The following is a 57,671-nucleotide window of genomic DNA, read 5'->3' on the forward strand; positions in this document are numbered from 1 at the left end:
CCGCTTCCGCATCCGCACCCGCTCCGACCCCAGCGCAGGAGGCGGGCAACCGCCGGCTCCTGCCGGAGGTTGCCCGCCTCCTGCGCTGGGGTCGGAGCGGGTGCGGATGCGGAAGCGGTTCGCGCAGCCGCGTCCGCGCGCGCCGGTGTCCCAGCCCGCTCCGCCGCGGCGGCGCCGGACTGGGCGGCTCGCTGTCCCGCAGCTTCCGGCGTCTTCACCGTCCCGGTGACCGCCGTCCCCGCCTGTTCCTCGCGGACAGCCGCACGCGCTGCGGCGTCTGCTCCCGCCGCGGCCAGCGCTTGTTCCGAACGCGCCCGCTCCGCTTGCCGTGCCCGCGCTTGGGCCAACCGTTGTTGTTCCGCCCGTTGCCGCTCCAATTCCCGCTGGCGCTCCAATTCCCGCTGCCGCTCAAGCTCCAATTGCCGCGCCGCCCGTTCCCGCTGTTTCTGTTTCTCCCTAAGGTCGCGCTCCAGTTCGCTGGCGTGCCGTTGCGCGGCCCGCTGCTTCACCTCCGCGAAAAACTGCTCCACCTTGCGCACCATCTCGTCGTCCATGATGCTCATATGATTGGCCACCGGCACATCCAAGCGGTTGAGGATGGTGATGATCTCCTTGCTCGACATGTTCAACTGCTTGGCGTACTCATACACGCGGAGTTTTGTCAAACGCTTCACCCCCGTCGATTTCCCCCAACAGCTCCCGCAACTTCGCCGCGAACCCGGGGTCGGTCACGGCGACGGCAACCACCTCGGACCGGCCGATGGCACGGCCGAGATCGCCACGGTTCAGCACTTCGAACAACGGAATATGGTAAAACGCGCACTTGTCGCGAAATTGTTTTTTTGCACGCTCACCGGCGTCCGCGGCTAGGACGACCAACCGTGCCTTTCGGCTGCGCACCGCAGCCAGAACAGCGTCCGATCCCACCGCCAGCCGCCGCGCGCGCAGCGCCAACCCGAGCCACTCGCTGCACCGTCTTTGCACCAAAGCCGCATCAGGATGAGACAACCGGTCCATCGCCCGAACCACCTTGCTCCAATTGGTGCGCAAGCGCATCATAGATCGTCTCCGGGATGGCACGCTTGAGCGCGCGCTCGAGCGACTTGCGCTTGCGGGCCGCTTTCAGGCACTCCGGTTTCCGGCACAGATACGCACCCCGGCCGTTCCGCCGCCCCGTCTCATCCAACAGGATCTCGCCTTCCGGGGTCGACACCACGCGGATGAGATCGCGCTTGGCGAACATCTCCTGGCAACCCACGCATTTGCGCAAGGGGATCTTCTTCTGCCGCTGCACGTGCCGCCCTCCTTCGCACTGTGGCTCAACCGACGACCGCATGCCCTCCCGAAACCCGCGTCAGGGTTCTGTGAGCCAATCGGCCGAGAGGGTGCCAAACCCATCATCCTCCGGCGGGTCATCCATGAGCCGGCCGAACATCCCCAGCTCGGCAGCCTGGCTCTCGCTCTTGATGTCAATCTTCCAACCGGTCAGCTTGGCGGCGAGGCGAGCGTTCTGCCCCTCCTTCCCGATGGCCAGCGACAACTGGTTGTCCGGCACGATGGTCTTGGCGATCCGTTCTTCCTCAAGGATCTGAACTTCCACCACCTTGGCGGGCGACAGTGCGTTGGCCACAAACTCCGCCGGGTCCTCGCTCCACTTGACGATATCCACCTTTTCCCCGTTGAGCTCGTTGACGACCGCCTGCACCCGCATCCCGCGCGCGCCCACGCACGCGCCGATGGGATCGACGTCCGGGTTGCGGGAGTAGACCGCAATCTTTGAGCGGAACCCGGCTTCGCGGGCGACCGCCTTGATCTCGACCACGCCGTCGTAGATCTCCGGCACCTCGAGCTCAAACAGCCGTTTCAGCAAACCCGGGTGCGTACGCGACAAGATGATCTGCGGCCCCTTCGTCGTCCGCTCCACCCGCATGATGAACGCTTTGATGCGGTCCCCCTGCCGGTACCGGTCATTCGGCATCTGCTCCGCGGCGGGCAAAACCGCCTCCGTTTCCCCGAGGTCCACGTAGATGTTGCGCGCATCCTGGCGCTGGACGATCCCCGTGATGATGTCTTCTTCGCGATCGACGTACTTATGGTAGATGATGGCACGTTCCGCTTCGCGGATCCGCTGCGTGACCACCTGCTTGGCTGTCTGGGCAGCGATCCGCCCGAAATCGCGCGGCGTCACTTCAATCTCCACGATATCTCCCAACTGGTAAGAAGGATGGATGTCGCGGGCCGCGTCCAGCGAGATCTCCATCCTGGGGTCGGTCACCGCTTCGACGACCGTCTTGCGGGCATAGACGTGCACCTCGCCGGTGTCCCGGCGGATCTCGACGCGCACGTTGGGCGCAGAATTGAAGTTCCGTTTGTATCCTGAGATGAGCGCCGCCTCGATGGCCTCGAGCAGCGTATCTTTGTCGATGCCCTTCTCGCGCTGCAACTGTTCAAGCGCGTCGATAAAGTCCGCATTCATGAATCCGGGTTCCTCCTTTCTTGAGGCGGGGTGTCACCATGCGATGGCCAGGCGTGCGGACGCGACCTTGGCGAGCGGAATGTCGATGCGCCGGATTGCGACCCCCTGGCCGGATTTCCCCTTGCCGTGCGCCGCGCAGGCCATCGTCAGGCGCTCCCCGTCAAACGCGTCCAGGGTCCCTTCGAACACCTTCTGTCCGTCGATGGGTTCGTACAGCGAGACCCGGACATAGCGTCCGACGGCCCAAGCGAAGTCGGAAGGCTTCTTCAGGGGCCGCTCCGCGCCTGGCGACGACACCTCGAGGACGTATGACATGGGAATTGGATCCACTTCATCCAGGCGTTCCGAGAGGCGTTCGCTGACCTGGCTGCAATCATCGATATCGACCCCGCCCGGCTTATCGATGAACACGCGCAGATACCAGGTGGCTCCTTCCTTTTTGAATTCCACGTCGACAAGTTCCAAGCCGGCTGCGTCCACAATGGGACGGGCGAGTTGCTCGACAATGTCCTGGATGCGCTCTTTGGGCACCTGACGTTCCTCCTCAACCGGCGGGGCGGCAAACGCCAGACCGTCTTTTGCGGGAACGAAGGTCATCCGCCTCCCCGCGCAGCGTAGGCATGAGCTGGGTCGTTGGCGTGGCTGCGCTCTGCATAAAGCGAAGAGTGGGTTTCCCCACTCTTCGCGCCGAAAAGCCTATACGAAGCCTAACGATGGGAGTATACCATGGATATGCAGCACATGCAACGCGCGCGACCGATGCGCACCCGATTGCGCACACGGCGCACCGGATGATCCGTCACGGAAACACCCCGAGATCCGGGAACCAACCCAAGCTCGTGACGGTGATGCCGGCCTGCGCCCAGGCGTTTTGCACCCGCCGCCACGCGAAAGACGCGGCGGGCTCCGGTTGGTCGGCCGGCCACTGGACGTCGAGGAAAAACACGTATTCCCCAAGCCGTTGGCCGGAGGGGCGAGATTCAATCCGCGTGAGGTTGAACCCTTCGTCGTGCAGGGGGCGCAGCGCCGACATCAGCCCCCCTGGCCGGTTCTCAATCCCGGCCAAGAGCAGTGCCAAGGTCCACGCGTCCGCCCCGGCCAGTTCCCGGAGCCTCTCCTGCAGACGGGACGTCGTCGCCGCGCGCGCGTGGTCTGTGCGGGCGAGGAGTCCGAAGCGGGTCATGTTGTCCCGAAACGTCTGGATCCGCTCGGCGCGGCAACAAAGCCCGTAGACGTCCGCCGCCTTGCGCGGCCCGATGGCGGCCAGGCCGGGATCGGCCGTTTCCCGTACGATCCGGGCCGCGTCCGCCGTGCTGGCGACCGCCGTCTGCCGCGCGTGCGGCAGGTTTTGCTCGAGCCACTCGCGGCATTGCGCGAGCGCCTGCGGGTGCGACATCACCTCCCGCACCTGGGAAAGGTCGGGTTCGCCGAATGTGAGGAGGTGCTGTTCGATGCGGAGGGTGAGCGCCGCGACGAGCTGCGGCGCTGGCTGGCCGCACGCCGTTTGCCGCCGGACCTCGCGCGCGAGCGTGTCCCAGCTTTCCCGCACCGAACCCTCGGTGCTGTTTTCGAGCGGCACACAACCGAAGGCCGCATCGCTCGCCGCGCCGACCTGTTGGATGACCTGGCTGGGCGTGGCCATCGGGACGAGGACATCGCCCACCTCGGGCAACATGTTGGCGAACCGGCCCGCCGCATCGTGGGTGAACGTCGCCACGGGCCCGAAATAATACAATGGCATGCGCATCTCTCCGCTCGCGCCCCCGTCTTAGAAGAGGGACAGTTGATTGGTCTCCGGCAGGCCGGCCAGGCAGCCCAAGCCGGCGAGGATTTCGACGACCGCCTTCGTGACGCGCGCCCGGGACTGCAAATCCTCCACCGACAAGAACGGGCCTTCCTGCGCCGCCTGGTACAAGTTGGCAGCCGCCGCTTCCCCGACGCCGGGAATGGCGGCAAACGGCGGCAAGAGCGCTTGTTCCGCCTCCACCACCTGGAAGCGCGTGGCGTGCGACCGGTACAGGTCGACCGGCAGGAAGCGAAAACCGCGCACCACCATCTCCAGCGCCACTTCGAGCACCGTCTGCAACGCCTTTTCCTTGGCGGTCGCCGCGTTGCCTTTGGCTTCAATCTCTTCGATCTTGCGCCAGATGGCGTCACGGCCCTGCACGGCCAATGCCACGTCGAAGTTGTCGGCGTTGATGGTGAAGTACGTGGCGTAGAACGGCAACGGGTGGTACACCTTGAACCACGCCAAGCGCATCGACATGATGACGTATGCCGCGGCGTGCGCCTTCGGAAACATGTATTTGATTTTGCGGCCGGACTCGATGTACCATTCGGGCACGCCGAACTGGCGCATGTACGCAGCGTCTTCTTCCGTGACGCCTTTGCCTTTCCGGATGGACTCCATGATCTTGAATGCGCGGCTCGGCTCCAGACCCTTGTACATCAGATAGACCATGATGTCGTCGCGGGCGCAGATCACCTCAGACAACGTGGCGATCCCGTTGCGGATGAGGTCCTGCGCGTTGTTCAACCACACATCCGTCCCGTGCGACAGGCCGGAGATCCGGACCAGTTCGGAGAAGGTCGTCGGGCGGGTGTCCTCCAGCATCTGGCGCACGAACTTCGTGCCAAACTCCGGGATCGCGTACGTTCCGGTGGTGGAACGGATGTCTTCCGGCTTGACACCGAGCGCTTCCGTGCTGCGAAAGATGCTTAAAACCTTCGGATCGTTGAGCGGGATGTCCTTCGGGTCGACGCCGGTGAGATCCTGGAGCATCCGGATCATCGTCGGCACGTCGTGGCCGAGGATATCCAACTTCAACAAGCAGTTTTCCAACCCGGAGTGGTAGTCCAGATGGGTCGTCAACGTGCCTGCTTCCTTGTCGTCCGCCGGGTACTGCACCGGTGTGAAGTCGTAGATGCTCATATGGGCAGGCACCACCACCTGTCCGCCCGGGTGCTGGCCGGTGGTTCGTTTGATGCCCGTACAGCCGCGGGCCAAGCGCTCAATCTCCGCGTTGCGCAGCACCAAACCACGTTCCTCCGCGTACTTGCGCACGTAGCCGTACGCGGTCTTCTCCGCGACCGTCGCGATGGTCCCGGCGCGAAACACGTGGTCCTTGCCGAACAACTCCTCCGTATACTTATGCGCCCGCGCCTGATACTCACCCGAGAAATTCAGGTCGATGTCCGGGACCTTGTCGCCCTCAAACCCGAGGAACGTCTCGAACGGGATGTCCTGCCCGTCACGGCGGAGGGGGGTGCCGCAGCGCGGGCAGTCCTTGTCCGGCAGGTCGAATCCGGATCCGACCGAACCGTCTTCGATGAATTCGCTGTACTTGCACGAGGGGCATAAGTAATGCGGCGGCAACGGATTGACTTCCGTGATGTCGGTCATCGTGGCCACCAACGAAGACCCGACCGAACCGCGGCTGCCCACCAAGTACCCGTCGGCAAGCGACTTGGTCACCAGCTTGTGCGCGGTGAGGTAGATGACCGCAAACCCGTTCTCGATGATGGCGCGCAACTCTTTTTCCAGGCGTTTGGCGACGATGTCCGGCAGCGGATCGCCATACAGGGCGTGCGCCTTCTCATACGTGAGGCGGCGGATCTCCTCGTCCGCCCCCTCGATGACCGGCGTGTACAACTTGTCCGGCAGGGGACGCACGACCTCAACGGCGTCGGCGATGGCGTTCGGTGCGGTCACCACGACGTCGAAGGCATCGGCATCACCCAAAAACCGGAACTCCTCCAACATCTCGTCGGTGGTTCGAAAATAAAGCGGCGGTTGCCAGGTTCCTTCCGGCCCGTGCTGGGCCTGCAGAAACACCTCCCGGTAGACCTTGTCGTGCGGGTGCAGGTAGTGGACGTCGCCCGTCGCCGCCACCGGCTTGTTCAGGCGCCGCCCCAGGTCCACCACCTGCCGCAGGATGTCGCGGATACGGTGCAGACCGTCGACCATCCCTTCGCGGACCAGGTTTTCATAGTGGGAGAGCGGTTGAATCTCCAAGAAATCATAGAACCTGGCGATCTCCTCCAACTCCTCCATGCTCTTGCCGCGCAGAAACGCTTGCATCAACTCCCCGTGCTGGCACGCCGTGCCGATGAGCAAGCCTTCGCGCAGCCGCACCAGTTCGCTGCGCGGAATGCGCGGCACACGGTGGAGATACTTCGTCAGGCCGAGGGAGACCAGCTCGTACAGATTGCGCAACCCGGTTTGGTTCTGCGCCAACAGCGTCGCGTGAAACGGGCGCAGGCGCGACACGTCGACCGCCGAGGCGATGGCATTGAGATCGGCGAGCGAGCGGATGCCGCGCGCCTGCCAATCCGCCTGCATGCGCGCGAACACCTTGGCCGTGGCTTCGGCGTCCGCCAGTGCGCGGTGGTGATGGACGAGCTCGACGTCGAACTTCTGCGTGAGTGTCTTCAACCGGTAGTTTTTTTCGCCTGGGTAGAGCACGCGCGCCAACGCCAGGGTGTCGATCACCGGGTTGGTAAACCGATCCATGCCCACGCGCTCGGCGCACTGCGAGAGGAACCCGACGTCGAATTCGGCGTTGTGAGCCACCCAGACGGCGTCGCCGGCGAACTCCCGAAAGCGGGCCAAGGCTTCCGCCAGCTTGGGCTGACCCGCCACCATGTCGGAAGTGATGCCGGTCAACTCCGAGATCTTTGCGGAAATCGGCCGCTCGGGGTCAATCAGTGTGGCGAACGTCCCGACGATCTCCCGGCCGCGCATCTTGACGGCCGCGATTTCAATCAGCGTGTCATCCCGGGCGTTGAGCCCGGTCGTCTCCGTGTCGAACACGATGTACTCCGTCTCGTCGTCAAGGGGGCGATCCGCCATGCGGTAGACGATGGGCGTCCCGTCGTCCACCACGTAAGCTTCGACGCCGAGGATCACCTTCACGCCGTGCTTCTTCCCCGCTGCAAACGCCTCCGGAAACGCCTGGACGACGCCGTGATCGGTGACCGCGATGGCCTTATGCCCCCAGGCGGCCGCCTGCTTGATGTATTCGGTCACGTCGGTCATGCCGTCCAGTGCCGACATGGTGGTATGTACGTGCAGTTCTATCCGCTTGTGCTCCGCGGTATCGATGCGCTGCGGCGGCATGGCAGGTTCCATGTCGTACACCTGCAGCACCATCTCTTTCGCGTACGCGTCGAACTGGACTTGCCCCTGCAGCCGCACGTACACCCCTTCCGTCAGCGGTTCCAAAGCCAAAAGCTGCCGTTCGTTCTGCGCGAACACCTTGGCGGTGATGGAATCCGTTTCGTCCGTGATGTAAAACTGAACCAGCGTCCGCCCGCTCGGCAACGACCGTTTGTCCACCCCGAAGACACGGCCTTCGACCACCACCCGCCGCATCTCGTCGACAATGTCGTGGATGGGCGTCGGGGCTTCTTCGATGGGCCGGCCCAGGTGCAAAGGCCGGACTTCCCCGTCGTCCGCCTTGTCGCGTTTCGCACCCCGTTCCGCGTGCGGGGAAGCATCTCCTTCCTGCCGGGCGGCGCGCCGGGCTGCCCCGTCTGCCAGATCCTTGGCGATCCCGGCCACCTCGCGCCGCTCGGCTTCTTCCATCGCCGCGCGCAACGCCTGCAGACGGTCCGCCGCGTCCGCCACGAGGACGACGTCGACCTGCGCGTCGACGGCGAAGAGGCGCGCCAGCTGGTGCGCGATCCACGCCGGCGCCTGTTCGCGCGACAACACCTCGCGTTCCGCTTCATTCTGCACGGCAAACCGAACGACCGAAACGGGATCTCCTTCCTCACCTCGTGCGGAGGTGACGGTGCACTCCGCCCTGCGCAGAAACTGCCCGGGCACCGGCACAAGCTCGCTGTACACCGCGGCCAACGCCAGGGCGGCCGCACGCACGTGCTCCCGGTGCCGGCCGCCGGCGTTCGCCGGGTGCCACACCAATTCCGCGGCGAACCGTGCCAACTCGGACACAGCGTGCTGCTCCAAGGCCAGGGCAGCCCGGACGAACGCACATGCCGCCGCAAACGCCTGCTCCCGCCCATCGGCGGCGTCTTCCTCCGCATCCCGGGCGGACGATGCATGGACGAACGGATCGACAAGATACAGGTGCACCCTGCGGGGGGATGGTTCCACCACCACCTTGCGCAGGATGTAGCGCGGCACACCCTGGCGACGCGGGATGTCGCCGGCAGACACCGCGGGATCCGACGCCTTCAGGCCGGTGACCTCGGTCACCGTCTCCGCTCGGGTGACGTCAGCCATGGGCGTCCCTCCTTGACCCCGGGGTTCACTTTACCGTGTGCAAAATGGTCTGAAACGCCTCTTCCAGCGAGAGCACCTGGACCTCGCCCGTCTTGCGCACCTTGACCTCCACTTTCCCTTCCGCCACACGGTTGCCCACGGTGACCCGCAACGGCAGGCCGATGAGATCCGCGTCCTTGAACTTCACGCCCGGCCGTTCGTCGCGATCGTCGAGAAGCACCTCGACACCGGCGGCCGCGAGGCGTTGGTACAACATGGTCGCCGCTTTGACCTGCTGTTCGTCGCGGACGTTGACCGGGACGATGTGGACGTGGAACGGCGCCACCGCCAGCGGCCAAATGATGCCGTCCTCATCGTGACACTGTTCAATGATGGCCGGGATGATACGCGACGTCCCGAGACCGTAGCAACCCATCAGGATGGTCCGTTCCTGGCCCTTCTCATCCAGGTAAGTCGCTCCGAACGCTCGGGAATACTTCGTTCCCAGCTTGAACACATGGCCGACCTCAATCCCGCGGAAGAAGCGGAGCCGGCCGCCGCAATGCGGACACAGGTCACCTTCCGTCACGTTGCGGATGTCGGCGACGCGCGTCAATACGACATCGCGTCCGGGCACCACATGCACCTCATGGTAACCGGCACCGGCAGCCGCCACGCCGTCCGCCACCGATGCGACGTCGCGGTCGAACACCACCGGGATGGAGATAGTCGGCGGTACGAAGCCGACCGGATAGCCGGTGAGCGCTTCAACCGCCTCCGGGGAGGCCAATTCAAGGTGGCGGGCGCGAAGGGTGTTCTTCAGTTTCACTTCATTGACTTCATGGTCGCCGCGGACACAGGCGGCGACAGGCTGGCCGTCGGCGAGGTACACCACCACTTTGAGCACCTGTGCCTTCGCGACGCCAAGCGTCTGCACCAGGTCGTCGATGGTGCGCACACCGGGCGTCGCCACGCGGGCTTTGGCCGGGACGCCGGATGAGCCGGCTGCGGGCAGGGCTTGTCCGCTCGCCTTCTCGATGTTCGCGGAATAGTTGCACGCCTCGCAGCCGACGACCGTGTCCTCACCGGCCTCGGAGAGCACCATGAACTCGTGCGTCCCCCCTTCGCCGCCGATGGCGCCGGGGTCGGCGTCCACCGCCCGGTAGGCAATCCCGATCCGGTCGAAGATCCGGCAGTACGCATCGAACATCGCGCGGTAGGAACGGTCGAGGCCCTCCTCGTCGATGTCGAACGAGTACGCATCCTTCATCCTAAACTCGCGCAAGCGCAATAACCCGGCGCGCGGCCGCGCTTCGTCGCGAAACTTGGTCTGGATCTGGTAGAGGGTGAAAGGCAGCTGGCGATAGGAACGCACCTCGTGGCGGACGAGCTCCGTAATCACCTCTTCATGGGTCGGCCCGAGCACCATCGCGCGCCCGTGCCGATCCGTCACGCGGAACATCAGCGGGCCATAGTCTTCCGAACGGCCCGACTGGCGCCAGAGCTCCTCCAATTGCAACGCGGGCAACATCACCTCTTGCGCGCCCGCCGCGTCCATCTCTTCGCGCACGATGGTCTCAATCTTGTGGAGCACCCGCATTCCCAACGGCAGAAATGAATACACGCCAGCCGCATGCTGGCGGATGAGTCCGGCGCGCAACATCAGCTGATGGCTGACCACGTCGGCGTCGGCCGGCACCTCGCGCAGCGTGTTCAGGAAAAGCTGACTTTGCTTCATCATGTTCCTCCCTTGGCGAGCCATCAGAACAACCGGGTGACGTCGCGGTAGGTGATGACCGCCGCGAACAACATCAACAGCGCAAAGCCCAGAAAGTGCACAAGGCCTTCCTTGCGCGGATCGAACGACCGGCCCCGCACCAGTTCGGCCACCATGAACAAGAGGCGCCCGCCGTCGAGCGCCGGAAACGGCAACAGGTTGAACAGGCCGAGGTTGAGGCTCAGCCAACCGGTGATCATGACGACCTGCCAAATACCCGATTGCGCCTCTTGGCTGATGACGTCCGCGATACCGACCGGACCGGCCAGGTTGTTGAACTGGTGATGGGCAAATACCTGGAAGTACATGCCAAGCGCGTTGATGGAACCGAAATACACGGTGGAAAAGCCCGTGCTGACCGCTCGTACGACATTATACGACATTGGATAGCTGACGCCCAGCAGCGGACCCTGCTTGGTCAACCGCGGCCGCACCGTCACGTTCAGGACCACGCCGTCCCGTTTTATCCGAAGCAAGAGCGGTTTCCCGGTTCTGTCCGCCCGCACGCGTTCGACCAAGCTCATCCACGTGTCCACCGGGCGCCCGTCCACCGACAGGACCTGGTCACCCTGATGCAGACCGGCGTGTGCCGCCGGGGAACCGGGCGCGACCGCGCCGAGCACCGGTTCGTTCACCGGGATGCCGGTATGCCAATAAAATGCGGAGAACAAGACGCCGGCCAAGGCGAAGTTCATCAGCGGACCGGCGAGGATGATGAGCGCCCGCTGCCACAGCGGCTTGCCAATCACCTGCCGCGACCGTTCAACCAACGGAATGACGGTGCGCCGGTTGGCGTGCAGGCGGGCGCCTGTACGCACCGGATAGGTGCGTACCCCGTCCGGCCCGGCGATGGTCATCACCCATCGCTCCGTGAGGTCCAAGTCCTGCAGTACGCCGACCAGCCATCCCTCGGCTCGGAGATCCTCTCCCAGGTCGGCAGGATCCGCCATGGCATCGATCCAACCATCGGGATCGATGCGCACGGCAATCCGCTCGCCGCGCCGAAACAAGGCGTCGTGGGGAATTTCGCCCGCGAGCTGCACCATGCCGCCGAGCGGAAAGAGCCGGACGGAGAACTCCGTGCCTCCCCTGAACCACCTGACAAGCCTCGGCCCGAACCCGATGGCGAACGTCGGCACGGCGACGCCGCACCGCTTCGCGACCGCATAATGGCCAAACTCGTGCACCACGACGCAGACGACAAACACCAACGCGATCGCGACGGCGGAACGCAACACCGGCACCCATCCGAGGTCTGTCATCTCACCCACCCGCCTTCTTCGAGCAGCGCCGTTGCCTTCTGGCGCGCCCAAGCGTCCATCTCTATGATATCTTCCACGCTCTGCGGCATACCGGCCGGATGGGCGGTGAGCACTGCCTCCACGAGCCGGGGGATGTCGACAAACGAGATGCGGCCGGTGAGAAATGCCTCGACCGCCACCTCGTTGGCCGCGTTCAAGACACACGGCGCATAACCGCCAGCCCGGCCCGCCTCATACGCCAAGCGCAGGCTCGGGAAGCGCACGAGGTCCGGCGGCTCGAACGTGAGCGACCCCATCGCCACCAGGTCCAGCCGTGGCCAAGGTGCAACATATCGCGCAGGATAGGTCAGGGCATACTGAATGGGAATGCGCATGTCGGCTGTCCCGAGCTGAGCCAGCAAAGCTCCGTCCACGAATTCGACCAAGGAATGCACCACGCTCTGCGGGTGGATCACGACCTCAATCTGGTCGTAGCTCGCCGCAAACAGGTGATGCGCCTCAATCACCTCCAGCCCCTTGTTCATCAAGGTGGCGGAGTCGATGGTGATCTTCTTGCCCATCGACCAGGTGGGATGGCGAAGCGCCTCCGCAACGGTCACATCGCGCAGTTCACGCGCGGAGCGCGTCCGAAACGGCCCGCCGGACGCGGTGAGGATATAACGGCGCACCGCTTCCGGGCGGCCGCTGTGCAGGCACTGCAGCAGCGCCGAGTGTTCGCTGTCGACCGGGAGGATGGTGGCGTTTCGCGCCCGGGCGAACGGCATCACCAGGTCCCCGGCTGCGACCAACGTCTCTTTATTGGCCAACGCCACCGTCGCGCCGCGAGCAATGGCGGCCCACGCCGCAGGCAGGCCGCGGGCGCCGACCGTGGCGAGAACGACCACGTCGGACGGCAGCGACGCCGCTTCGACCATACCCGCTCCACCCACCCCGATCTCGGGCACAGGATGGCCTGCAGCGCGCAACCGGTCCACCAGAACCCGCCGGGTGACATCATCTGCGACCGCGACGTAACGCGGGGTAAAACGCATGACCAGTTCCGCCAAGCGCGCCGCATTGTATCCGCCCGACAAGGCGACGACTTCAAACATATCCGGAAACTGGGCGACGACGTCGAGCGTCAGGCCGCCAATCACCCCGGTCGCGCCAATCACCGACACCCGTTTCTTCACCCGCGGTCACCTTCCTCAATGGGGCCACGGCCAACTGCCGTACACCAACATCGCCAACGCGAACGGAGCCGCGAACAACACGCTGTCCACCCGGTCGAGGATCCCGCCGTGGCCTGGCAACCAATTGCCTGAATCCTTGACGCCGGAGGACCGTTTATAGGCTGATTCGACGAGATCCCCCACCTGTCCCGCCGCCGACACGAACAGCGAGAACAGGATGAACTTCCAACCTCCGACGCCTGGCAAAAGCAGGCGCGCCGCGACGTATCCCGCCAACATACCGCCCACCAGACCCGCCACCGCTCCGCTCACCGTCTTGCGGGGACTGATGGCCGGCCAAAGGCGGACGCCGCCCACCCTGCTGCCGACGAAATACGCCGCGGTATCGGTCGCCCACACCACCAACAGGACGACCAACACCCATGCCCACCCTTGCGCGCCGGATCGCAACGCCGTCAACCCGTAACCTCCGTAACCAATGTATAAGGCAGCCAACCAGACCGCGGCGATGGACGACAGAGGAACGCGGTTCCGGCTGAACACAGGCCACATCATGGCCACGGCCACCATCAACCCGACCACCGGCCATTGCAACCACGCGGGCCACCACTCGACCAACGCCACGACAGCGTACCCGAACCACGCAGGAGGAGCATACCAAGGGAAACCGAGCATGGCGACGAATTCGGCCATGCACACCCACGTCCCCAACAGCACCATCACCCGCCAAGGCCATGGGCCCCACCAGAGCACACCGACGGTGATCAACACGGCCAGCGCCGCCGTGACGACTCGTTGTTTCAACATGCCTCCACCTACTTCAAACCGCCGAACCGCCGCTTGCGACGCTGGTAATCGCGGATGGCCTGCAACAGGTCGTCGCGGGTGAAATCGGGCCATAAGACGTCGGTAAACCACAGTTCGGCGTATGCCGCTTGCCAGATGAGAAAGTTGCTGATGCGGATCTCGCCGCTCGTTCGAATGATGAGATCCGGGTCGGGCAAATCCCGCGTCGAGAGGTACTTGCTGAACGTGGCCTCGGAGATGTCTTCCCAACGCGCCAAGCCCGCTTCGACATCTTTCGCATACGAACGGATGGCCCAGATGATGTCCGCGCGCCCTCCGTAGTTGAGGGCAAAGTTCACAATCATCCCTTGGTTGTCCCGCGTGCGCTCGAGGGTCCGTTGCACCGTCTCCTGCGTGTACGGCGGCAGCTGCGAGGTGTCGCCAATGAAACGGGCCCGGACGCCCCGGGCAACCAACTCGTCGATCTCGGTGCGGAAAAACTCCTCAGGCAAGCGCATCAAGTATTCGACTTCTTCTCTGGGCCGGATCCAGTTTTCCGTGGAAAACGCATAGAGTGTCAAACACGGAATCCCGAGGTCGTCACAGGCGCGAATCACCTCCCGCATCGCCAACATGCCGGCGCGGTGGCCGGCGATGCGCGGCAGTCCGCGCCGCTTCGCCCACCGCCCGTTCCCGTCCATGATGATGGCGATATGCGCCGGCATTTCGCCCTCAACCCATACGCCGCCGTCGTTCCGGGGCCTGCGCTTGAAGAACCGTTTCAGCACATCACGCACACTCCCCTCGCCGACCCCCGGACTCCGCACCCTCACGCGTCACCGCCAGCCGCCGCGTTACACCTCGCGCAGTTCCTGTTCCTTCGCCGCGGTCAGTTTGTCGATCTCTTGGATGAACCGGTCGGTCAGCGCCTGGACGCGGTCCATCAACCGTCTGACTTCGTCCTCCGACAACTCGCCCGACTTTTCCGCTTTCTTGGCTTCGTCGTTCGCATCGCGCCGGACATTGCGCACCGCGACACGCGCTTCCTCGGCCATCTTGCGGACCATTTTCACCAACTCGTTCCGCCGCTCTTCCGTCAACTGCGGGATCACCAGGCGGATGACGCTGCCGTCGTTCGATGGATGCAACCCCAAATCAGATTTCTGGATCGCTTTTTCGATCTCGCCGAGCATGCTTTTGTCCCACGGTTGAATCACGAGCAGGCGCGGCTCCGGCGCCGTCACGGTCGCCACCTGATTCACCGGCAGGTGTGTCCCATAGTACTCGACCATCACCTTATCGAGCATCGAAGGGGTTGCGCGCCCGGCACGCACGGTGACCAGCTCTCGCCGATAGACGGAAACCGCTTTTTCCATGCGTTCCTCTGCCGATTTGACGATGTCTTCAATCACGGGGCTTCCTCCTCACCATCGTGCCTATCGGTTCACCCATGACCGCTCGCCGGATGTTGCCTTCCTTGCCGATGGCGAACACCAGGAGCGGAATGTTGTTGTCCATGCACAGGGAAGTCGCTGTGGCGTCCATGACACCCAAGCCCTGGTTGAGCACATCGATGAATTCCAGCTCGTCGTATTTCACCGCATCCGGATTCTTGGCCGGGTCTGCCGAGTAGACGCCGTCGACACCGTTTTTCGCCATCAGGATGATCTCTGCTTCAATTTCCGCCGCACGCAACGCGGCCGCGGTGTCTGTGGTGAAAAACGGGTTGCCCGTGCCACCGGCGAAGATCACGACGCGCCCTTTTTCCAGGTGGCGGATGGCTCGCCGCCTTATGTACGGTTCCGCAATCTGCCGCATCTCGATGGACGTCTGCACGCGCGTGACCACACCCTGATTCTCCAGCGCGTCCTGCAGCGCCAGGGCATTGAGCACCGTCGCCAACATCCCCATGTAATCGGCGGTCGCCTTGTCCATGCCCTTCTCGCTGCCGGATAGTCCACGCCAGATGTTACCGCCCCCCACCACCACCGCGACTTGAACGCCCAACTCGACGATCTCGCGCACCTGGGAGGCGATGTTGTGGACGGTATTCGCGTCGATCCCGAACCCTTGCGGACCAGCCAACGCCTCACCGCTCAGCTTCAATACGACGCGCTTGTACTTCGGTGCCGGCATTCCCATTCCTCCGTTCCCTGGGTACGTGCCACGCGGCCGGTTGCCTCGGCAGGCGGATGAAATTTGAAGAAAGGGAACACGCGCGTGTTCCCTGCCCCATCGTTACGACCGGACCTGGGCCATCACCTCGGCCACGAAGTCCGTTTGCGCCTTTTCCAATCCCTCGCCGACAGCGAAGCGGACAAAACGGCGGATGGAGATGTTCTCGCCGATCTGCGCGATCTTTTCCGTCACCAGCTCCTGAACGGTCTTATCCGGGTCTTTCACGAACGGCTGTTCCAACAGGCAGTTTTCTTTGAAGAACTTATCCAACCGCCCTTCGACGATCCGGTCGACCACGTTCGCCGGCCGTCCTTCATTCAGGGCCTGTGCCCGCAGAATCTCTCGTTCCTTCTCGATGACCTCCTGCGGCACGTCCTCGCGGCGCACGTACGCCGGGTTGGCTGCGGCGATGTGCATCGCGATGTCGTGCACGAAGCTGCGGAACTCCGCGTTCTTCGCCACGAAATCGGTCTCGCAATTGACCTCCACCAACACCCCGATGCGGCCACCTGCGTGGATGTACGCTTCGACCACACCCTCCGCGGCGACCCGGCCTGCCTTCTTCGATGCCGAAGCCAAGCCGCGTTCGCGCAGAAGCTCCATGGCGCGCTCCATATCGCCGTTGGCGTCAGCCAGCGCGCGCTTGCAGTCCATCATCCCCGCACCCGTTTTTTCCCGCAACTCCTTGACCATCGCAGCTGTGATTTCCACGCCATCCATCCTCCTGTCACACGACTTCATCATGCACCCACCAGCAGACATAAGAAAGGTGACGAGGCTCGTGCGCTCCCGCCACCCGTTGGCCTCGGCCCGCCGTCACGCCGTCGTCTGCTCGCCCTGCGTCCCTTCTAGCACCGCGTCGGCGATCTTCGACGTCAACAGTTTCACCGCCCGGATGGCATCGTCATTCCCCGGGATGACGTAATCGATCTCGTCCGGGTCGCAGTTGGTGTCGACGATGGCGACGATGGGGATGCCGAGCTTCCGGCCTTCCGCCACCGCGATCCGCTCCTTGCGCGGATCGATGACGAACATGGCGCCCGGGAGCGTCTTCATCCCTTTGATGCCGCCGAGGAACTTCTCCAACCGTTCCTTCTCCTTGCGCAACAGGATGACTTCCTTTTTCGGCAAGAGGTCGAACGTCCCCTCTTCCTCCATCCGCTCTAACTGCTCAAGGCGAGCAATTCGTTTTTGAATGGTCGCGAAATTGGTCAGCGTTCCGCCCAGCCAACGCTGATTCACATAGAACATGCCGCATCGTTGCGCTTCTTCGCGGACAGCTTCCTGCGCCTGTTTCTTCGTGCCCACAAACAGAATTGTCTTGCCTTCAGCAGCCAGTTCGCGGACGAACTGATAAGCCTCTTCGATTTTGCGCACGGTCTTCTGCAGGTCGATGATGTAAATCCCGTTGCGCTCCGTGAAGATGTAACGCGCCATCTTCGGATTCCAACGCCGCGTCTGATGTCCGAAATGCACGCCGGCTTCCAACAACTGCTTCATGGAGATGATGGCCATCGAAAGACCTCCCGTCGGTTTGTCCTCCGCCCCCCTCACCTGTCCGGAAACCCCGCCGGGGCACCGGCCGGACATCGGGTGGACGTGCGTACTCCGCCCTCAGGGCGGGCGATATACACTGCCATCAACTATACCATACGGTTTGGCGAACCTGCAACGCGGGCCAAGGCCAACAACTCGCGCACCAATTCCACCTCCGTCACGCTCATGCCGAGCGCCATCGCCACCTCCTGCGGACGCTTCCCTTCCGCCAACTGCTCAGCGACCGCCTGGTAGCGGGATGAAAGCGGGAAGTTTGTTTCCGCCGGCGATGTCACATCCGGCGATGCCGAACCGGTCGAGCCGGGCGGATGCGGCGACGCGGGCGATTCAGACTGGCGCGCGGCCGACGCTTGCGCCTCACAAAGCGCCTTCGCCGTCATCTCCCGCATTTCCTGTTGCAGCCGGGCGAGCGCCCGTGCCGTATCCTCGCGCAGGCGCCGGATCTCTTCCATAAATTCTTGATACATCTCATCCAACAACTGCGCGACTTCTTCCGCCTCCGCCGGTACCACCGCCTCGGCTTCCTCCTGCTCCGGCGCGCGGTCCCGTTCGTCCGCACGGTCGCGCGGCCACCCCGCGAACCACCGCTTGGGTTGCGCGCCATCCGGAACGGAAGGTGCCCGTCGCACGTGGCCCCGTCGCGGGAACTGTGCCCACGCTTGCCACCAACCGCGCATCCCTGACCCAGACCGCCCGGACTTCGCCAACCCCATATAGATCACGGCAAGCACCGCGAGCAGCGCAACCTCCACCGCCACGCTCCACCAGGTGTTGCTCACCTTCACTCACCCCCCAGCCACCGGCCTGCCACCGCGACATGCGGTGGTCACGCCCTCCCGCCGCATCATCTGCGCTGCGTCTCGTCGCGCTGACCAGGCATGAAGCGGCGGAAGACCCGCTCGATGAAGCCGACAAACCCCTGCGGCGGTTCCGCGGTGTCGAGACGCAGGTAGTTATGTACCAACTGACGCACGCACCTGGCCGCAGGACTCGTCGGAAAGCTGCGCAAAAAGGCCTCCTGCTTGCGCACCGCCTGCGGCACATGCGGATCTTCCAAAATGAATCCCAACACATCGATGCGCAGACTGAGAAAACGTTCTGCCACCAAACGCACCTTTTCCGCCGCTTGCCGCCCTTCGGTGAATTGCGTCGCCCGGTTGACGACGATGCGCGTATGCGGAACGTGCCCGTGTGCGGATAACGATTTGAGGAGCGCGTACGCGTCCGTGATGGCCGTAGGTTCGGGTGTCGTCACCAGAATGAGCTCGTCTGCCGCGCTCAGCAACCGGCCGAGATTGGCTCCCAAGCCGGAACCCGCATCGAGGAGCAGAACGTCGAATGCGTCCTGCAGTTTGCGCATTTCCTGCAGAAGGCGTGCCACCTGTTCTTCCGACAAGGAATGGATGTCGAATACCCCGTTGCCGCCGCTCAAAAACGGCAGGCCGGATGAGCTCACCTGGACAGCCGACAGGATGTCCATTCCTTCCACCACATCGTACAGGGAGTACTTCGGACGGGCGCCGAGCAGCACCTCCACATTGGCAAACCCCAAATCGGCATCGACCACGATGGGGCGTAACCCTGCCTGCATCAACCCGAGGGCGAAATTGACACAGAAGTTCGACTTGCCGACCCCGCCCTTGCCACTGGCAACGGCAATGACGCGCGGACCGTGATCGCGCGTTTCCGGCCGATCCAATTTCCGCATCCGTTGCCGCAGTGATTCCGCTTGGTCCCTGATGGGTTGAAGGCCGGTCATTACGCAGCCCCCTCCAGGATCAACTTCAAGATCTTTTCGAAGGACGCGACCTCGATATCGTCCGGGACGTTCTGGCCGGTGGTGATGTAGGACACCGGTTTGCGATGGTTGAGGACGAGGTCGAGGATGGCGCCGTACGTTGCCGTCTCGTCCATCTTGGTGAACACAAACTTGTCCACCGGCAGCGCAGCGAACTTGCGCGCGACCGCATCCAGGTCCTGCGGCTTTCCGGTCGCCGCCAGGACGAGGAACGTCTCATCGATGGGCACCGCCCGCAACCACGCCTCCGCCTCCCGGATGTATGCGTCGAGATGGTAATTGCGCCCTGCCGTGTCGATGAAGATGAGATCACGGTCATCCATCTGCGCCAGTGCGGACGGCAAGTCTTCGGGCCGGTACACGACCGCGAGGGGCACGCCGAGGATGTCCGCATACGTCCGCAACTGCTCCACGGCCGCAATCCGGTACGTATCCGTGGTGATGAGCCCCACCTTGCGCTCCCCGGACAAGACATGCAGCGCGGCCAATTTCGCCACCGTCGTGGTCTTGCCGACGCCCGTCGGCCCGACGAACGCGACCAAACGCGATTGCGGCGAGATCGGTTGCGGCTCCGCCAGTCCTGCCAACATGTCGGCTGCGTCGCTCTCCGGCCGGTTTCCTTGCCGGGCCCGCATGACTTCCAACAGGCGGCGTGCGCCTTCCTCGCTCATCCCATGCCACAACAAGCGGCGGTACAGCGGCTCCAGGTGGGCTTCCACCGCCTCGGCGTGGCGGCTTCCCCCGTGCTCGGCCGGGGGGCTCATCCGTTCATCCTGCGGCCTGGCACGAAAGTCGGGTACCGACTGCATCAGCCGCTGCACCTGCTGCGCGGTCGCGCGCAAGGGAACGTCATCTCCGATCGCGGCGACCACCTCAATCCGTTTGCTCCGCCAAAAGCCGAGCCACTTTTTGACCGTCACCCGCTTGGTGCTGAGGATGACTGCGTCGCGTCCCAGGTCTTGGCGGATGCGCGTCACGGCTTCCGGCATGTCCTTCACGACATAACGCCGCACCATCATGACAAGTTCACCACCCCAGCACTTTCGACCTCGACCTGCGGATCGAGTTCGTTGAACGAGAGGACGTGCACGTCAGGCAAGACCCGTTCCAACCAGCGCCGCAGCGGCAACCTCAGCTGCGGCTGAACCAGGATGACGGGCGGTTTGCCGCTTGCGGCCAAGCGCGCCGTCTCTTCGCGCAAGCGCCGGATGATCTGCTGCGACGACGCAGGGTCCAACCCAATGAACGCCCCTTGCTCGTTGCGCACCAACGACTCCAACAACCGCTGCTCGACATGGGCGGACAGCGTCACCACCTGCATGGCCTGGCCCGGGACCCGGAACTGGTGACAGATCTGGCGCGCCAATGCCTGACGCACCACTTCCGTCAAGAGATCGGGGTCTTTCACCTGCCGCCCGGCATCGGCCAGTGTCTCCAGGATGGTCACCAGGTCGCGGATGGACACGCGCTCCCGCAGCAGGTTGGCCAACACCCGCTGGACCTGGCCCACGGTGAGCACCTGCGGTACGACCTCCTCCACCAGCGTCGGATGGCTCTCCTTCAGGTGGTCGAGCAGCGCCTTCGTCTCCTGGCGGCCGAGCAGCTCGTGGGCGTGACGCTTGAGGATTTCCGTCAGGTGCGTGGCGATCACGGCGGACGGTTCGACCACGGTGTACCCCGCCATTTCGGCACGCAGCCTGTTTTTGGCATCCACCCACAACGCGGGCAAGCCGAACGTCGGCTCCTGCGTCGGAATCCCTTCCACCGATGGATCGTCCAACCCCGGACTCATCGCCAGCCAGTACCCAATCATCAACTCGCCGCCCGCCACCTGCACACCGCGGATCTTGATGACATACTCGTTCGGCTTCAGCTGGATGTTGTCCCGCAGGCGGACCACCGGGATGATGAAGCCGAGTTCCATCGCAATCTGCCGCCGAATGAGCACGACGCGTTCGAGCAGGTCGCCGCCCTGCTTGCTGTCGACGAGCGGGATCAATCCATAGCCGAACTCGAATTCGATAGGCTCCACACTCAACAACGAGAGCATATTCTCCGGCTTCTTCGTCTCTTCCTTCTGCGCGCGCAGCGCGCGCTCCGCCTCCGCCGCGCGCGCCGTCCGCGCCACCCGCTCGACCCGCCAGCCAATCCCGGCCGCCAGCAACGCCACGGGTGCGGTGCGCAGCAAGCCGATGGGCGTGAACAAGCCGAGCAACCCGAGCGCCCCCGCCACCAGGTAGAGGGTGCGCGGATAGGAAAACACCTGCTGGATCACGTCCGCGCCCAGGTTGTTCTCGGACGCCGCCCGGGTGACCATCAAACCGGTGGCCGTGGACAAGAGCAGCGCCGGGATCTGGCTCACCAGGCCGTCGCCGATGGACAAGGTCGTGTACCGGCTCAAGGCTTGTTGCAAGCTGAGTTGTTGTTCCACCATGCCGATGATGAACCCGCCCACCAAGTTGATGGCGACAATCAGCATCGAGGCGATGGCGTCACCCCGCACGAACTTGGAAGCACCGTCCATGGCGCCGTAAAAGTCGGCCTCCCGTTCAATCTGTTGGCGGCGCTGCCGTGCCTCCTGTTCGGTGATGAGCCCGGCGTTGAGGTCCGCATCGATGGCCAGCTGCTTGCCCGGCATCGCGTCGAGCGTGAACCTGGCCGCCACTTCCGCCACCCGCTCCGCGCCGCGCGTGATGACGATGAACTGGATGATGATGAGAATGAGAAAGACGATGAAGCCCACGACCGGATTGCCGCTGATGACGAAGTTGCCGAATGTCCGAATCACCTCGCCCGCATCCCCTTGGGTGAGGATGAGCCGGGTCGACGACACGTTGAGCGCCAGGCGGTAGAGGGTGGTGACGAGCAACAACGACGGAAACACCGAGAACTCAAGCGGTTCCCGCACGTTCATCGCCACCAACAGGGCCGTCATCGAGACGAACAGGTTGATGATGAGCAAGACGTCGAGGAGCATTTTGTTCATCGGGATGACCATCATCACGACAATCCCGATGATCATGCCCATCACGGCGACGTCGAACCGCTTCATCGTCCTCCCTCCCGGGACTCGCTCAGCCGTCCGCGCAGTCTGTACACGTACGCCAACACCTGGGCCACCGCTTGGTAGAGATCGGGCGGCACCAGTTGTCCGATGTCCACGCGCTGGTACAAGGCGCGCGCCAACGGCCTGTCTTCGACCACCGGCACCCCGTGTGCGGACGCCACCTCCCGCATCCGGCGCGCGATCTCATCCGCCCCTTTGGCGATCACGGTCGGCGCAGCCATGGTCTTCGCATCGTACCGCAACGCCACCGCCAGGTGGACAGGGTTGGTGATGACGACGTCCGCTTTCGGAACCTCTTGCATCATCCGCCGCATCGCGATGGCCCGGCCGCGCTGGCGAATGCGCGCCCGGACGGCCGGATCGCCTTCTCTGCGGCGCATCTCTTCCTTTATTTCTTCGCGGGACATGCGGATGCTGCGTTCATGTTCAAACCGGGCGAAGAGATAATCGGCGACAGCCAGTGCCAGCAACATGGCGGAGATGCGCACGGCCACACCGTACACCTGGCTCCCCACCCAAGCCGGCAACGCGCCAAGCGGCATCCCCGCCGTCCGTTCCAAGCGCGGCCCCATGCCGGTGACGGCGGTGTACGCGACGAGCGCGATGATGGCCAGTTTGAACACCGCCTTGACCACCTCGACCGCTCCCCGCAGGCTGAACAACCTGCGCAGGCCGGCGAACGGATCGATCCGCTTCCAGTCGGGGGCGATGGCCTGCAGGCGGAACAAGGCGCCAACCTGGGCATACCCCGCCACCCACGCGGCCAACCAAGCGGCTGCGAGCGGCACGGCGGCGAGCCAGACGAACCAGCGCACCGCATGGATGGCGAGGGCTTGGACATCGGCCGCACCCTGCAGCGGGGAAGCCGCGTCATGGATTTGCTTCGTCATCATGTTTTCCAAACCTGACCAGATCGATGGCCCGCACACCCGCAGCGCCATCACCGCGGCGAAGACGGCGATGGCCCCCGTCAACTCCGCACTGCGCGGAACCTGACCCGCGCGGCGTGCCTCGCGCCGCCGTTCCGGTGTCGCCCGTTCAGTCTTCTCCCCGGCGAAACGCTGCAGGTCCCAGGCCAGCACGCTTCACCCTCCCATCCATCGCAGCATGGCGTCGAGCGCTTGCAGCAACGCACGAAATCCCGCATCAAACGTGAAGACGAGCGCAGGCACCGTGGCCGCGCAAAACCCGAGTCCAAGCAACAACTTCACGGGCAGACTGACGACGAACACGTTCAACTGCGGCACCGCGCGCGACAGGAACGCGAACGTCACGTCGAGCAACAGCAGCGCGGCCAACGTGGGTGCTGCCGCCTCCACCGCACCGGTCATGGCAAGACCGAGGATGCTCGTGACGAGCGGTACGCCGCCCGCCCGCACCCGCCACCCGCCGAGCGGCACCCAGTCGTAACTGTGCAACGCGGCCAGCACCAGGCCGTCAAGCCCGCCCACGCCGAGGAAATACAGGGTGAACAAGATGGTGGTCCAATTGGCGAGCGGTCCCGACGCCTGGCCTTGCACCGGATCGAACAGGGCGGCTGCGGCGTAGCCAATCTGAATATCAAGGAGTTGTCCCGCCATCTGGGCCGCCGTGAACACCACCGACGCCGCGGTGCCCAACAGGAGTCCGGTCACCACCTCCGCCGCCGCATCGCCCAGGAAACGTCCCGCCTGCGCGAAGGGAGGCACCGGCTGCGCCGACACCTCAGGGACGACGAGCACGGCACAAAAGGCGGCGAATCCGGCTTTGGCCCAAGCCGGCCATACGCGCAGCGAAAAGACGGGAGAGGCGGCGACGAACGACGCCATCCGCAACAGGACGAGGATGAACGCCTCCACGTGTTGCATTAAGTACGCCGTCATGGGACATCACTGCACGAACGACATCAGATGGCCGAGGATATTCTGCGTGAAATCGACCAGGTTCGTGAGCATCCAGGGCCCGAACAACAGCAAGGCGGCCATCACCGCGGCCATCTTCGGAATGAAGGCCAGGGCAGGTTCCTGGATTTGGGTCGTTGCCTGGAAGATGCTCATCACCACGCCGACGACCAGCCCGAACAACAGGACCGGACCGGCAAGTTTGACCACCAGCCACATCACCTGTTGGCCGAGGCCAACCACCATATTCGCGCTCATGCGCTCACCGCCTTCCCGACTACGCGTAACCTGTGAGCAGCGATTTCACCACCAGATACCATCCGTCCACCATCACGAACAACAACACCTTGAACGGTAACGAGATCATCGCCGGCGGCAACATCATCATGCCCATCGACATCAGCGTGGTGGCGACGACCATATCGATGATGAGAAAGGGGATGTAGATCATGAAACCCATTTGAAATGCCGTCTTCAGTTCACTGATGGTGTACGCGGGCACCAAAGCGACCAGCGGGATATCGTCCACCGTCTTCGGCTTGGGAAGATGGCGGTAGGATAAAAACAACTGCAGGTCCTGCGGACGGGTCTCCTTGGCCATGAAGCGCTTGATGGGGATCTCTGCGCGCGCCAACGCCTCCGACTGGGTGATCTTCCCTGCCATGTACGGCTGCACCGCATCCCGGTTGACCGCCGCGATGGTCGGCTGCATCACAAACAGCGTCAGGAACAGCGCAAGTCCGACCAACACCTGGTTCGGCGGCGTCTGTTGCAGAGAGAGTGCGTTGCGCACAAACGCGAACACCACGACGATGCGGGTGAAACACGTCATCAAGACAAGGATCCCCGGCGCAATCGACAACACCGTGATGAGAAGCAGGATCTCCACCGTGGCCGACACGGCTGCCGGCGACGACCCGGCCCCGATGTCGAGGTGCACCCCGGGCAAGGGAGCAGGTGCGGCCCACGCCCGCGCTTGGCCCCACCACCATCCGCAAAGCCACGCCGCGGCTCCCCCTGCACCCCATGTACGCCAACGCCCCCAGGACCACCGCCTGTTCATGACCGCATCCTCCAGTCTCCGGGCCGCCCGTACCGTGCACGAGCTTGGGTCAAGGCTCGGCGCAGCGCCACGGCGAACACGGGCCACGCCGCAGGCGGCCGTGCCGCAGCCCCCGGCATGTCCACGCTGGATTCCTGAGCCGCGTCCGCCGCCAACAGCGTCACCTGGTCGCCGACGCCGATGAGATACTGCCGTCCGCCCCACTCAATCACCTGAACCCAGCGGTTTGGCGCGATCTGACGGGCCGCCACCACACGCAACGGGCCTTCCTCCCCTTGTCCGCCGGCCCGCGCGGCCAACCGCGCCAACACCAGAATGAGCCCCACGACGACGAGCAGGGAGAGCACCAGGTTCACGACGTAATACATCCTACGCCAGCGCCTTTCGTACAGCCTCCAGGACCCGCTCCGCCTGAAACGGCTTGACGATAAAGTCGCGAGCCCCAGCCTGGATGGCGTCGATGACCATCGCCTGCTGGCCCATGGCGGAACACATAATGACGCGGGCATTCGGATCGATGGCGCGGATTTGCCGCAGGGCCTCAATTCCGTCCATCTCGGGCATCGTGATGTCGAGGGTGACCAGGTCGGGCCGAAACTCCTGGTACCGCTGCACGGCCTGCAGACCGTCGGCCGCTTCCGCAACCACCTCGTAGCCGTTTTTTTGAAGAATGTCCTTCAGCATCATGCGCATGAACGCCGCATCGTCGACAATCAAGATGCGATTTGCCATCCGCTTCCCCTCGCTTTGCCACAGTGATGATGAATCCACGCGCATCGGTCAGCGCAGTTGCCGCACGCGGTCCTCGGGACTCACGATGTCGGTGATGCGCACGCCGAAGTTTTCGTCGATGACGACCACCTCGCCGATGGCGATCCGCTTGTTGTTGACGAGGATATCGACCGGTTCTCCGGCCAGCTTGTCAAGCTCGAGCACCGACCCGGGCGCGAGCTCGAGAATATCCTTGATGGACCGTTTCGTGCGCCCCAGCTCCACGGTCACGTTCAGCGACACGTCGAGCAGGAGGGAAAGGTTGCGCGGAACCGGTTCCGGCACCGGTGCCGCCGATGTGAAATCCGGAAATTCGGGCCGGCGCACCACGAGTGCCGGCTCCTCACGCCCCTTGGCCATGCTGCCACCCGCAGGGTTTGCCGCAGAACCGGGGCCACCGGTCGCCGCACCCCGAGCGCCCTCCACGTTCGCCGTACGGTCCGCAGCGGAACGTGCAGCTTGTGACCCGTGCGGTTCACCGGCAGCATCCTGAGCAGCAACAGACCCGGCATGCGCCGCGGAGGCCGCGGGGGAGGACGGTGCCGCACTGGCTGCCGCTTCGCCGCCGGTCAAGACGGCGACCATCTCCTTGGCCACCGAAATGGGGATCAGCTGCAGAATCCGCGAGTCGACCAATTCCCCGACGCGCAGGCGGAACGAGACGTTCACCAACCAAGCTTCGGGCGGGAACCCCTCTTTGACCTCCGTGCCGAAGTCAATCACTTCCACGGTGGGCGGTGAGATGTTGATGGGCCGGTTGAACACCGTGGACATGGCGGTGGCGGCAGCACCCATCATCTGATTCATCGCCTCAGCCACCGCGCTCAGGTGCAGCTCGTTCAACTCCCCTGCCACGTTCGTGCCATCCCCGCCGAGCATCAGGTCGGCGATGACCATGGCGTCCTCGGTGTCGATGACCAAGGCGTTTTCCCCTTCCAGACCCGCCGTATAGCGGACAGTCACCAGCACGCACGGCCTGGGCAGCTCTTGCCGAACCTCCTCTGCGCGCAGCAACGAGACCTGCGGGGTCGTGATCTGAACCCGGTGCCGCAACAGCACGGAGAGGGAAGTGGCCGACGAGCCAAGGCTGATGTTCCCCAATTCCCCGAGCGCGTCCCGTTCCATGTCGCTCAACGGGGGCGTGGGCGGTGTGGAAGCGGCCGACAGACCGCTGAGCAATGCATCAATTTCCGCCTGGGACAGCTTCGCGTCCCTGTCCTCCATCGCGGTCCACCTCCCTGGACGGCCGCATGATCCGCACGGCGTACCGATCCCTCTTTTTCCCAATCTCAGCCCAGTACGCCAATTCTTCATTGACAAAAACGGCGACCGGCTGGCCGACGCGCGTCCGCAACGGCAACACGTCGCCTCGTTCCAGTTCCAAGATGTCCGATAATGTCATCTGCACCTCTCCTAAGACCACCGACACATCGACGTCCACTTGGGCCAAGTGCGCTTCCAGCAAATCCGTGCGCCGCGCCGCCCGCCTGTTTTTGGAGACGTCCATCAGGTGCTGGGTGGTCAGGGTGGGCAACAGGGGTTCCACCGTTGGATGGGGGATGCACAGGTTCAGCAACCCTGTTGCGGCGCCGACCTTCGCGCTCATGGTCACGACCATGACCGTCTCGTTCGCCGTCACAAGCTGCAAGAACTGCGGGTTGCTCTCCATGCCGATGCACCGCGGCTCGATGGACGCAACGGATCGCCACGCCTCCTGAAGAAAGTCAGGCACGCGGTCGAACAGACGCTGCAGCAGGGCGTGTTCAATTTCGGTCAGCTCCCGGACCTTGTACTGGCTGCGCGGCTGTCCCCCCATCAACCGGTCGAGCATGGCGAACACAATCTGCGGATTGATTTCCAGCGCGATGCTCCCCTCGAGCGGCGGCACCGCATACGTGTACACCACGGTGAGCGCAGGGATGGAGCGGATGAATTCTTCGTACGGTGCTTGATCCACCGACTCAACCTGGAACTGCACCACGCTGCGCAACTGACCCGACAGGTGCGTCGTCAACAAACGGGCAAAGTGTTCGTGCATCCGTGACAGGATGCGGATATGGTCTTTCGAGAACCGCATCGCCCGCCGAAAGTCGTACGTGCGCACACGGTGCACGGACCCCGTCTCGCGGATGTCTTCGACACGCACCTCGCCGCTGGTCAGGGCCGCGAGCAGTGCATCGATCTCCGACTGGGACAAGATCTCCGACATCGCTCCGCCCCCTACTGAACGATGATCTGCGGCAGATAGACTTCTGTAACGCGTCCATGCGTGAGGAGACGGTTGATTCGATTTCGGATATCCGCCCGCAACTGGGCCATCCCTGCGCTGGTTCGCAACTGGGCGGCCGTATACTGGCGCATCGTGGCGTTCAAAAGGTCCTGGATCTGCGGCACCAAGTCATTCAACTCCTGCTTGGTCGCGCTGTCGCTCGCCTGCAAGGTCACCGAGAACTGAATCAAGCCGTCCCCCTTCAAATCGGTCGTCATCGGCTCGAGGTCCAGCTGCAGCGCCCTTGCCTGCGCCGGCGTCAACGCATGATGGCTCGCTTTGTGCGACGTCTTCAAATACTCATATCCGCCCACCGCCCCTGCCAGGACGACGGCGACGCTCCCGATGATGATGAACATCCAGCGCAGCGGATGGTTCACAGCTTCTCCCCTTCCGGAGCCGACACCCCGCCGACAAGACCAACCCGGCGCAGGAAGGCGGTGACCGACGCGGCGATGGCGGCAGGGTCTTCCCGCACGATGTATTTGTGGCCGTTGGAGAGCGTCACCACCGTGTCCGGATGGCTCTCCACCGCTTCGATCAGCAGCGGATTGATCCACAACTGTGTCCCATTCAACCGCGTGAGCACAATCACCGCATTCCCTCCTGCCCCGGCGACGAGCCGCCCGCCCCTTCGCGTCCGCGGCGGGTTCGGCGATGCGTCAGCTGTTCTTCAGGTTGACGATGTCATTCAGGATGGCGTTGTCGGTGCCGATGATCTTCGAATTGGCGTCAAATCCGCGCTGCGCGACGATCATCTCCGTAAATTCGCGCGTGAGGTCGACGTTGGACATCTCCAGCGCCCCCGGCATGAGGGTGCCCGCATTGTTCATGCCCGGCGTTTGATATGTTGCTGAGCCCGAGTTGGCCGACACCTGAAACAGGGAATCTCCAACCTTTTCCAAACCTGCTGGATTGGCGAAGGTCGCAAGGGCCAAGTAACCAATGACCTGCCGTTGCCCGGTGCTGTCCATCACCGAGATGCTGCCGTCCTTACCAATTTGGAGGGTTGAGGATAAATAGGCAATCTGGTCGTTACTATTCGTCAATGACGCAGGAATCGACAGGCTGTTTGTTTTAGCAAAATTTAAGATGTTGACCACCTTTAAGGTTAATGGGTTTGCGGGATTCTTCGAATCCGTCCCCATCGCTATTTCGCCGTTCGGAAGCACCAGGTTCCCATTGGCATCCAGGGTGAAATCGCCCGCCCGTGTGTACAATTTCGTCGTACCGTTGTCCGGGGTGACGACAAACAACCCCGCACCGTTGATGGCCATGTCCAATGGATTCCCGGTCGTCTCGGGCGCGCCCTGCGTGAACTGGATGGGGATGGCCGCGATCTTCACGCCAAGGCCCACCTGTTCCGGATTGGTGCCGCCCGGGCCTGTCTGGTTCGGCGCAAGAGGCGCACTGGCGCCCGCCATCGTCTGGCTGAGCATGTCACTGAAGTCGACGCGGCTCGCTTTAAATCCGGTCGTGTTCACGTTCGCGATGTTGTTGCCGATGACATCGAGCTTCGTCTCAAACGCCTGCATCCCGGAAATTGCAGAGTACATCGAACGTAACATCCCGCCCGCCTCCTTGGCAGTTTGATGTTGCGAACGCTCATGGCGCGGTGCTTGGGCTGGCCGCGATTCCGGCTGTGCTGCCGGCCGCACCGGCCCCCGCGCTCGCGCCGCCGGTGGACGGCTCACTGTCCGTCCCCACCTCGACCAGCGCGCTGATTGGATACGCTTGGCCGCCGACCACCACCTGCGGTCCGTCCTGTCCAAAGCGGATGGCGGTCACCACGCCGTCCACACTGCCACCGTTGCCATCGTCAAGCCGCACCTGCGCGCCCAACAGGTTATGGACCGCAGCCACCTGCAACCAGCGCGCCATATCGGTCAAGGTCTGCAAGATCTGAGCATCCGTCTGCGCGACGTTGGTCATCTGTTCCAGCGCCGTGAACTGGGCCAACTGGGCGATGAACTGTGTGTCATCCGTCGGCGCCAACGGGTCCTGGTACTGCATCTGCGTCACCAGGAGCTGCAAAAAGGCGTCTTTGCCGAGCCCTTGGGTCGGATTCACGCTCAATCCCATCCCCTCCTTCCTTGCGCTATGCCTCAAACGCGCCGGTCGAGCGCCTGGCCCAGCCACGCGATGGCGACGTCCTGGCCAGAACGAACACGCGTGGCATCTTCGCGCGCTGTGCGCGCCTCATCCCGCCCGCCAAGCCGGCCGGGCGGGGGCTGGCTGCGCGGATGAGGGTTGCCGTGTCCGTCCGCGTTGACCAGCGGTCCCACCTGGAACTGGGCGACTTGCACGCCCTGCTGGACGATGGCCTGGACGATCTCGCCCGCCGCCGCTTGCAACGCCGCTTGCACCTGCGGATGCTCCGCCTGTACGTGGACGAAAACACCCCCTTCGCCGCGCTTCACGTCAATGGTCAAGTCGCCAAGCCCCTGCGGCCGTACCTCCAGGCGAAGCGAGGTCTGCCCGAGCGCGGCATCGCGCGCAGCGGAGGCGACCGTGTGGACGAATGCCGGCGGCGGACCAGCACCCGTGCGCGCAGCGTGATCGCCAGCCTGGGGTTGGTCGAGGGTTGCGGATGCCGGAGTATCGTGCCCTGTCTGGACAGCGGCGCCGGCCGTCGTCATGCCGGTACCGGAAGCCGCAGCCAGCCACCAGCTCACGTCGACCGGATTCGCCATCTCCCCCTTCGCGTCCGTTGACGGTGCTGAGGTACGCAAGCCGCCTCGTCCTCCAGCTGGCCGCTCCACCCCTCGTGTGTCAGAAAGCCGTTCCGAGGGTTCGCTGCCTCCCGTTTCCGCACTGCCCGCCACGATACTGCCCGCCACGACGGGATGGCCTGCCGGGGCCCAGGCCGGCGATGCTTCCGGACGCCGGTTCTCCGCAACCGAACTCAGCCCGGTATGCTTCTGTACCGAAGCGGAATCGGAAGCCGGCCTCCCGCCCAGGTTGACATGGGTGAACATGGCGGGACGGTTTATCTGCAGCTGGGCTTCCCCGTGCAGACGGATGGGGACGGACGGCCCGGGGTTTGCATTCACCCCGTCTTCCCGATTCCCGGTCCGAACCGGGAGTTCTCGTTCAGGCCACGGTGTCCAAGTCGATGGCTGCCATGCCATGGCGAATCCGTACCCATCGCGACCCGTGTCAGACCCTGAGCGCCCGGTTGCGGTATGAGGCGCAAGTTCCGCTACCGGATGGCCCGGTTGTCCGAGTGCTTCAGCCGCAGAACGTCCAAGGTCCGCGCCGGCATCTGCCACCGGCAAGGGGTGCGCGGCATGGGCGGATGCCGTTGCTGCGTGCCGATCCGCAAACACCTGCATCCCTGGCCCGTCCGCTCTCATCCCCCCCGCACCTGCGCTGTTCCCCGTCTTGGACTGGTCTCCGGAAGGGAGGTGCCGCGGCGCGACGAACCACGCTGCGCGTCCGGTTGCCTGCCTGTGCGCCGGGACAGGGCCTGCCGCCGCATCCTTCGGCGCGACAGCGGCGTGCGCGGACGTGCGCGTTCCTGCCACGGAAGGTTCGGCGGACTTCGCATGCACGGTGGATAACCCTGTTGCACCAGCCAGCGCGGCTTCCATCCAAGTCAAGAAGCTTGGGTCTGCCAGCGAGTCCACCGCCACACCCTTTCTCTTGGTCCCTGCCGCCTGCTCGCTCCCGAAACGGACCAAGCCACCTTCCCCTCGCGCCGCCGGAACCGAGTGCATGCATTCTCCCCCCTTTCCCACTTCACGGTTTGGTTTGCAGTTGCGCCTTGACGAACGCGCTCTGCGCCAACACCTGCTGCGCCTTGGCGGGCGGCAGCGCGGCGAGCACCTGGGCGGCCGCATCGGGCGGCATCTGGGCGACCGCGCGCGCCGCAGCGGCAAGGGACATCTTATCCAACACCTGCGCCGCCGCTCCGGGATCCATCTGTTGCAACACGCGTGCTTCCTGCTTGGCGGTGGCGAGCGATGCCTGCCGCTGCGCGAGCGCTTGCTGCAGCTTGCGGTTGGTCGCCAACAACTTCGCCCGTTCTTGTTGCAGCGCCGCCAACTGCTGTTGCGCCTGGTGCAGTTGGGCGGTCAGCGTTTGCACCCGCACTTCGTCGGCTCGCCACTTCGCGCGCCAGACGTCTTCCGGTTGCGTCTTCGCCACCGGATGCAGCCAGGACTGGATGGTCTGCCAGACCGGAACGCCGACCACCTGCAACGCGACGCCCACCATCAACGCGGAAGCGAGCAGAGGCACCAAGACCACCGTGAACATCACCACCAACCGCCGGCGCCAAAGAGAACCTTCCGGTCGTCCTTCAGGGCTTGCCGGCGCCGTGCGGGTTTGCACCCGGTTTGGCCCGTCCGGCTTGGTCCGTGCGTTTGCGGAAGACGAGGCGCCCTGCCTCACGACCGCCGCCCCCCCGTCGCGTGGCGGAGCATCGCCAGTTCGTCCGCCTGACGCTGTTCATCCCGCGACTGCTGCCACCGTGCTGACGCACGCAGGCGTTGGACCCACGTCTCCCAAACCTTCGCCCGCTGGTACGCCGCGATGGCCGCCGCCTGTTTTTCCGCCGCCAGCGCCGACACCGCACGCAGTCGCTCTTCCGCGGCGCGCGCCTCCGCGTCGAGCCGAGCCAAGTAGTCGGCCCACTGCCGCCACCACGCGCCGCGCGGCGACTCCGCCGTCCATTGCATGTCGTCGCCGGCCGTCTGGCGCGCCGTCCGGATAGCTTCCAAGCGTTGCGCGACCAAAGCCTCCTCCTCACGAACCGCCGCCAGCTCCAATTCGGCCATCTCCGCCATCGCTTTCTGAACCCGGTAGTATCGGTGAAAGAATGTGTCCCGTTTCATGGCTCACCGCGCACCCCCGCCAGTTCCAGCAGCTGATCCCTGGTCGCCGCGAATTCTGACCGTTCCGCGGCGTCTTGCAGCAAAAACTCCCGAATGCGCGGCCAGCGGGCAATGGCGACGTCCGTCTCCGGGTCGGCGCCCTGCCGGTAGGCCCCGATGCGCAAAAGGTCTTCGACGTCGCGGTAGCGCTGCATCCAGGCGCGGACCTGTGCCGCCGCTCGCCATTGCTCCGGCGGCACGATGGCTTGGAACAAACGGCTGGCGCTCGCCAACACGTCGATGGCAGGAAATCTCCCCTCGTTGGCCAGCGCGCGGCTGAGGACGATATGGCCGTCGAGGATGCCGCGGACCGCGTCCGCAATCGGATCGTTCATGTCATCACCGTCGACGAGCACGGTGTAAAAACCGGTGATGCTGCCCACCGGCCCGTTGCCGGCCCGCTCCAACAACCGGGGCAACCGGGCAAACACCGACGGGGTGTAGCCGCGGCTGGTCGGCGGTTCGCCACTCGCCAAACCGACTTCGCGCAACGCCATGGCGTACCGGGTGACGGAGTCCATCATCAGATTCACGCGCAAACCCTGGTCGCGGAAGTACTCCGCCATCGCCGTCGCGACCAGCGCCGCCTTCAACCGGATGAGCGGAGGCTGATCGGAGGTGGACACCACCACGACACTCCGTCGCCTGCCTTCCGCACCGAGGTCCCGTTCCAAAAACTCGTTCACTTCGCGGCCGCGTTCCCCCACGAGGGCAATCACGTTCACATCCGCCGAGGTGTTGCGGGCCATCATCGACAGGAGCGTGCTCTTCCCCACGCCGCTGCCGGCGAAGATACCGATCCGCTGGCCTTCGCCGACCGTCAGGAGGCCGTCGATGGCACGTACCCCGGTGGCGATGGGCTGGTCAATCACCCGCCGCGCCAGAGGATGCGGTGGCGCGGACTCCAGCGGCCGCTGTTCGGTGTCCGGGCTGCCCGGAGACGGGAACGGGCCCAAGCCGTCGATGGGCCGGCCGAGGCCGTCGACGACCCGGCCGAGCAACCACGGACCGCAGCAGACGGAAAGCGGCGCGTGCAGCGCCAGCACTTCCGACCCGGGCGCCACCGCGGTCAACTCGCCAAGCGGCATCAGAAGCAGGTTCGCTTCGCGAAAACCCACCACCTCCGCCAGGCACTCCGACCCGTCCAAACCGCGGATCTTGCACACGTCGCCCAGTTTCGCATACGGCCCGACCGACTCGATGATCATGCCCGTGACCCTGGCCACCCGTCCGTACAGCCGAAACCACTGCACCTTGCCCAGGGCCGTTCGCCAATCAACCGGTGAAGACACGCTCATCCGCAAAGCCCCCGTCCTCCGCCAGTTCAGCCAGCGTCTGCTCCAGAATCTCGAGCTTCGTCTCCAAGGTGGCGTCCACCCGGCCGGAAGGCGACCAAATCTCACACCCGCCGGGGCGGACCCGGGCATCGGGAACGACCACGATTTCCCATTCCCCGAAGCGTGCGCTCCGCCACCGCGGCTGCGCCTCGCTCGCCGCCATGAACGCGCTCGGGTGCACGTGCACTTCCACCCGGCCGATGACGCTGACATACTGCAGCAGGTGTTCGACCTCCGCCGCGACGTCGGCAGGCGCAATGGCCAATTCCCGGTGGAGGATGCGTTCAACCGCCGCCATCGCCAAGCGGACGAACTGGTCTTTCAAATGCAACAACCAGCGGTTGCGCTGTTCGTTCAACCGCAATGCCATCTCCGCCAGCTCCTGCAGCCGGCTGCTGAACAGCTCGTGGCCCGCGAGTTCACCGGCGGCAAACCCTTCGCGGTAACCCTGCTCGTACCCCTTGGCGCGGGCAGACGCTTCCATCTCTTCCGCCCTGGCTTGTGCGTTCGCGATGATCCGCTCCGCCTCCGCCGCTGCCGCCGCGAGCCGTTTTGCACACTCTGCTTCGACCTGTGCCTCGCGCTCGCGCAACGCAGCTTCACGCGCCGCGAAGCTCGCCTCATCCCAGCCCGGTGCGCCCGGCGCGCCCTGCGGTGTGTCCGCATCGAGGCGTGTTGCAGCCGGGATAGCGTGGGTCCCGCCTTCGACCACGCGCGCCGCCGGGATCTTCTGCAGCCGGTTAGACAACCACATCGCCCCCTTCGCCGCGGACGATGATGATCTCGCCAATCTCCTCGAGCCTGCGGATGACGGCCACGATGCGTTGTTGCGCTTCTTCCACCTCACGCAAGCGCACAGGGCCCATGTACTCCATCTCTTCCTGGATGGTCTCCGCCATCCGTTTCGACATGTTGTCGAAGATGACCTGACGTACCTCTTCGCTCGCCGCCTTGAGGGCAAGCTGGAGGTCGCGTTGATCGACCTCGCGGATGACGCGTTGGATGGAGCGGCTGTCGAGCAGCACAATGTCCTCAAAGACGAACAGGCGCTTTTTGATGTTCTCCGCCAACACCGGGTCCTCGCGCTCCAGGGTGTCGAGGATGTACTTCTCGGTCGACCGGTCGACGCCGTTCAAAATCTTGACCACCGTGTCGATCCCGCCGACCTGCATGCTGTCCATGCTCGTCATCGTCGACAGCTTCGCCTCCAACACCTGTTCCACTTCCGCGATCACGCTCGGCGACGTGGCGCCCATCTGGGCAATCCTCCGCACCACGTCCGCCTGCAGGTCCTGGGGCAACGCCGACATGATGAGCGCCGCCTGCTGAGGCTCCAGATAGGACATGACCAGCGCCATCGTCTGCGGGTGCTCATCCTGGAGGAAGCTGAGCAGTTGGTTGGGGTCCGCCTTGCGCACGAAGTGGAACGGCCGCACCTGCAGGCTGGCGGTCAGCTTGTGCAAGACCCGTGCCGCTTGCTCTGGTCCCAGCGCCTTCTCCAACACCTCTTGCGCGTACTCGATGCCGCCGGCCGCGATGTACTCGCGCGCCACCGCCAGGTCCTTGAACTCCCGGAACACCTGTTCCCGCTGCTCCAGATCGACCTTGCGCAGGTTGGCGATCTCGAGCGTCAATTGCTCAACCTCTTCTTCCGTCAACTGCTGATACACCCGCGCGGCCACCTCAGGTCCGAGGCTGATGAGCAGCACGGCCGCCTTCTGCCGCCCCGTCATCGACGCCCGTCCCCTCAGCATCCGCCTCGCCCTCCTCACGCTCCGTCATCGTCAGTCCTCCATCAGCCAGGTCCTAAGCAGGTTCGCAAACTCGGCAGGCCGCTCCTGGGCCAGGCGGGCGAGCTGTTCGCGCAGCCGCTCCTCCTCGCTGAGCTGTGCCGGCTCAAGCGACGCTTCCGCCGCGGTGAGCACTTGATCTTCCAAAGGCACCGCCTGACGGCGCCGGCTCCGGAAGACCCCGTACGCGATGCCGCCCGCACCCGCCGCCAGCCCGAGCACCGCCAACAGCCACCACGGGAACCCGCCCGAAACGACGCTCGTCGCCGCGGCGTTGGCCCGGAACGGAACTGCGACCACGCTCACCGAGTTCACCGCCCCCTGCCCGGTGGCCGCGCCGACAGCCGACGTCACGAACGAGCGGATCTGGCGCAGCACCTGCGGGTTAACCCCGGTCCCGTTCGAATTGATCAACACGCCCACGGAGTACCCGCGCAATTGGATGGGATCGCGCACGGTGGTGGTGTCGGTGTAGTTGTTGTCGTACTGGTTGGTGACCTCGTTGTCGGTCGACGTCACGTTGTTCCCTGCGTTCGCCGTGCCGGCGTAAGTCGATGCGCCCGGGTTGCTCGTCGCCTGCCCGGCAATCCCGCCCGGGCTTTGCGCGCTGCCGACGGTGGAACGCCGGATCTGCTGGGTGCTCGTCAACACGCCGGTATCCGATCCCGGCACCGGCGCGACCGTGTGCGACTTCGACTCCACCTTGTCGAACGTCAGGTTGGCGTGGACCACGACGACCGCGTTTCCCGGACCGACAATCTGGTCCAAGCCGGCCGTCAACTGGCTCGTCAGGGACTGCTCCAGCTGTTGGCGCACCTGGAGTTCCGTCACGCCCGACACGTCATTGGCGCTCGTGCCCGCCGTCCCCTGCAACACGACGCCGTTTTGGTCCACCACCGTCACGTCGCCCGCCGACAATCCCTTCACCGAGTGCGCGACGAGTTGCTGGATCCCGTACACCTGGGCCGGCGTCAGTTGCACACCGGGACCGAGTTGCACGAACACGGACGCCTTCGCCGTATCCTGCGGCTGGGATACGAACAACTGTTCCTGCGGGAGGACGATGTGTACCTGAGCGCTCTCCACCCCGTCGATGCTCTCGATGGTCTGGCTGAGGCTCTGCTGCAAGGCGTCGAGCACCGCGATGTTGAACTGGGCGTCGGTCATCCCGAACGAGTTCGGGATGTTGTACCCGTAATATCCCGTCTTCGGCAACCCCTGCATCGCCAACTGCACGCGGGCTGTATCGGCTTCGCTCGCCGGCACCTCGATGGACGTACCCACAATCTGGTTCGGGATCTTCATCTGTTCCAACGCCTGCTGAACCTCGCCGAGCGACTTGTCGTCGAGTCCGCTCATGATGGTGACGTAGTGCGGACGGAGGACCACCCAGAGCACCGCGGCCAAACACGCTATGCCCGCGCCTGTGGCGATGATGAGGTTGCGCTTTTGCGCCGGGGCGAGGCGCCCCCACAAGGCCTGTGCGCGCGCCCACAGGTTCCGGATGGTCTCGTTCAAACGCGTTCACCCTTCGTCAGTCAACTCTGCCCGCCGCTGCCCACGGCCATCCGCAGTTCAGATCTGCATGTTCATGATGGTTTGGTACGCGTTGAGGGCGCGATCGCGCACGGTGACCGCGAAGTCCACCGCGAGCGTCGCCTGTTGCTCCGCCACCATCACTTGGTCCAGCGTGACGGGGCCGCCGGCTGCGTACACGGCGGCGGCTGCGTCCGCTTGGTTCGTCACCGCCGCCAGCGCATCGAGCGCCTGGCCGAGCCAGTCCGCGAACGAAGGCGCCCCGGACACCGCCCCGCCGTTCCCGTTCACTGCTGCGGGCGCCGTCACCGCAGTCGCGGCCACCCCTTGGACAGCCGTCACAGCACCTGCCATACCATCCCCCCCTTATTCGAACGCGCCGCACGCGGCGCCGGGCATCCATCGCCAGCGCGTCCGGTGCGGCCGGGCTGATCAGGACGGACCCTTCGCGCACCAGGCCGTCACTTCGCCAGGTTCAACGCGGTCAAGTCCATCTGCTTGGCGGCATCGAACGCGGTCACGTTCGCTTCGTACACCCGCTGTGCGGCCACCAGGTCGGCCATCTCCGTGGCCAAGTCGACGTTCGGCATTTGGACATACCCGTTCACCGCATCCGGGTTGGCCGGATCGTAGACCATTTTGAACGGACTCGGGTCCTTGACGATGCCCGCGACCGAAACGCCGAACCCCTGTGCCGAAACGCCTTCGTCCCACTGCAGCCCGGGTTGTTGCAGCGCGGCCGCCAACCACGACGAAAAATCGCCGCTCCCGTTCCCCGGTGTCAACACCACCATTTGCCGGCGGTACGGCCCGCCCTCCGGCGTGCGCGTCGTCTGCGCGTTGGCGATGTTGTTGGCGATGACATCCATGCGCAGCCGCTCTGCGGTCAGCCCCGAAGTGCTGATGGCCAAGCTGTCCATGCCGATCATGCTGCATCAACCTCCGCTGGCGCCGCCGATGACGGCATGCAGGCGGTCGAAGTCGGAACGGAGCGCCTGCACCAACCCGTTGTAACGGATCTGATTGGTTGCCAATTGCGCCATTTCCGCGTCCAGGTCGACGTTGTTGCCGTTGTTGTCCACGAGCGTTCCGCCCGCCACGACCCAGGTAGGTTGTATCTGCCGCACCGCCTGCCAATCGGCACCCGTCAGCGCCGCCAGCGGATCGCCCGGCGACGCCGAACGCGTCAGGCCGAGCGCTTGCTGCAAGGCGTCCTCGAACGAGACGTCCATCCGCTGGTAACCCGGGGTGTCGGCGTTGGCGATGTTGTTTGCATACGCAACCTGGCGCATGTCGGCCGCCGTCAAAGCCGTTTGCAGCAACGCCATCACATCGCTGGTCAGGCTCATCGCACACCCCTCTTCTTGCACAGATCGGCCCCCCCGCGCCATGCCGAGGGCCTTGGATTGATGAGAATACTTCGCACCGATGGTGACAAAATCCTGCAGTTCTCGACACACCTCGCCAAAATCATCATGGATCCGGGAGACGGGAGGACCGAAGCGGAGAGAAAGAGAGGATACGCACGTGAGGCGACTGACGAGGCAGAGCCCGCAAGGACGGCCCGAACGGGCCGTCCGCGCAGAAACGATGTGCAGACCTCGCGCTTTTGTCTGCGCTCAGAGGATGTATTGGCTCAGGTCACGGTCTTCCACAATCTGGCCCAGCTTCTCGTCCACATAGGCCGGGGTGATGACGACCTCTTCCAGATTGACGTCCGGCGCCGCAAACGAAAGGTCTTCGAGCACACGTTCGACGATGGTGTGGAGCCGCCGTGCGCCGATGTCTTCCGTCTCCTGGTTGACCTTCGCCGCGAGCTCCGCGATGCGGCGGATGGCCTCGTCGGTGAAGCGAACACGGATGCCCTCCGTCTCGAGCAACGCGGTGTACTGTTTGAGCAGTGCGTGCTCCGGTTCCTTCAAGATGCGAACAAAATCATCCGCCGTCAAGCTTTCGAGTTCGACCCGGATGGGAAAACGACCCTGCAACTCCGGAATGAGGTCGGACGGCTTCGCGATGTGGAACGCTCCGGCGGCGATGAATAACATATGATCCGTCTTGACCGGCCCGTATTTTGTGACAACGGTCGAGCCTTCGACAATCGGCAGGATATCCCGCTGCACCCCTTCCCGCGAGACGTCGGGGCCGCGTGTCTCACGACCGGCGATTTTATCCATTTCGTCGATGAAGATGATGCCGTGGTTCTCCGCCCGGTGGATGGCCTCGGCGACGACGGCGTCCATGTCAATCAGTTTCTGCGCCTCTTCCTGGGTGAGTACCCTCCGTGCCTCCCGCACGGTCATCCGCCGTCTGCGCATCTGCTTCGGCAGGAGCGACCCGAGCATCTCCTGCAGATTTCCCAGGCCTTCCGCACCGACGCCGGGCAGAACGCCGAGCATCGGCGTCGCCTGCTCCTCGACCTCAATCTCCACGATTTGGTCTTCCAGCTCCCCGCGCCGCAGGCGTTCCAGCACCCGCCGCCGCTCTTGGCGGACGGAGTCCGACACGGCGGCGTTCCCCGCATCACCGCCCATCCCGCCGGGAAAACCCCCGCCCGCCAGGCCGGAGAACAACGCTTCCAGCGGGTTGCGCGCGGTCCTGCGCGCGTTCGGATCGGGGACGAGCGCCGCGGCAATCCGTTCGTGCGCCGCCTCCTCCGCCTGCGCCTTCACCCGCTCCGTGTGTTCCGCCTTCACCATCCGCACCGCCGTCTCCACCAGGTCGCGCACCATCGATTCGACGTCGCGGCCCACGTACCCGACCTCGGTGAACTTCGTCGCCTCGACCTTGATGAACGGCGCCCCGACCAGCTTGCTGAGGCGACGGGCGATTTCCGTCTTCCCGACGCCCGTCGGCCCTATCATCAGGATGTTCTTCGGGGTGATTTCCTCCTGCAGCTCTGGCGGCAGCTTCGCCCGCCGCATCCGGTTTCGCAACGCGATGGCCACCGCCCGCTTGGCGCGGCGTTGGCCGACGATGTATTTGTCCAGCTCCGCCACGATCTCACGCGGTGTGAGGTCATCCCTGCGCGTTGTCATCGCCTTTTGCCTCCCCGCCCACGCACTCGACGACAATCCGGTCGTTCGTATACACACAGATTTCGGCGGCGATCTCGAGCGACTTGCGCGCAATCTCGGCCGGACTCAGGTCGGTGTTACGCGCGAGCGCCCGCCCGGCGGCGAGCGCGTACGCCCCGCCGGATCCGATGGCGCAGATGCCGTCGTCCGGTTCTATCACCTCGCCGCTGCCCGAGAGGACGAACAGGTGCTCCCGGTCCATCGCCAGCAGCATCGCCTCCAGCCTGTGCAAGACCTTGTCGGATCGCCATTCTTTGGCCAACTCCACAGCCGCGCGCGGCAAATTGCCGTGAAACGCCTCGAGCTTGCCTTCAAACTTCTCGAACAGCGTGAACGCATCCGCGACGGACCCCGCGAATCCGGCGACGACGCGCCCGTGATACAACCGCCTGACCTTGCGGGCGTTGTGCTTCATAATCATCGTATTCCCAAAGGTCACCTGCCCGTCGCCCGCCATCGCCCCTACACCTTGCCGCAGTAACGCAAATATGGTCGTACCGTGCAGTTCCATGCCTCGTCCCTTCTCCTTCGCGATGCGCGCCGCGCAGGACCGCGGCCGCTCCCTGCATGGGGCTGCGCGTCCCTCCCGCCGCTTATGCGCGCGGATGGGTCGCCTGGTATACCCGCGCCAGCCTGTCACCCGTGGTATGGGTGTACACCTGGGTCGTCGACAAGCTGGTATGGCCGAGCAACTCCTGCACCGTTCGCAAATCGGCGCCGCCATCCAGCATGTGGGTGGCGAACGTGTGGCGCAGCTTGTGCGGGCTCAAGCGCTTGAGCCCCGCCACTCGGTCGATGTGATGAAGCAAAATCCTGCGCACGCTGCGATCCGTCAAACGTCCGCCCCGCCGGTTGATGAACAGCGGGTCCCCGCCGAGCTTGGCGGCCTCCCGCAGACTTAGGTAGCGCCGCAGCCACATGGCGGCGATACGGCCGAAGATGACCACCCGTTCTTTGCCACCCTTGCCATACACAAGGGCCGTCCCGTCGTCCAACCGCACGTCCGCCACGTTCAATCCCACGCACTCGCTCACGCGCACACCGGTGGCGTACAGAAACTCAAGCAACGCCCGATCTCGCGCCGACCAAAGGTCATCCCCCGGGATCGACTCCAGGAGGGTCTTGACCTCTTCCTGATAGTAAAACTCAGGTAAGCGCCGCACCCGTTTGGGGAGGGCGAGCGACCGGGCCGGATTTTGCTCGCTGCCCGTCTCCCGTGCGACGTAGTCAAAAAAGCCGCGAAAACAGGAAAGCCGCCGCGCCAACGTCACCTTGCTGACGCCGCGTTCGAGCTCTGCCGCGAGATAGGCCCGCAGATGCGGGGAACGCACCGCGAGCGGGTCCAAGATGCCGCGCGCTTGCAGAAACGAAACCAGCGCCTGCAGGTCGGACGCGTACGCGGTGAGCGTGCGGAGCGCAACGCGCCCCGTGGCGCGCTTATACTCAAGGTACGACGCCATCCAGCGCGTCCATGGTCCCGGCGTGCCGCGAACCGCGAGACCTGCATCTTGGTCCGCATTGGTTGCGGCAGGATGGCCGACGGGCGGATTCCCGGAATGGTTCGTCAACCCTTTCACCTCCACGCCGCCGTCCTGGCGGCGACACCCATAGGTCGATCACGCCTGCCCGCGGGCGGGGACCTCTGCCTCCATGCGCGCCATCACATCCGCCAAATCCTTTAATGCACGCTCGGCAAGCCGTTCGTACCGCACGCGCTTGTCACGGATGACCTCCGGCAGCGGCGGAAACAAGCCGAACGTGGCGTTCATCGGCTGGAAGTTGTCTTTGTCGGTGTGGGTGATGTAATGCGCCAAGCTGCCGATGGCGGTCGTCGGCGGGAAGACGACGGGCGGGCGGCCCTGCGCAAGGCGCGCGGCGTTGATGCCCGCCACCAACCCGGCGGCCGCCGATTCGACGTACCCCTCGACGCCGGTGATCTGGCCGGCGAAGAACAGATCCGGCCGCTGCCGGGTCTGATACGTCGGCTCGAGCACCGCCGGACTGTTGATGTACGTGTTGCGGTGCATGACTCCGTAGCGGACGAATTCGGCCTCCTCCAAGCCCGGGATCATGCGGAACACCCGCTTCTGTTCGCCCCACTTGAGATGCGTTTGAAAGCCCACCATGTTGAATAGCGTCGCCGCTGCGTTGTCCTGGCGCAATTGGACGACCGCGAACGGCCGCTTGCCGGTGCGCGGGTCTTCGAGACCGACCGGTTTGAGCGGACCAAACAAGAGGGTCTTGGGCCCGCGCTTGGCCATGACCTCAATGGGCATGCAGCCCTCAAAGTAACGCTCCTCTTCGAAATCGTGCAACGGGGCCGTCTCCGCGGTCACCAGCGCCTGATAGAAGTCGTAAAACTCCGACTCCGTCATCGGACAATTGATGTAGGCCGCTTCCCCCTTTTGGTAACGCGACGCGATGTATACCTTGTCCATGTTGATCGATTCCCGGACGACGATGGGAGCCGCCGCGTCGAAGAAATAGAGATAATCCTGGCCGATGAATTGCCGGATGGACTCGGACAAAGAAGGGGACGTCAGCGGACCGGTGGCCACAATGACCGGCCCCGTGTCGGGCAGGCGGGTGACCTCCTCCCGCCGCACTTCAATGAGCGGGTGTGCAGAGACAAGGCGCGTGACGGTCTGGGAAAACCCTTCCCGGTCGACCGCCAACGCGCCGCCGGCCGGGACCGCGTTGGCGTCTGCGGCGCGCATGATCACCGAGTTCAACCGCCGCATCTCCTCTTTGAGCAGACCCACCGCGTTCGTGATGGCGGCGGATCGCAAGGAGTTGGTGCACACCAGTTCGGCAAACCACGCTGTGTGATGGGCGGGTGTGCTGCGCACAGGCCGCATCTCGTACAGCACGACGGGCACACCCCGGTTGGCCACCTGCCATGCCGCTTCCGAACCAGCCAAACCGGCACCAATCACGGTCACCTGCTTCATCGCGACACCTCCTCGACCGGCGAGACGGTTTCTGCTTCCGCCCCTGCTTGCGCCGCGTGCGCCGCCTCGTTGCTGCAAACCACGGTCCGCCCGGACTTGGTCGCCTTTTCCACCAACGGATGTCGGCAGACGGGACATACGTCTCCTGTCGGCTTGTTCCACAAAACGTAATCGCACGCGGGATAATTGCTGCAACCGTAGAACGTCCGCCGCCGCTTTCCTTGCCGCTCCACCAACGGCGAACCGCAGCGCGGACAGTCGACACCGACCGGTTTGGTGACGGGCTTGGTGTTCCGGCACTCCGGGAATCCCGGGCAGGCCAGGAACTTGCCGTACCGCCCTTGTTTATACACCATGCGGCGCCCGCACTTGTCGCACACCTCATCCGACTCTTCCTCTGCCACATGGACATGGCCGAGCGTGCGCTCCGCCACTTCCAAGTCCGCCTCGAACGACTCGTAAAACGACTGCAACAGCTGGACCCAATCCTGATGGCCTTCTTCGATTTGATCGAGCTCGCTCTCCAAGCGGGCGGTGAACTCGACGTCTATCAGCTTCTGGAAATACTGCACCAACAGGTCGACGACCACTTCACCGAGCTCAGTCGGGACAAACCGCTTCTGGTCCAGCACCACGTAGCCGCGCTTGAGGATGGTGTCGATGGTCGGGGCGTACGTGCTCGGCCGTCCGATGCCGAGCTCCTCCATCGCCTTGACGAGGCTGGATTCCGTATAGCGCGGCGGCGGTTGCGTGAAGTGCTGTTCCGGTTTGAGTTCCGGATGCGGCAGGATCTCCCCCTCCGCGAGAGGGGGCAGGAGCTTGCCTTCCCCCTCGTCCGCGTTCCCGTCATCGCTGCCTTCGGTGTACACCTTCATGAATCCTGGAAATTTCAACACGGAACCGTGAGCCCGGAACCGCGCGCCGCCTGCGTCGATGTCGACCGACGTGGTATCCAGCACCGCGGCGCTCATCTGGCTGGCGACGAACCGCTCCCAGATCAGCTTGTAGAGACGATACTGATCCCGATTGAGGAACGGCCGCAACGACTCAGGGTCGCGCGTGACCGACGTCGGCCGGATGGCCTCGTGGGCGTCCTGGGCACCTCCGCGCGCCTGATACTGCCGCGGCCGCTCCGGGGCGTACGCCTCGCCAAACCGCTCCAGAATGAAGCGGCGCGCCTCCGCTTGCGCCGACTCGGCCACCCGCGTCGAGTCGGTGCGCATGTAGGTGATGAGTCCGACGGGTCCAGACTCCCCGACATCCAGGCCCTCGTACAGTTGCTGGGCGACGGCCATCGTGCGGTACGCGCGAAACCCGAGCTTGCGCGCCGCCTCCTGCTGCAAACTGCTCGTGGTGAACGGCGGGCTCGGGTTGCGGCGGCGCTCTGAACGCTTGACCTTCACCACTTGGAACGTCTGATCCGCCACGCGGGCCAACAGGTCCCGGACGGCCTGCTCGTCCGGCAGATCCGCCTTTTCTTCGCCAAAGCCGTGGAACCGCGCCGTGAACGAACCATTCGGTGTGTGGAACACGGCGTCCACGGTCCAGTACTCCTGCGGCACAAACGCGCGGATCTCCCGTTCGCGGTCGACAATCAAGCGTACCGCGACCGACTGAACGCGCCCGGCGGACAGACCCTTGCGCACCTTCCGCCACAACAACGGGCTGAGCCGGTACCCGACCAAGCGGTCGAGGATCCGCCGCGCCTGTTGGGCGTGTACCAGGTTGAGGTCGAGCTTCCGCGGGCGGGAGAACGCTTCGCGCACCGCTTCCTGCGTGATTTCGTGAAACACCACGCGGCACTCCTCGTCCATGTTCAAATCGAGGAGCGTCGCCAGGTGCCAGGCGATGGCTTCTCCCTCCCGGTCCGGGTCTGCCGCCAGAAACACCCGCTTTGCCTTTTTGCTCGCCTCGCGCAGCTGCTTGATGACATCGCCCTTGCCGCGAATGGTGATATATTTAGGTTCAAACCCGTGTTCGACGTCGACGCCCAGCTGGCTTTTCGGCAAATCGCGCACATGCCCCAACGACGCCTTGACGGTGTAGTTCTTGCCAAGGTATTTTCCGATGGTCTTCGCTTTGGCCGGCGATTCCACGATGACCAGATAGTTCGCCAATGTGTCTCCTCCTCAGCGTACACTACGCTTACGAGCGCCGGATTCAACCCATATTATCACCCGGCAGGATTGAATTGCAAACCGGTCACCGGCAGCGCCGGAACGATCCGCCCGGCACACGCTCAATCCAGCCGCCAAGCTCCAGCTCCAACAGCCCGGTGAAGACATGGCCGAGAGGCATTTGCAACCACTGCGCGAGCGAGGCGGCTGTGCGTGGCTCCGCCAACGCATCGTACAGGTCGAGCCAACGCGCCGGCGGCAGCTGCCGCGCGGACGACCGTTCGCGTGGCGCGAGCCCGAGATCCTGCAAGAGGTCGCGCGGATCCACAAGGACCGATGCACCGGCGTAAAGCAGGCGGTGTGACCCCCGAAAGTGGATGGACGTGATGGGGCCCGGCACCACGTACACCTCCCGCCCCAACTCCAACGCCATGTCCGCCGTCCGCAGCGCCCCGCTCTTCTCGCCGGCCTGCACGATGACCACCGCCTTCGCCAGCGCCGCGAGCAAACGGTTCCGCTCCAAAAAGCGGTGTTTGTCCACCATCACCCCGGGCGGGTACTCACTCACCAGGACCCCGTTGTCGGCTATCTCCATCATATCCTTTTCATGGACCACCGGATAACACCGGTCCAGACCGCACGCCATGACGGCCATCGTCGGCCCCTGCACCCGCAGGGCCGCCCGATGCGCCGCGATGTCGATGCCGACCGCCATCCCCGAGACCACCAGGCCGCCTGCGCAGGCGATCTCCTCGCCAATCCACGTGGCCGCCTCCACGCCGTACCCGGACGCCCGGCGCGTCCCGACCACCGCCACCGGATGCGTATGACGGAGCAGTTCAAGCCGGCCGCGCACGAAAAGGACCGGCGGCGGATCCGGCAAATCGAGCAGCGAACGCGGATAATCCGCATCCCCCATCCAGACGGCGTGCACACCCTGCGCGGCCAGCCAGGACATGGGATCGATGGCGGCCGCGCGCTTTCGCCATCCGGCGAGCCGCGCCACCGTCTGCGGCCGTAGCCCAGCGCGGCGCTGCCAGTCGTCTTCCGCAGCGGCCCACGCCGACGCCGCCCGCCCGAACGCCGCCACCAACCGGTACACGGAGCGCCGCTCGACCCAGGGGCAGAGCGCCCACGCCAACCAAGCCCTGCGTTCCTCCGCATCCATCGGATCCATCCCGCGTGGTGCCGCATCCTGCACGGTAAGGTTGAGCCCCTGTCCCGCGCGCGCAGCGGCCTCCGTCCGTGCATCCATTGCTTTCTCATCCTGTTGCGAGCGCCCCACGTGCCGCCCTCCCGCTGCAAGACTTTTCCTTATTCTCGATCACGCCTTGCCTCGCGTCCACTCCCATGCATACCTCGCGGAAGCGTCGAGTATGCGCAGGCAGAAAAAAACCACCCCAAACGGGGTGGAAAGCGGGTGGCAAAAGGCGGACGCCTGCCGGGTTGTACGACGTCATTCGCTCAGGCAGCGCGACAACAGGCCGCGCTCCTGCAGCACCTCATACAGCGTCGAACCCATCTCGGACGGGGTCGGCGCCACCCGGATACCGCACTCCTGCATCTTTTGGATCTTCGACGCGGCTGTACCGCTCCCGCCGGACACAATCGCCCCTGCGTGCCCCATCCGGCGTCCCGGGGGCGCGGTGGCGCCGGCGATGAAACCGACCACCGGTTTCGTCATATGGTCGCGAATCCACTCGGCCGCCTGCTCCTCGGCCGTGCCGCCGATCTCGCCAATCATGATGACCGCTTCGGTGTCGGGATCGTCGTTGAACATCTTGAGGACGTCGATGAACTCCGTGCCCTTCACCGGGTCACCGCCGATGCCGACGGCCGTCGACTGGCCGATGCCGCGGACGGTCAACTGGTACACCGCCTCGTAGGTAAGCGTCCCGCTGCGCGAGACGACACCCACCCGGCCGGGCTTGTGGATGTACCCCGGCATGATCCCAATCTTGCACTCGCCCGGCGTGATGACGCCCGGGCAATTCGGGCCGATGAGGCGGGTGTGCTTGCCTTCCATGAACCGCTTGACCTTCACCATGTCGAGGACCGGGATGCCTTCGGTGATGCAGATGACGAGGTCCAGTCCAGCATCCACCGCCTCCATGATGGCGTCCGCCGCAAACGGCGCCGGGACATAGATCACGGACGCATTGGCGCCCGTCGCGCGCACAGCCTGCTCCACGGTGTCGAACACCGGGACGCCTTCCACCGTGGTGCCGCCCTTGCCGGGCGTCACCCCGCCCACCACCTTGGTCCCGTACTCGATGGCCTGCTTGGTGTGAAACAACCCCTGCGATCCCGTGATGCCCTGCGTGATGACGCGCGTCTCCTTGTTCACCAGGATGCTCATCGGACTTCCCCCTTGTTGCCGCCGACCAGCGCCACGATGCGTTGCGCCGCTTCTGCCAGCGAGTCTGCCGCCACGATGTTGAGCCCGGACTCGTTCAGGATCTGCTTGCCCAATGCCACGTTGGTGCCTTCCAAGCGGACCACGAGCGGCTTGTCCAATCCGACCTGCCTTGCAGCGGCCACCACGCCGTTGGCGATCACGTCGCACTTCATGATGCCGCCGAAGATGTTGACGAGGATCCCTTGGACGTTCGGATCCGACAGGATGATGCGGAACGCCTGCGTGACCTTCTCCTCCGAGGCTCCGCCCCCCACATCCAAGAAGTTGGCCGGTTGCCCGCCGTAATGTTTGATGGTGTCCATCGTCGCCATCGCCAGGCCGGCGCCGTTGACCATGCAGCCGATGTTGCCGTCGAGCGCGATGTAACTAAGGCCGTACTTGGACGCCTCCACCTCCTTCGGGTCCTCTTCGTCGAGATCGCGCAACTCCGCCAGCTCCGGATGGCGGAAGAGCGCATTGTCGTCGAAGTTGATCTTGGCGTCGAGGGCCATGACATCTCCGTCCCGGGTCACGACCAACGGATTGATCTCCGCCACCGAGCAGTCCTTGTCGACAAAACACTGGTACAGCCCCAACATGAATTTGACCGCCTTGTTGACCAGCGGTCCGGGGATGCCGATGGAAAACGCGAGGTTGCGGGCTTGGAAGGGAAGAAGTCCGACCGCGGGATCGACCGTTTCGCGGAAGATCTTCTCCGGGTGCCGCGCTGCCACTTCTTCAATCTCCATACCGCCTTCCGCCGACGCCATCATCACGACGCGCCCGGCGTTGCGGTCGATGACCAAGCCTATGTAGTACTCTTTGTCAATGTCGGTCAGTTGTTCAATCAGCAACCGCCTGACCACACGGCCCTGCGGGCCCGTCTGGTGGGTGACCAGGGTTTTTCCGAGCAGGTCGCGGGCGTGCTGCGCCACTTCGTCCAAAGACCGCGCGAGCTTGACACCGCCAGCCTTGCCACGTCCGCCGGCGTGGATCTGGGCCTTGACGACCGCCTGGCCGCCGAGTTCCTTCGCGATGGCGACCGCTTCGTCGACGGTGAAGGCCACCTTGCCTTTGGGCACGGCCACGCCGTACTGGGCGAGGACCTGCTTGGCCTGGTACTCGTGAATGTTCATGGCAGCAACTCCTCCTCTGCTGTCTGCTCACAGACGCCAAGGCTTGTGCGTCAGAGCCCTTCTCTAAGATAGATTACCCGGCAGCCTTTGACAACCTGCAGCAAAGAAGCCCAGTCCCCGCAAACGGTCTGGTCACCACGCCAAGCGGACGCCCGCCGCCACGAGCGACAACAACAAGCTCGCCAGAAACACCGTCAGCATCCGCTTCGCGACACGCCGGTCGGGGGGTGACGCCAAGCTGAGCAAACCGCCTGCCGTCCCGATGCTCCAGGTGAACAGCACGCTGCCGAGCCCACCGCGCCAAGGAACGCAACTGGCCAACGCGCTCACCGCCGCGGATGCCGCCAACGCTGCGGCGATCCCGTCGAGGACGCCGAACCTTGGCTGCGCTGGAAAGGGAATGGTTTTGGACTTGCGCCTCGCCCGCCATTGGTTCAAATCAATCACCTGACCGCGCCCCGTCCCTCCTTTCGGCCGGCTGCCTCGCGGTGTCCTCTCCCTGCGCGTCGGACGCGCCATGCTTCATTCCCCCAGCGTGCGCGGAGGCGAGGAGGGTCGGCCGCCAGCGTTCCCCTCGACGATAGCGGTTTCTCCCCTACGTCATGGCCCGCCCGCACACGAGTTGTTATTTAAAAAATATATCGTCTCCGGCCTGTTGCCACCACGTGATGGATGAAGAAAGGGTGATGCGCATGTACGGTACAGCCATGGGCGCCGTGCTCGACGGCGTCGACGGGATGTTGATCCGCGTCGAAGCGGATGTGAGTCACGGCCTGCCCCAGTTTTCCATCGTCGGGCTGCCGGACTCCGCGGTCAACGAATCCCGCTTGCGCATCCGCGCGGCGCTGCGCAATGCCGGGATTGAATTCCCGAACCGGCGCATCACGGTGAACCTCTCGCCGGCCAGCTTTCGCAAACGCGGCGCCGGACTCGATTTGGCCATCGCGATCGCGATGCTGCGCGCGGCAGGTATCGTCCCGCCGCACTCCGGCAGCGCATGGGGCTTCGCTGCGGAGCTGCGGCTCGATGGTTCCCTCGCACCTGTACAGGGGCTGGTGAATCTCGGGCTCGCATTCTGTCGCCACGGGCTCCCCTGCGCGGTGCTCGCCCGCGACCAGGCGGATGACTGCCTGCCGGTGCCGGGACTTGCCTGGCTGTCGTTTTCCAGCCTGGCGGAGGTGGTCACCGCCTTGCGCCAACCGGACCGCGCTTGCTCGGCAGAGCTGCACCCGGCTGCCTGCTGGGAGATGGGTGTCGATCTGCTCGACATGGCTGAACTCTCCGGGATGGCGGAAGCGAAGCGCGCACTCGCCATCGCCGCCGCGGGCCGGCTGCACGCGCTCTTGATAGGCCCGCCAGGGTGTGGCAAGACCTCGTTGGCAGAACGGTTCGCCACCATCCTCCCCAATCTGTCCGAAATGGAAGCGCTCGAGGTGCACGCCATTTTCCAAGCCGCCGGCCTGGAGCCTCCGCGCTCCCGCCGCCCGGTCACCCGTTCGCCGCACCACTCGGTCACCGCAGCCGGACTGATCGGCGGCGGCAATCAGTTGCTCCCCGGCGAGGTGACGCTCGCGCACCACGGCGTCCTGTTTTTGGATGAGCTGCTGGAGTTCTCCCGGCCGGTGCTCGACAGCATCCGTGAACCCCTCGTCACCAAGTCGGTCCGGTTGACCCGCAACGCGCGCACCACCCGGCTGCCTGCCGATTTCATCCTCATTGCTGCTTGCAACCCCTGCCCATGCGGTCAGCGAGGCTTTGGCGAGTGCCGCTGCCCCGACGCGGCCGTCACCCGGTACTGGGCCAATCTTTCGGGCCCGCTGCTCGACCGGATTGACCTGCTCATCCCGGTGGGCCCGCGCCAGCACGGAACCCGGGCGGCGGAGAGCTGGGATGAAGCCCTCTCCTCCCGGCAATGGCGGGCCCGGGTAGAGGCTGCCCAAGCCCGCCTTGCCTGCTGGCGTACTGCGGGACAAAGTCCCGCGATGGACCAAGGCGCGGCCCACCTGCTCACGCGGGCGGCGCGGACACTGCGTTGGTCGCAACGCGCACTGGCTTCAGCCCGCCACATCGCGGCGACCATCGCAGCCCTGGACGGGCAGGACGGTGTCACCACCCGGCATGTGGAAGAAGCCATCGCGTGGCGGATGCCGCCCTCTCCCGCACCCGCGCGTTGACTGGCGTCACCACGCGACGTCGTCGGTGATGCGGCGCACGTGCCGAAACTGCCCTACCATCCCGTCCGCCACGTCGACCGCAATCAGATCGAAACGAACCTCCGCAGCCGCAAACCCTGGCGTCTGCGCGACGAACTGCCGCGCGACGCGCAACAACCGGTTCACCTTGCGGGCGTCCACCGATTCTTCCGGGGTGCCGTACCTGTCCGTCTGACGAGTGCGCACCTCGACCATCACAAGCGTCTCCCCGTCGAGCGCGACCAAGTCGAGTTCGCCGCGGCGCGTGCGCCAGTTGCGCGCCACCACCCGCCAACCCAGACAGCGTTCGACGTATTCTGCCGCAAACTGTTCACCCAGGCGCCCGATGTCCGTCCTGTTCGCGCGCACGGTACACCACCGCCAACACTTCCGCCACCACAGGATACAACTCAGGCGGAATGACGCTGTCGACCTCAAGCGCCATCAACGCGTCGACCAACGCGGGGTCTTCGTGGATGGGGACGTCCGCAGCGCGGGCCGCGCGCAATATCGCTTCCGCCACGGCGCCCGCGCCTTTGGCCGTGACGCGCGGCGCCGCGTCCCGCGACTGTTCGTAACGCAGCGCGACCGCCCGCCGCCACTTCGGGGTCATGGCGCATCTGCCTCCTCCGCCAACGGACCGACCGACCACCGGATGAGCGTCCACCCGGACGCTTCGAGTCCGGCGCGCAACGCGTCCGCCTGCGCGCGCAGGTTTTGCTGCAACCGCCTGTCGTCCGTCGCGATGTGCAGAAACAACGCCGGCTGCGCGGCGAGCATGTCGATGCGCACGGGCGACCCGCCATACCATACCGTCAATTGCACGCGGTGCACCAAGCGGTTTCCTGCGAGCCGCGTCCAGCGTTCAGCCGACCACGGCACCGCGCGCGCATGGTCAGCAGACGATGTGTCCGCACCCGGCTGTTCGCCGGAAACACGCCACGCCGCCGGGAAAAACAGGCCGTCTCCGGTCTGTGGCTGGCCTTCCGCACGCACGGCCGCCCGCAGCCGGTCCGCGAGGATGGCGCGCCGCAGCGGCGCCGGCTGCCGCACAAACTGCTCTTTGTTCACCGTTTGCAACGGGACGATGGCGCCCGGCACACGGCCCTCCCACACCCAGCGCGGCGTTCCTTCCGGTACGTTGCCACCATCCGAGACAGCGGGACCATGGCGGAGCGAAGGTACACCATCTTGTGCCAGTTCCTCCAGGAGGCGCCATAACGCGGGAGCCGCCGCCTCCTCGCCGCCCGGTGCACCGGCTGCCGCCACCACCAGCCAGGGACGCCAGGCCCACTCCGTACGCTCCCACCTTGGGTCGGCAAGCAACGCCAGCGGCATCTGCGCACTCGCCGACCACGCGCGCGGGACGGCCTCACCCTCTGCGCCGCGTGCGGATGAAACGGCCTCCGTGCGCTCGGTCCGGGCAGGGGTCGGCGCTGCCTGAGCAGGTCCGCCCCGTCCTGCCGGTTCGGGCGGCCGTGCCCGCTCGACCGGGGATGTTTGGGACACACCGCGAATCTGGGCATCCATCGTCTCCCCTCCTGCGCGCCGTGACACCGTGTATCGTGGTGGAACGCATGCGGGTTTGCCGCGGCCCGAATCATATCACAGCAACGGATCCGCACATGGCGCAAAACCGCTGTGCGTAAGAGGACGCGGCTGTCCCCGGCCGCTTCCTGCGTACGCCTGCTGCTCCCGCCGCGGCTCCCCGCGCAGAACACGCTGAACCGGCGCAAACGACCGCCGGTGCTCCGGACACACCCCGTATGCCGCCAACGCCCGCAGGTGATCCGGCGTCGCGTATCCGGCGTTTTGCGCGAACCCGTACACAGCATACCGTTCACCAAGCCGCGCCATATGGCGATCGCGCACCACCTTGGCCACGATGGACGCCGCTGCGATGGACAGGCAGGTGGCATCCCCGTCGACCACCGGCACCACGCGAACACCTGCAGGCACTTGGGCCGGCACGTGCGGTCCGTCGACCAGCGCCACCTCGACACCGTGCAAACCTTGCAGTGCCCGCCCCATCGCCAACCGGGAAGCTTCGAGGATGTTCCATTGGTCAATCTCGCCTGCCGTCGCATACGCCACAGAAACTTGGCGGGCATGCCGGAGTATGTACGCGTACATCTCTTCCCGTTGCGCCTTGCGTAAAGCTTTCGAGTCGTGAATGCCGATCCACCGTTCGGGCGGCCCGTCCAATACCACCGCGGCACAGACCACCGGGCCCGCCAAACAGCCTCGCCCGGCTTCGTCCACCCCGGCGACCACCCCTGCGCCAAGCCGCAGTTCCTGCTCCCGCTGCCATAAACGCATGGCGATCTCGCGCATGCGCTGTCGTCTCGCTGCCTGCATGTTCATTCCGTCCTTCGCTTCCCACACGCGAACATCCTGTCTCTTGATGACCAGTCTACCGATCCTTTCGGCATTTGGCCAGCACGTCGAGGAGAACATTTGTTCTCCCGCATCAACCCTGCCTTCATCCCTCATCCTCAGTTCCAGGCTCATCCTTCCGTGCCGCTTCGTCCAAGCGCTCCTGTGGCGCCCACTCGAACGTCATCCGGCCGATCCGGCCTGTCTGGACCTCGCGCAACACCAGCTCGCTCGCGCGCTCCGCGTCGGGCACCCCCCCTTGCCGCAACATCCCGCGCCGACGGGCGATCTCTTGCAGCACAGGTTCCACCATCTCCCAGGCGGTTTGTGCATCCGTCCACGTGCCTTGCGGAAGTTCTGTCAGACCGTATCGTGCTTGCAGCAACTGCGGATAATGGCGGGCGGCAAAGAGCAGAAAATAAGCACAGACGGAAGGAATATCCAACACCTCGGACTTGATGGCCCCGCTGACCGCCAATTTGTACGCCGTGTGTTCATCGTCCAACTTGGGCCACAGGACGCCCGGTGTATCGAGCAATTCGACGTGTCCGAGGCGAATCCACTGCGCAGCCTTCGTCACGCCAGGGAGGTCACCCGTCTTCGTTGCCGCCCTGCCGGCGAGGCGATTGATGAGCGACGATTTCCCAACGTTCGGAATCCCCACCACCATCGTCCGGACGGGCCGAGGACGCAGGCCGCGCTGCCGTTCCCTGGCGCGTTTCTCGGCCACCGCCTCTTCCCATACGGCAAACAAAGCGCGCACGCCTTCGCCGCTGCGGGCATCCACCCCCACGACCTTGGCACCTTGGCGTTGCAAAAACCATTCCCAACGCCGCGTCTGCAGAGGATCGGCCAGGTCAATCCGCGTCATCACCACGGCGCGCGGTTTCTGACCCGCGATCTGGCGCAGCATTGGATTGGCGCTCGCCTGCGGCAATCTGGCGTCCACCAGTTCCGTCACCACGTCGACCAGCGCGAGCGCCTCTTGGATCTGCCGCTTCGCCTTCGCCATGTGCCCCGGAAACCAATGAATCGGTTGCATCCTGCTCACCTCCGCCGGTACGTGCATCCGTCCGCCTCATTGTACCCTGCAGCGGTGACGATACCAATGGGCGCTCCGTCAAGGCAGGAAATAAAAAAGGAGGCCACTCCCCGGCCTCCTGCCAAATCCGGCCAGTCCGCGCGCAAGCGGACCCACCGGCGCGGGTGCGCGCCCATCACGGCGAGCCGCAACCCATGCCGCTTATCGCTGATCCTTATCCTTGATGCGCGCCGCTTTGCCTGACAGGCCACGCAGATAGTACAACCGCGCGCGGCGCACCTTACCCCGCCGGACGACCTCAATCTTCTCCACGTTCGGCGAATGCAGCGGGAACGTGCGCTCCACGCCGACGCCGTACGAGATCTTGCGCACCGTGTACGTCTCGCTGATCCCGCTGCCGCGGCGCCGGATGACGATGCCTTCAAACACCTGCACCCGTTCGCGCTGGCCTTCGCGGACCTTTACATGGACGCGCACCGTATCCCCAGGGCGAAAATCCGGGATGTCCGACCGCAACTGGTCTTGCGTCACCGCCCGCAGGATGTCCAACATGGTACGGCCTCCTTCCCGTTCGTGTTCATGTCAGCACACCTGACAGAGGACCACGTAGTCACACGCTCTCCACTATAACATACGCCGCTGATGCGAGACAAGGGAAATCCGCGGGGCGTCTGCGCACTGCAGGACCGCGGTCTCAGGCTGTCCCCTGGTTGCGCCCGCAGCGCGACGCCCGGCAGACGCACCGCTTAACCCTGATGGCTCATCCCCACCAACTGTCCGAACAGGTCATTGGGGAGTTTGACCTCGGCGTCTTTGTTATCAAAGTCGAAAAACATCGCATCCGTGTCGATCTCCACCGCGCCGACGGCCGCGATGGCCCCGACGGTCGCCGTCTGGACCTCGTGCAATGCGCCGTCTTTTGTCCCGACATAAAACGTGTACAGCACGGCGGCGGAAGGTCCGCTCGCGATGGGCGCCCCGTTCCACAAGCCCAACGGCCGCTCCGCTGCCATCGGGATGGTCGCTTGATACACATGGCAGTATTGATCGATCACGTACGTATCCGGCAACTGGAACACAGAAACGCCTCGTGCCTGCGCCCATGTCATGATGTGCTGGTAGGGCGCGAACGCATCCAGATTGAACATGGGGCTCGTTTGACTCCACCGTTTGTACTCCTGTACGTACGCCACTTTCCCTTGCTGGTAGAAACGCGTGTTCGAATTCAACGAGTGAAAGCTCAGCAAGGCCATGTCCGGCGCATGGACCATGCCGTAGACGCTGAATTGGCTGTGCAAAGGCCCTTGCGCGACATCCACGTCCATCTTCACTTTATACAGACGAACCATCCGCGATCGCGCCACCGCGAGCCGAAGCACCGTCCAACCGTCCTTCACCAAGCTCGCCTGCGTTTGCTCAGTGGATGCCTGCATCGACATCACGCCCGGTGTGGGAGCGCACCCGGCCAGCAAGCCCGCCATCAGCCCCGCACACATCACCGTCAGCCACCGCCTCGGGCTATCTGGTCTGGTCATCCCTGGTTCGCTCCTCTCGCACGCCATCGCAACACCCAACCTGCCGCCAGCACTGCGGCGAGCAACGCCGAAGTCACCGGAACCACAGGCAGGTCGTGGCGCTTGAGCACAACAAACTTTCCGCTCGCATACACGCCCGCGATCACGTACGTCGGTCCGCCCTTGGTGAACTGGACCGGTGTCACGTTCACCACGTTGGTGTGATAGACCCGCCAATTGCGGTACAACTGGCCGTCGCGGTACGTGTACGACGAAAAATAGCGGATGGGGTTGTCGCGCAACAAGCTCGGATCGTCGGTGATGATCTCCGGATACTGGTCATGGTCGAGCTTGAGCGCCGCCTCAAAGCGCATGGTCGGGCTGGTGGCCGTGTACAGCTTGCGCCATGTGCCGTTCGCTTCCACCTGCAGGATAAAGGCGGGACTTGTGTTGACAAACACCGCATCCCGTCCCGAGTTGTCGACAGGGCCAATCACGATGTCATTCGGAAGCGGCATCCGGGCGCTCGAACGGTAGGTCGCCACCACGCGCCCCGGTGCCGGCGTCAGCGACACCACCTGCAGGACGTTCGCCCCTTCAACCAGCACCTGCCGTGCGCCCGGCGCGGTGAATGCGCCGTAACCCACCACCGCCGTCCCGGCGACCGGCACGTTCACCCGCGTCCCATCGATCCGGCCGACGAGCCTGCCGCCATCGATGGCGAGCGTCGGCGCCAGCGGCCGCACGCCCAGCTGGCGGAGGACATCGCGCCAGTCCGCAATCTCCTGTTGCCGGGTCGCTTGAGCAAGGTTCAATACATCCGCCGGCAGGTTGGCCGTATCGAACGTCAAGCGCACCGCTTGCCGCGGATCGACCGTGGGGTCCATGAATTGGACCAATTTCCCGTTTTCCAGCATCCACCCCGCGCGTGTAAACGGAAAAAATGAGCGCACCAATCCGTTCGGATCCACCGCGGCCAAGTCCTCAGGAGGCGGTGATACCTCCACAAACCGGCCGTCCGTTTGCCGGATTTCCACAAACTCATA

General features: G+C 64.6%; 60 protein-coding genes (1 of these 60 running past the window's edge). 1 reads left to right on the top strand and 59 read right to left on the bottom strand.

The annotated features are described in order from the left end of the window. The 51 genes from IEX97_RS00005 to IEX97_RS00255 all read right to left on the bottom strand — a co-directional run. A partial coding sequence (locus tag IEX97_RS00005; RefSeq protein WP_373289354.1) for a translation initiation factor IF-2 N-terminal domain-containing protein occupies positions 1-665 on the bottom strand: 665 nt, incomplete at its 3' end. Continuing rightward, complete coding sequence (locus IEX97_RS00010; protein WP_188880408.1) at positions 643-1,017, bottom strand: L7Ae/L30e/S12e/Gadd45 family ribosomal protein; 375 nt, start codon at positions 1,015-1,017, stop codon at positions 643-645. The genes IEX97_RS00005 and IEX97_RS00010, both read right to left, overlap by 23 nt. Beyond that, entirely contained in the window at positions 995-1,294 is a 300-nt protein-coding gene (rnpM, locus tag IEX97_RS00015; RefSeq protein WP_229776149.1) for an RNase P modulator RnpM, read from the bottom strand. Before rnpM ends, IEX97_RS00010 begins: the two co-directional genes overlap by 23 nt. A gap of 60 nt (positions 1,295-1,354) precedes the next feature. Beyond that, entirely contained in the window at positions 1,355-2,476 is a 1,122-nt protein-coding gene (gene nusA, locus IEX97_RS00020; protein WP_188880410.1) for a transcription termination factor NusA, read from the bottom strand. 33 nt (positions 2,477-2,509) lie between these two features. Beyond that, a complete protein-coding gene (gene rimP / locus IEX97_RS00025; protein ID WP_229776150.1) occupies positions 2,510-3,007 on the bottom strand; it encodes a ribosome maturation factor RimP in 498 nt (165 codons plus the stop codon). A 268-nt stretch (positions 3,008-3,275) separates the two neighbouring features. Beyond that, a complete protein-coding gene (locus IEX97_RS00030; protein WP_188880412.1) occupies positions 3,276-4,217 on the bottom strand; it encodes a prephenate dehydratase in 942 nt (313 codons plus the stop codon). A 27-nt stretch (positions 4,218-4,244) separates the two neighbouring features. Next, entirely contained in the window at positions 4,245-8,723 is a 4,479-nt protein-coding gene (locus IEX97_RS00035) for a PolC-type DNA polymerase III (protein WP_188880413.1), read from the bottom strand. Between the two features lie 25 nt (positions 8,724-8,748). Next, positions 8,749-10,440: a proline--tRNA ligase gene (locus IEX97_RS00040; RefSeq protein WP_188880414.1), complete on the bottom strand. Its 1,692-nt coding sequence runs from the start codon at positions 10,438-10,440 to the stop codon at positions 8,749-8,751. 23 nt (positions 10,441-10,463) lie between these two features. Then, positions 10,464-11,741, bottom strand: coding sequence for a M50 family metallopeptidase (locus IEX97_RS00045; RefSeq protein ID WP_188880415.1), 1,278 nt, complete (start codon positions 11,739-11,741; stop codon positions 10,464-10,466). Then, on the bottom strand, positions 11,738-12,913 hold the full coding sequence (locus IEX97_RS00050; RefSeq protein ID WP_188880416.1) for a 1-deoxy-D-xylulose-5-phosphate reductoisomerase: 1,176 nt from the start codon (positions 12,911-12,913) through the stop codon (positions 11,738-11,740). The genes IEX97_RS00045 and IEX97_RS00050 overlap by 4 nt, the downstream gene beginning before the upstream one ends. A 15-nt stretch (positions 12,914-12,928) precedes the next feature. Further along, positions 12,929-13,720, bottom strand: coding sequence for a phosphatidate cytidylyltransferase (locus tag IEX97_RS00055; RefSeq protein WP_188880417.1), 792 nt, complete (start codon positions 13,718-13,720; stop codon positions 12,929-12,931). 8 nt (positions 13,721-13,728) lie between these two features. Next, positions 13,729-14,496 carry an isoprenyl transferase gene (locus tag IEX97_RS00060; RefSeq protein ID WP_373289356.1) on the bottom strand — a complete coding sequence of 256 codons (768 nt, stop codon included), beginning with the start codon at positions 14,494-14,496 and terminating at the stop codon, positions 13,729-13,731. A 57-nt stretch (positions 14,497-14,553) separates the two neighbouring features. Further along, on the bottom strand, positions 14,554-15,075 hold the full coding sequence (gene frr, locus IEX97_RS00065; protein ID WP_229776168.1) for a ribosome recycling factor: 522 nt from the start codon (positions 15,073-15,075) through the stop codon (positions 14,554-14,556). A gap of 28 nt (positions 15,076-15,103) precedes the next feature. Then, positions 15,104-15,835 (bottom strand): UMP kinase, encoded by a 732-nt coding sequence (gene pyrH, locus IEX97_RS00070; protein WP_188880419.1) that lies wholly within the window; start codon positions 15,833-15,835, stop codon positions 15,104-15,106. Positions 15,836-15,937: 102 nt separating this feature from the next. Continuing rightward, positions 15,938-16,588 carry a translation elongation factor Ts gene (tsf, locus tag IEX97_RS00075; RefSeq protein WP_229776151.1) on the bottom strand — a complete coding sequence of 217 codons (651 nt, stop codon included), beginning with the start codon at positions 16,586-16,588 and terminating at the stop codon, positions 15,938-15,940. Positions 16,589-16,693: 105 nt separating this feature from the next. Then, positions 16,694-17,392 carry a 30S ribosomal protein S2 gene (gene rpsB / locus IEX97_RS00080; RefSeq protein ID WP_188880420.1) on the bottom strand — a complete coding sequence of 233 codons (699 nt, stop codon included), beginning with the start codon at positions 17,390-17,392 and terminating at the stop codon, positions 16,694-16,696. A gap of 128 nt (positions 17,393-17,520) precedes the next feature. Further along, positions 17,521-18,213: a hypothetical protein gene (locus IEX97_RS00085; protein ID WP_188880421.1), complete on the bottom strand. Its 693-nt coding sequence runs from the start codon at positions 18,211-18,213 to the stop codon at positions 17,521-17,523. 65 nt (positions 18,214-18,278) lie between these two features. After that, a complete protein-coding gene (locus IEX97_RS00090) occupies positions 18,279-19,142 on the bottom strand; it encodes a MinD/ParA family protein (RefSeq protein WP_188880422.1) in 864 nt (287 codons plus the stop codon). A 50-nt stretch (positions 19,143-19,192) separates the two neighbouring features. Then, positions 19,193-20,251 (bottom strand): flagellar biosynthesis protein FlhF, encoded by a 1,059-nt coding sequence (locus IEX97_RS00095; protein ID WP_188880423.1) that lies wholly within the window; start codon positions 20,249-20,251, stop codon positions 19,193-19,195. Beyond that, positions 20,248-22,284 carry a flagellar biosynthesis protein FlhA gene (flhA, locus tag IEX97_RS00100; protein WP_188880424.1) on the bottom strand — a complete coding sequence of 679 codons (2,037 nt, stop codon included), beginning with the start codon at positions 22,282-22,284 and terminating at the stop codon, positions 20,248-20,250. The genes IEX97_RS00095 and flhA overlap by 4 nt, the downstream gene beginning before the upstream one ends. Then, a complete protein-coding gene (gene flhB / locus IEX97_RS00105) occupies positions 22,281-23,381 on the bottom strand; it encodes a flagellar biosynthesis protein FlhB (protein ID WP_188880425.1) in 1,101 nt (366 codons plus the stop codon). The genes flhA and flhB overlap by 4 nt, the downstream gene beginning before the upstream one ends. Before the next feature lie 3 nt (positions 23,382-23,384). Then, on the bottom strand, positions 23,385-24,161 hold the full coding sequence (locus IEX97_RS00110) for a flagellar biosynthetic protein FliR (protein ID WP_188880426.1): 777 nt from the start codon (positions 24,159-24,161) through the stop codon (positions 23,385-23,387). Positions 24,162-24,167: 6 nt separating this feature from the next. Next, positions 24,168-24,437, bottom strand: a complete 270-nt coding sequence (fliQ, locus tag IEX97_RS00115; RefSeq protein WP_188880427.1) for a flagellar biosynthesis protein FliQ — start codon at positions 24,435-24,437, stop codon at positions 24,168-24,170. Positions 24,438-24,456: 19 nt separating this feature from the next. Then, positions 24,457-25,242, bottom strand: a complete 786-nt coding sequence (gene fliP / locus IEX97_RS00120) for a flagellar type III secretion system pore protein FliP (protein ID WP_188880428.1) — start codon at positions 25,240-25,242, stop codon at positions 24,457-24,459. Beyond that, entirely contained in the window at positions 25,239-25,598 is a 360-nt protein-coding gene (locus IEX97_RS00125; RefSeq protein ID WP_188880429.1) for a flagellar biosynthetic protein FliO, read from the bottom strand. Before IEX97_RS00125 ends, fliP begins: the two co-directional genes overlap by 4 nt. A gap of 13 nt (positions 25,599-25,611) precedes the next feature. Continuing rightward, positions 25,612-25,974 carry a response regulator gene (locus IEX97_RS00130; protein WP_188880430.1) on the bottom strand — a complete coding sequence of 121 codons (363 nt, stop codon included), beginning with the start codon at positions 25,972-25,974 and terminating at the stop codon, positions 25,612-25,614. A gap of 48 nt (positions 25,975-26,022) precedes the next feature. Beyond that, positions 26,023-27,237, bottom strand: coding sequence for a flagellar motor switch phosphatase FliY (gene fliY, locus IEX97_RS00135; protein WP_188880431.1), 1,215 nt, complete (start codon positions 27,235-27,237; stop codon positions 26,023-26,025). Continuing rightward, positions 27,197-28,222, bottom strand: a complete 1,026-nt coding sequence (gene fliM, locus IEX97_RS00140; RefSeq protein ID WP_188880432.1) for a flagellar motor switch protein FliM — start codon at positions 28,220-28,222, stop codon at positions 27,197-27,199. The genes fliY and fliM overlap by 41 nt, the downstream gene beginning before the upstream one ends. Positions 28,223-28,233: 11 nt before the next feature. Continuing rightward, positions 28,234-28,662, bottom strand: coding sequence for a flagellar basal body-associated FliL family protein (locus IEX97_RS00145; protein WP_188880433.1), 429 nt, complete (start codon positions 28,660-28,662; stop codon positions 28,234-28,236). Further along, positions 28,659-28,877, bottom strand: a complete 219-nt coding sequence (locus tag IEX97_RS00150) for a flagellar FlbD family protein (RefSeq protein ID WP_188880434.1) — start codon at positions 28,875-28,877, stop codon at positions 28,659-28,661. The genes IEX97_RS00145 and IEX97_RS00150 overlap by 4 nt, the downstream gene beginning before the upstream one ends. A 67-nt stretch (positions 28,878-28,944) precedes the next feature. After that, a complete protein-coding gene (locus tag IEX97_RS00155) occupies positions 28,945-29,850 on the bottom strand; it encodes a flagellar hook-basal body complex protein (RefSeq protein ID WP_188880435.1) in 906 nt (301 codons plus the stop codon). 37 nt (positions 29,851-29,887) lie between these two features. After that, a complete protein-coding gene (locus tag IEX97_RS00160) occupies positions 29,888-30,352 on the bottom strand; it encodes a flagellar hook capping FlgD N-terminal domain-containing protein (RefSeq protein ID WP_229776169.1) in 465 nt (154 codons plus the stop codon). 35 nt (positions 30,353-30,387) lie between these two features. After that, positions 30,388-30,975, bottom strand: coding sequence for a flagellar hook-length control protein FliK (locus tag IEX97_RS00165; RefSeq protein WP_188880438.1), 588 nt, complete (start codon positions 30,973-30,975; stop codon positions 30,388-30,390). A gap of 1,048 nt (positions 30,976-32,023) precedes the next feature. Beyond that, entirely contained in the window at positions 32,024-32,677 is a 654-nt protein-coding gene (locus tag IEX97_RS00170; RefSeq protein WP_188880439.1) for a magnesium transporter MgtE N-terminal domain-containing protein, read from the bottom strand. Beyond that, positions 32,674-33,120 (bottom strand): flagellar export protein FliJ, encoded by a 447-nt coding sequence (locus IEX97_RS00175; RefSeq protein ID WP_188880440.1) that lies wholly within the window; start codon positions 33,118-33,120, stop codon positions 32,674-32,676. Before IEX97_RS00175 ends, IEX97_RS00170 begins: the two co-directional genes overlap by 4 nt. Further along, complete coding sequence (locus tag IEX97_RS00180) at positions 33,117-34,457, bottom strand: FliI/YscN family ATPase (protein WP_188880441.1); 1,341 nt, start codon at positions 34,455-34,457, stop codon at positions 33,117-33,119. The genes IEX97_RS00175 and IEX97_RS00180 overlap by 4 nt, the downstream gene beginning before the upstream one ends. Continuing rightward, complete coding sequence (locus tag IEX97_RS00185) at positions 34,435-35,244, bottom strand: FliH/SctL family protein (RefSeq protein ID WP_188880442.1); 810 nt, start codon at positions 35,242-35,244, stop codon at positions 34,435-34,437. The genes IEX97_RS00180 and IEX97_RS00185 overlap by 23 nt, the downstream gene beginning before the upstream one ends. Further along, positions 35,237-36,250 (bottom strand): flagellar motor switch protein FliG, encoded by a 1,014-nt coding sequence (gene fliG, locus IEX97_RS00190; protein WP_229776152.1) that lies wholly within the window; start codon positions 36,248-36,250, stop codon positions 35,237-35,239. Before fliG ends, IEX97_RS00185 begins: the two co-directional genes overlap by 8 nt. A gap of 30 nt (positions 36,251-36,280) precedes the next feature. Beyond that, positions 36,281-37,804 carry a flagellar basal-body MS-ring/collar protein FliF gene (gene fliF, locus IEX97_RS00195; RefSeq protein ID WP_188880443.1) on the bottom strand — a complete coding sequence of 508 codons (1,524 nt, stop codon included), beginning with the start codon at positions 37,802-37,804 and terminating at the stop codon, positions 36,281-36,283. Between the two features lie 57 nt (positions 37,805-37,861). Further along, a complete protein-coding gene (gene fliE / locus IEX97_RS00200; RefSeq protein ID WP_188880444.1) occupies positions 37,862-38,176 on the bottom strand; it encodes a flagellar hook-basal body complex protein FliE in 315 nt (104 codons plus the stop codon). Between the two features lie 107 nt (positions 38,177-38,283). Beyond that, on the bottom strand, positions 38,284-38,751 hold the full coding sequence (flgC, locus tag IEX97_RS00205; protein WP_188880446.1) for a flagellar basal body rod protein FlgC: 468 nt from the start codon (positions 38,749-38,751) through the stop codon (positions 38,284-38,286). 6 nt (positions 38,752-38,757) lie between these two features. Next, complete coding sequence (gene flgB / locus IEX97_RS00210) at positions 38,758-39,171, bottom strand: flagellar basal body rod protein FlgB (protein ID WP_229776153.1); 414 nt, start codon at positions 39,169-39,171, stop codon at positions 38,758-38,760. Positions 39,172-39,441: 270 nt separating this feature from the next. Continuing rightward, positions 39,442-40,860 (bottom strand): ATP-dependent protease ATPase subunit HslU, encoded by a 1,419-nt coding sequence (hslU, locus tag IEX97_RS00215; RefSeq protein ID WP_188880448.1) that lies wholly within the window; start codon positions 40,858-40,860, stop codon positions 39,442-39,444. Beyond that, complete coding sequence (gene hslV / locus IEX97_RS00220; RefSeq protein WP_188880449.1) at positions 40,841-41,410, bottom strand: ATP-dependent protease subunit HslV; 570 nt, start codon at positions 41,408-41,410, stop codon at positions 40,841-40,843. The genes hslU and hslV overlap by 20 nt, the downstream gene beginning before the upstream one ends. Positions 41,411-41,492: 82 nt before the next feature. Further along, the gene (locus IEX97_RS00225; RefSeq protein WP_308426171.1) at positions 41,493-42,467 is read right to left on the bottom strand and encodes a tyrosine recombinase XerC; all 975 of its coding nucleotides are present in this window, start codon (positions 42,465-42,467) and stop codon (positions 41,493-41,495) included. Between the two features lie 48 nt (positions 42,468-42,515). Beyond that, positions 42,516-43,850: a methylenetetrahydrofolate--tRNA-(uracil(54)-C(5))-methyltransferase (FADH(2)-oxidizing) TrmFO gene (gene trmFO, locus IEX97_RS00230; protein WP_188880450.1), complete on the bottom strand. Its 1,335-nt coding sequence runs from the start codon at positions 43,848-43,850 to the stop codon at positions 42,516-42,518. Further along, positions 43,847-45,967 (bottom strand): type I DNA topoisomerase, encoded by a 2,121-nt coding sequence (topA, locus tag IEX97_RS00235; RefSeq protein WP_188880451.1) that lies wholly within the window; start codon positions 45,965-45,967, stop codon positions 43,847-43,849. The genes trmFO and topA overlap by 4 nt, the downstream gene beginning before the upstream one ends. A gap of 85 nt (positions 45,968-46,052) precedes the next feature. Beyond that, positions 46,053-47,222: a DNA-processing protein DprA gene (dprA, locus tag IEX97_RS00240; RefSeq protein WP_188880453.1), complete on the bottom strand. Its 1,170-nt coding sequence runs from the start codon at positions 47,220-47,222 to the stop codon at positions 46,053-46,055. Positions 47,223-47,423: 201 nt separating this feature from the next. After that, positions 47,424-48,326 (bottom strand): succinate--CoA ligase subunit alpha, encoded by a 903-nt coding sequence (gene sucD / locus IEX97_RS00245; protein ID WP_188880454.1) that lies wholly within the window; start codon positions 48,324-48,326, stop codon positions 47,424-47,426. Beyond that, positions 48,323-49,501: an ADP-forming succinate--CoA ligase subunit beta gene (gene sucC, locus IEX97_RS00250; RefSeq protein WP_188880455.1), complete on the bottom strand. Its 1,179-nt coding sequence runs from the start codon at positions 49,499-49,501 to the stop codon at positions 48,323-48,325. Before sucC ends, sucD begins: the two co-directional genes overlap by 4 nt. A 132-nt stretch (positions 49,502-49,633) precedes the next feature. Beyond that, positions 49,634-50,020: a hypothetical protein gene (locus IEX97_RS00255; RefSeq protein ID WP_188880456.1), complete on the bottom strand. Its 387-nt coding sequence runs from the start codon at positions 50,018-50,020 to the stop codon at positions 49,634-49,636. 167 nt (positions 50,021-50,187) lie between these two features. Between IEX97_RS00255 and IEX97_RS00260 the strand changes: the two genes are divergently transcribed. Further along, positions 50,188-51,675 (top strand): YifB family Mg chelatase-like AAA ATPase, encoded by a 1,488-nt coding sequence (locus IEX97_RS00260; RefSeq protein WP_229776172.1) that lies wholly within the window; start codon positions 50,188-50,190, stop codon positions 51,673-51,675. Between the two features lie 6 nt (positions 51,676-51,681). Here the strand turns inward: IEX97_RS00260 and IEX97_RS00265 are convergent, their stop codons facing one another. The 8 genes from IEX97_RS00265 to IEX97_RS00300 all read right to left on the bottom strand — a co-directional run. Then, on the bottom strand, positions 51,682-52,062 hold the full coding sequence (locus tag IEX97_RS00265) for a YraN family protein (RefSeq protein ID WP_188880458.1): 381 nt from the start codon (positions 52,060-52,062) through the stop codon (positions 51,682-51,684). Further along, positions 52,025-52,306 (bottom strand): EscU/YscU/HrcU family type III secretion system export apparatus switch protein, encoded by a 282-nt coding sequence (locus IEX97_RS00270; RefSeq protein ID WP_188880459.1) that lies wholly within the window; start codon positions 52,304-52,306, stop codon positions 52,025-52,027. Before IEX97_RS00270 ends, IEX97_RS00265 begins: the two co-directional genes overlap by 38 nt. Then, on the bottom strand, positions 52,303-53,223 hold the full coding sequence (locus IEX97_RS00275; protein WP_188880460.1) for a hypothetical protein: 921 nt from the start codon (positions 53,221-53,223) through the stop codon (positions 52,303-52,305). The genes IEX97_RS00270 and IEX97_RS00275 overlap by 4 nt, the downstream gene beginning before the upstream one ends. A gap of 75 nt (positions 53,224-53,298) precedes the next feature. Beyond that, positions 53,299-54,051: a ribonuclease HII gene (locus tag IEX97_RS00280; protein ID WP_229776154.1), complete on the bottom strand. Its 753-nt coding sequence runs from the start codon at positions 54,049-54,051 to the stop codon at positions 53,299-53,301. A gap of 124 nt (positions 54,052-54,175) precedes the next feature. Then, positions 54,176-55,111 carry a ribosome biogenesis GTPase YlqF gene (gene ylqF / locus IEX97_RS00285; RefSeq protein ID WP_188880461.1) on the bottom strand — a complete coding sequence of 312 codons (936 nt, stop codon included), beginning with the start codon at positions 55,109-55,111 and terminating at the stop codon, positions 54,176-54,178. 201 nt (positions 55,112-55,312) lie between these two features. Beyond that, entirely contained in the window at positions 55,313-55,663 is a 351-nt protein-coding gene (rplS, locus tag IEX97_RS00290) for a 50S ribosomal protein L19 (RefSeq protein WP_188880462.1), read from the bottom strand. Between the two features lie 194 nt (positions 55,664-55,857). Beyond that, a complete protein-coding gene (locus IEX97_RS00295) occupies positions 55,858-56,646 on the bottom strand; it encodes a hypothetical protein (RefSeq protein ID WP_188880463.1) in 789 nt (262 codons plus the stop codon). Then, positions 56,643-57,671: the 3' portion of a US12 family protein gene (locus IEX97_RS00300; protein ID WP_188880464.1), read on the bottom strand. It continues 621 nt past the right edge of the window; only the last 1,029 of its 1,650 coding nucleotides appear in the window; its start codon lies beyond the right edge, outside the window — the gene reads right to left on this strand; its stop codon occupies positions 56,643-56,645. Before IEX97_RS00300 ends, IEX97_RS00295 begins: the two co-directional genes overlap by 4 nt.

Source organism: Paenalicyclobacillus cellulosilyticus, assembly GCF_014647315.1.
Lineage (GTDB): Bacteria > Bacillota > Bacilli > Alicyclobacillales > Alicyclobacillaceae > Alicyclobacillus_J > Alicyclobacillus_J cellulosilyticus.

Coding starts and splice junctions, on each gene's coding strand:
- rplS (WP_188880462.1), bottom strand. CDS start 55,663: ATGTTGGACATCCTGCGGGCGGTGACGCAAGACCAGTTGCGGTCGGAC.
- IEX97_RS00090 (WP_188880422.1), bottom strand. CDS start 19,142: ATGCGGAAATTGGATCGGCCGGAAACGCGCGATCACGGTCCGCGCGTC.
- fliQ (WP_188880427.1), bottom strand. CDS start 24,437: ATGAGCGCGAATATGGTGGTTGGCCTCGGCCAACAGGTGATGTGGCTG.
- IEX97_RS00280 (WP_229776154.1), bottom strand. CDS start 54,051: ATGCAGGCAGCGAGACGACAGCGCATGCGCGAGATCGCCATGCGTTTA.
- hslV (WP_188880449.1), bottom strand. CDS start 41,410: ATGGAACTGCACGGTACGACCATATTTGCGTTACTGCGGCAAGGTGTA.
- IEX97_RS00110 (WP_188880426.1), bottom strand. CDS start 24,161: ATGACGGCGTACTTAATGCAACACGTGGAGGCGTTCATCCTCGTCCTG.
- IEX97_RS00295 (WP_188880463.1), bottom strand. CDS start 56,646: ATGACCAGACCAGATAGCCCGAGGCGGTGGCTGACGGTGATGTGTGCG.
- IEX97_RS00010 (WP_188880408.1), bottom strand. CDS start 1,017: ATGGACCGGTTGTCTCATCCTGATGCGGCTTTGGTGCAAAGACGGTGC.
- IEX97_RS00095 (WP_188880423.1), bottom strand. CDS start 20,251: ATGATGGTGCGGCGTTATGTCGTGAAGGACATGCCGGAAGCCGTGACG.
- IEX97_RS00155 (WP_188880435.1), bottom strand. CDS start 29,850: ATGTTACGTTCGATGTACTCTGCAATTTCCGGGATGCAGGCGTTTGAG.
- fliM (WP_188880432.1), bottom strand. CDS start 28,222: ATGTCGGAGATCTTGTCCCAGTCGGAGATCGATGCACTGCTCGCGGCC.
- trmFO (WP_188880450.1), bottom strand. CDS start 43,850: ATGAAGCAGGTGACCGTGATTGGTGCCGGTTTGGCTGGTTCGGAAGCG.
- fliG (WP_229776152.1), bottom strand. CDS start 36,250: ATGCTGAGGGGACGGGCGTCGATGACGGGGCGGCAGAAGGCGGCCGTG.
- IEX97_RS00275 (WP_188880460.1), bottom strand. CDS start 53,223: ATGGATGCCCAGATTCGCGGTGTGTCCCAAACATCCCCGGTCGAGCGG.
- IEX97_RS00040 (WP_188880414.1), bottom strand. CDS start 10,440: ATGAAGCAAAGTCAGCTTTTCCTGAACACGCTGCGCGAGGTGCCGGCC.
- dprA (WP_188880453.1), bottom strand. CDS start 47,222: ATGGATGCACGGACGGAGGCCGCTGCGCGCGCGGGACAGGGGCTCAAC.
- nusA (WP_188880410.1), bottom strand. CDS start 2,476: ATGAATGCGGACTTTATCGACGCGCTTGAACAGTTGCAGCGCGAGAAG.
- IEX97_RS00165 (WP_188880438.1), bottom strand. CDS start 30,975: ATGGCGAATCCGGTCGACGTGAGCTGGTGGCTGGCTGCGGCTTCCGGT.
- IEX97_RS00175 (WP_188880440.1), bottom strand. CDS start 33,120: ATGAAACGGGACACATTCTTTCACCGATACTACCGGGTTCAGAAAGCG.
- flgC (WP_188880446.1), bottom strand. CDS start 38,751: ATGATCGGCATGGACAGCTTGGCCATCAGCACTTCGGGGCTGACCGCA.
- IEX97_RS00270 (WP_188880459.1), bottom strand. CDS start 52,306: ATGACCCCGAAGTGGCGGCGGGCGGTCGCGCTGCGTTACGAACAGTCG.
- sucC (WP_188880455.1), bottom strand. CDS start 49,501: ATGAACATTCACGAGTACCAGGCCAAGCAGGTCCTCGCCCAGTACGGC.
- flgB (WP_229776153.1), bottom strand. CDS start 39,171: ATGAGCCTGACCAGCGATGTGATGGCGTTGCTGCAAACGGCTTTGACG.
- pyrH (WP_188880419.1), bottom strand. CDS start 15,835: ATGCCGGCACCGAAGTACAAGCGCGTCGTATTGAAGCTGAGCGGTGAG.
- ylqF (WP_188880461.1), bottom strand. CDS start 55,111: ATGCAACCGATTCATTGGTTTCCGGGGCACATGGCGAAGGCGAAGCGG.
- IEX97_RS00180 (WP_188880441.1), bottom strand. CDS start 34,457: ATGAGCGTGTCTTCACCGGTTGATTGGCGAACGGCCCTGGGCAAGGTG.
- IEX97_RS00045 (WP_188880415.1), bottom strand. CDS start 11,741: ATGACAGACCTCGGATGGGTGCCGGTGTTGCGTTCCGCCGTCGCGATC.
- IEX97_RS00055 (WP_188880417.1), bottom strand. CDS start 13,720: ATGTTGAAACAACGAGTCGTCACGGCGGCGCTGGCCGTGTTGATCACC.
- fliE (WP_188880444.1), bottom strand. CDS start 38,176: ATGGCAGGTGCTGTGACGGCTGTCCAAGGGGTGGCCGCGACTGCGGTG.
- fliP (WP_188880428.1), bottom strand. CDS start 25,242: ATGAACAGGCGGTGGTCCTGGGGGCGTTGGCGTACATGGGGTGCAGGG.
- frr (WP_229776168.1), bottom strand. CDS start 15,075: ATGGAAAAAGCGGTTTCCGTCTATCGGCGAGAGCTGGTCACCGTGCGT.
- sucD (WP_188880454.1), bottom strand. CDS start 48,326: ATGAGCATCCTGGTGAACAAGGAGACGCGCGTCATCACGCAGGGCATC.
- flhA (WP_188880424.1), bottom strand. CDS start 22,284: ATGAAGCGGTTCGACGTCGCCGTGATGGGCATGATCATCGGGATTGTC.
- IEX97_RS00260 (WP_229776172.1), top strand. CDS start 50,188: ATGCGCATGTACGGTACAGCCATGGGCGCCGTGCTCGACGGCGTCGAC.
- IEX97_RS00035 (WP_188880413.1), bottom strand. CDS start 8,723: ATGGCTGACGTCACCCGAGCGGAGACGGTGACCGAGGTCACCGGCCTG.
- hslU (WP_188880448.1), bottom strand. CDS start 40,860: ATGACAACGCGCAGGGATGACCTCACACCGCGTGAGATCGTGGCGGAG.
- IEX97_RS00030 (WP_188880412.1), bottom strand. CDS start 4,217: ATGCCATTGTATTATTTCGGGCCCGTGGCGACGTTCACCCACGATGCG.
- IEX97_RS00130 (WP_188880430.1), bottom strand. CDS start 25,974: ATGGCAAATCGCATCTTGATTGTCGACGATGCGGCGTTCATGCGCATG.
- rpsB (WP_188880420.1), bottom strand. CDS start 17,392: ATGGCCATCATCTCCATGAAGCAGTTGTTGGAAGCCGGCGTGCATTTC.
- fliY (WP_188880431.1), bottom strand. CDS start 27,237: ATGGAGGACAGGGACGCGAAGCTGTCCCAGGCGGAAATTGATGCATTG.
- IEX97_RS00255 (WP_188880456.1), bottom strand. CDS start 50,020: ATGGCGCGTCCGACGCGCAGGGAGAGGACACCGCGAGGCAGCCGGCCG.